The organism is Mesorhizobium sp. M1217 (genome assembly GCF_040318275.1).
GTDB lineage: Bacteria > Pseudomonadota > Alphaproteobacteria > Rhizobiales > Rhizobiaceae > Mesorhizobium.
The window spans coordinates 1-54,033 of the sequence record NZ_JAMYMA010000001.1 but is presented as its reverse complement, the minus strand read 5'-3'; the positions used below and the strand labels follow the sequence as shown (position 1 = coordinate 54,033).

At 61.7% G+C, this 54,033-nt stretch carries 65 protein-coding genes and 2 pseudogenes; 12 read left to right on the top strand and 55 right to left on the bottom strand.

Features of this window, described 5'->3' with window-relative positions:
* Positions 1-67: 67 nt before the first annotated feature.
* Positions 68-355 carry a Dabb family protein gene (locus tag NKH37_RS00335; RefSeq protein WP_023717556.1) on the bottom strand — a complete coding sequence of 96 codons (288 nt, stop codon included), beginning with the start codon at positions 353-355 and terminating at the stop codon, positions 68-70.
* A 102-nt stretch (positions 356-457) separates the two neighbouring features.
* Entirely contained in the window at positions 458-592 is a 135-nt protein-coding gene (locus tag NKH37_RS00330; protein ID WP_023675095.1) for a hypothetical protein, read from the bottom strand.
* Between the two features lie 186 nt (positions 593-778).
* Here NKH37_RS00330 and NKH37_RS00325 point away from each other — a divergent pair, with 186 nt between their 5' ends.
* Positions 779-1,768 carry a glycerophosphodiester phosphodiesterase family protein gene (locus NKH37_RS00325; protein ID WP_352587546.1) on the top strand — a complete coding sequence of 330 codons (990 nt, stop codon included), beginning with the start codon at positions 779-781 and terminating at the stop codon, positions 1,766-1,768.
* Between the two features lie 87 nt (positions 1,769-1,855).
* Here the strand turns inward: NKH37_RS00325 and NKH37_RS00320 are convergent, their stop codons facing one another.
* Both NKH37_RS00320 and NKH37_RS00315 read right to left on the bottom strand, forming a co-directional pair.
* Positions 1,856-3,835: a bifunctional 2',3'-cyclic-nucleotide 2'-phosphodiesterase/3'-nucleotidase gene (locus tag NKH37_RS00320; protein WP_353040721.1), complete on the bottom strand. Its 1,980-nt coding sequence runs from the start codon at positions 3,833-3,835 to the stop codon at positions 1,856-1,858.
* 130 nt (positions 3,836-3,965) lie between these two features.
* Positions 3,966-5,228 carry an NAD(P)/FAD-dependent oxidoreductase gene (locus NKH37_RS00315; protein ID WP_353006130.1) on the bottom strand — a complete coding sequence of 421 codons (1,263 nt, stop codon included), beginning with the start codon at positions 5,226-5,228 and terminating at the stop codon, positions 3,966-3,968.
* A 180-nt stretch (positions 5,229-5,408) separates the two neighbouring features.
* Here NKH37_RS00315 and NKH37_RS00310 point away from each other — a divergent pair, with 180 nt between their 5' ends.
* The gene (locus tag NKH37_RS00310; RefSeq protein WP_352496509.1) at positions 5,409-6,065 is read left to right on the top strand and encodes a 5-formyltetrahydrofolate cyclo-ligase; all 657 of its coding nucleotides are present in this window, start codon (positions 5,409-5,411) and stop codon (positions 6,063-6,065) included.
* Between the two features lie 47 nt (positions 6,066-6,112).
* On the opposite strand, the gene NKH37_RS00305 is transcribed toward NKH37_RS00310, so the two are convergent.
* Entirely contained in the window at positions 6,113-6,586 is a 474-nt protein-coding gene (locus NKH37_RS00305; protein ID WP_023675099.1) for an Lrp/AsnC family transcriptional regulator, read from the bottom strand.
* A gap of 158 nt (positions 6,587-6,744) precedes the next feature.
* Between NKH37_RS00305 and ald the strand changes: the two genes are divergently transcribed.
* Both ald and NKH37_RS00295 read left to right on the top strand, forming a co-directional pair.
* Complete coding sequence (gene ald / locus NKH37_RS00300) at positions 6,745-7,860, top strand: alanine dehydrogenase (protein ID WP_353006131.1); 1,116 nt, start codon at positions 6,745-6,747, stop codon at positions 7,858-7,860.
* A 199-nt stretch (positions 7,861-8,059) separates the two neighbouring features.
* The gene (locus NKH37_RS00295; protein WP_352482526.1) at positions 8,060-9,361 is read left to right on the top strand and encodes an outer membrane protein; all 1,302 of its coding nucleotides are present in this window, start codon (positions 8,060-8,062) and stop codon (positions 9,359-9,361) included.
* Between the two features lie 218 nt (positions 9,362-9,579).
* Here NKH37_RS00295 and NKH37_RS00290 read toward each other — a convergent pair whose 3' ends face one another.
* The 8 genes and pseudogenes from NKH37_RS00290 to NKH37_RS00255 all read right to left on the bottom strand — a co-directional run bounded on the left by NKH37_RS00290 (position 9,580) and on the right by NKH37_RS00255 (position 14,915).
* Positions 9,580-10,047, bottom strand: a complete 468-nt coding sequence (locus tag NKH37_RS00290) for a DUF1203 domain-containing protein (protein WP_353006132.1) — start codon at positions 10,045-10,047, stop codon at positions 9,580-9,582.
* Between the two features lie 71 nt (positions 10,048-10,118).
* A complete protein-coding gene (locus NKH37_RS00285) occupies positions 10,119-10,478 on the bottom strand; it encodes a dihydrodipicolinate reductase C-terminal domain-containing protein (protein ID WP_353040779.1) in 360 nt (119 codons plus the stop codon).
* A gap of 128 nt (positions 10,479-10,606) precedes the next feature.
* Positions 10,607-10,906: pseudogene (locus NKH37_RS00280) on the bottom strand (4-hydroxy-tetrahydrodipicolinate reductase); the annotation flags it as partial.
* Positions 10,907-11,040: 134 nt separating this feature from the next.
* A pseudogene (locus NKH37_RS00275) lies at positions 11,041-11,597 on the bottom strand (OmpA family protein).
* Positions 11,598-11,683: 86 nt separating this feature from the next.
* Complete coding sequence (locus NKH37_RS00270) at positions 11,684-12,247, bottom strand: GNAT family N-acetyltransferase (RefSeq protein WP_023717547.1); 564 nt, start codon at positions 12,245-12,247, stop codon at positions 11,684-11,686.
* Positions 12,247-13,104, bottom strand: a complete 858-nt coding sequence (sseA, locus tag NKH37_RS00265; protein ID WP_023717546.1) for a 3-mercaptopyruvate sulfurtransferase — start codon at positions 13,102-13,104, stop codon at positions 12,247-12,249. The genes NKH37_RS00270 and sseA overlap by 1 nt, the downstream gene beginning before the upstream one ends.
* Before the next feature lie 33 nt (positions 13,105-13,137).
* The gene (locus NKH37_RS00260; RefSeq protein WP_353040719.1) at positions 13,138-13,881 is read right to left on the bottom strand and encodes an alanyl-tRNA editing protein; all 744 of its coding nucleotides are present in this window, start codon (positions 13,879-13,881) and stop codon (positions 13,138-13,140) included.
* On the bottom strand, positions 13,881-14,915 hold the full coding sequence (locus tag NKH37_RS00255) for a cysteine synthase A (RefSeq protein WP_023717544.1): 1,035 nt from the start codon (positions 14,913-14,915) through the stop codon (positions 13,881-13,883). The genes NKH37_RS00260 and NKH37_RS00255 overlap by 1 nt, the downstream gene beginning before the upstream one ends.
* 215 nt (positions 14,916-15,130) lie before the next feature.
* Between NKH37_RS00255 and NKH37_RS00250 the strand changes: the two genes are divergently transcribed.
* Together NKH37_RS00250 and NKH37_RS00245 are read left to right on the top strand one after the other, a co-directional pair.
* Entirely contained in the window at positions 15,131-15,952 is an 822-nt protein-coding gene (locus tag NKH37_RS00250) for an SDR family oxidoreductase (RefSeq protein ID WP_352482520.1), read from the top strand.
* A gap of 8 nt (positions 15,953-15,960) precedes the next feature.
* Positions 15,961-16,935, top strand: coding sequence for an alpha/beta hydrolase (locus NKH37_RS00245; RefSeq protein WP_353006134.1), 975 nt, complete (start codon positions 15,961-15,963; stop codon positions 16,933-16,935).
* 102 nt (positions 16,936-17,037) lie between these two features.
* Here the strand turns inward: NKH37_RS00245 and NKH37_RS00240 are convergent, their stop codons facing one another.
* Positions 17,038-18,456 carry a DEAD/DEAH box helicase gene (locus NKH37_RS00240; RefSeq protein WP_023717542.1) on the bottom strand — a complete coding sequence of 473 codons (1,419 nt, stop codon included), beginning with the start codon at positions 18,454-18,456 and terminating at the stop codon, positions 17,038-17,040.
* Between the two features lie 387 nt (positions 18,457-18,843).
* Here NKH37_RS00240 and NKH37_RS00235 point away from each other — a divergent pair, with 387 nt between their 5' ends.
* From NKH37_RS00235 to NKH37_RS00225, 3 genes are read left to right on the top strand one after another with little or no spacing between them, the layout of a single operon-like run.
* Positions 18,844-20,376: an acyl-CoA carboxylase subunit beta gene (locus NKH37_RS00235; RefSeq protein WP_353040717.1), complete on the top strand. Its 1,533-nt coding sequence runs from the start codon at positions 18,844-18,846 to the stop codon at positions 20,374-20,376.
* 7 nt (positions 20,377-20,383) lie between these two features.
* Complete coding sequence (locus NKH37_RS00230; RefSeq protein WP_023717540.1) at positions 20,384-21,268, top strand: M48 family metallopeptidase; 885 nt, start codon at positions 20,384-20,386, stop codon at positions 21,266-21,268.
* The gene (locus tag NKH37_RS00225) at positions 21,237-21,455 is read left to right on the top strand and encodes a hypothetical protein (RefSeq protein WP_156948022.1); all 219 of its coding nucleotides are present in this window, start codon (positions 21,237-21,239) and stop codon (positions 21,453-21,455) included. The genes NKH37_RS00230 and NKH37_RS00225 overlap by 32 nt, the downstream gene beginning before the upstream one ends.
* 43 nt (positions 21,456-21,498) lie before the next feature.
* On the opposite strand, the gene NKH37_RS00220 is transcribed toward NKH37_RS00225, so the two are convergent.
* Positions 21,499-23,505: a hypothetical protein gene (locus tag NKH37_RS00220; RefSeq protein WP_353006136.1), complete on the bottom strand. Its 2,007-nt coding sequence runs from the start codon at positions 23,503-23,505 to the stop codon at positions 21,499-21,501.
* Positions 23,502-25,052 carry a bifunctional ADP-dependent NAD(P)H-hydrate dehydratase/NAD(P)H-hydrate epimerase gene (locus tag NKH37_RS00215; RefSeq protein ID WP_023717538.1) on the bottom strand — a complete coding sequence of 517 codons (1,551 nt, stop codon included), beginning with the start codon at positions 25,050-25,052 and terminating at the stop codon, positions 23,502-23,504. Before NKH37_RS00215 ends, NKH37_RS00220 begins: the two co-directional genes overlap by 4 nt.
* Before the next feature lie 364 nt (positions 25,053-25,416).
* On the opposite strand from NKH37_RS00215, the gene NKH37_RS00210 reads away from it, so the two are divergent.
* Both NKH37_RS00210 and glnA read left to right on the top strand, forming a co-directional pair.
* Positions 25,417-25,755, top strand: coding sequence for a P-II family nitrogen regulator (locus NKH37_RS00210; RefSeq protein ID WP_019857988.1), 339 nt, complete (start codon positions 25,417-25,419; stop codon positions 25,753-25,755).
* Between the two features lie 54 nt (positions 25,756-25,809).
* Entirely contained in the window at positions 25,810-27,219 is a 1,410-nt protein-coding gene (gene glnA / locus NKH37_RS00205; RefSeq protein WP_023717536.1) for a type I glutamate--ammonia ligase, read from the top strand.
* A 117-nt stretch (positions 27,220-27,336) separates the two neighbouring features.
* Here glnA and NKH37_RS00200 read toward each other — a convergent pair whose 3' ends face one another.
* Positions 27,337-28,377: a glutamine synthetase beta-grasp domain-containing protein gene (locus tag NKH37_RS00200; RefSeq protein ID WP_023717535.1), complete on the bottom strand. Its 1,041-nt coding sequence runs from the start codon at positions 28,375-28,377 to the stop codon at positions 27,337-27,339.
* Between the two features lie 317 nt (positions 28,378-28,694).
* Here NKH37_RS00200 and NKH37_RS00195 point away from each other — a divergent pair, with 317 nt between their 5' ends.
* Positions 28,695-28,889 (top strand): DUF2735 domain-containing protein, encoded by a 195-nt coding sequence (locus NKH37_RS00195; protein ID WP_031193555.1) that lies wholly within the window; start codon positions 28,695-28,697, stop codon positions 28,887-28,889.
* Between the two features lie 89 nt (positions 28,890-28,978).
* On the opposite strand, the gene NKH37_RS00190 is transcribed toward NKH37_RS00195, so the two are convergent.
* The 38 genes from NKH37_RS00190 to NKH37_RS00005 form a co-directional block, all read right to left on the bottom strand.
* A complete protein-coding gene (locus tag NKH37_RS00190) occupies positions 28,979-30,868 on the bottom strand; it encodes an MFS transporter (protein ID WP_352791625.1) in 1,890 nt (629 codons plus the stop codon).
* A gap of 185 nt (positions 30,869-31,053) precedes the next feature.
* Positions 31,054-31,845, bottom strand: coding sequence for an ATP12 family chaperone protein (locus NKH37_RS00185; RefSeq protein WP_023717533.1), 792 nt, complete (start codon positions 31,843-31,845; stop codon positions 31,054-31,056).
* 2 nt (positions 31,846-31,847) lie between these two features.
* Entirely contained in the window at positions 31,848-32,705 is an 858-nt protein-coding gene (locus NKH37_RS00180) for a DMT family transporter (protein WP_084642491.1), read from the bottom strand.
* Positions 32,706-32,773: 68 nt separating this feature from the next.
* On the bottom strand, positions 32,774-33,754 hold the full coding sequence (locus NKH37_RS00175; RefSeq protein WP_023717531.1) for an RluA family pseudouridine synthase: 981 nt from the start codon (positions 33,752-33,754) through the stop codon (positions 32,774-32,776).
* 62 nt (positions 33,755-33,816) lie between these two features.
* Entirely contained in the window at positions 33,817-34,155 is a 339-nt protein-coding gene (locus NKH37_RS00170) for a DUF190 domain-containing protein (RefSeq protein WP_023717530.1), read from the bottom strand.
* Positions 34,152-34,607, bottom strand: a complete 456-nt coding sequence (crcB, locus tag NKH37_RS00165) for a fluoride efflux transporter CrcB (protein ID WP_051409627.1) — start codon at positions 34,605-34,607, stop codon at positions 34,152-34,154. Before crcB (NKH37_RS00165) ends, NKH37_RS00170 begins: the two co-directional genes overlap by 4 nt.
* Before the next feature lie 29 nt (positions 34,608-34,636).
* A complete protein-coding gene (gene crcB, locus NKH37_RS00160; RefSeq protein ID WP_031193553.1) occupies positions 34,637-35,023 on the bottom strand; it encodes a fluoride efflux transporter CrcB in 387 nt (128 codons plus the stop codon).
* A 31-nt stretch (positions 35,024-35,054) separates the two neighbouring features.
* Positions 35,055-35,885: an aspartyl/asparaginyl beta-hydroxylase domain-containing protein gene (locus NKH37_RS00155; RefSeq protein WP_023717527.1), complete on the bottom strand. Its 831-nt coding sequence runs from the start codon at positions 35,883-35,885 to the stop codon at positions 35,055-35,057.
* A gap of 135 nt (positions 35,886-36,020) precedes the next feature.
* On the bottom strand, positions 36,021-37,331 hold the full coding sequence (locus NKH37_RS00150; protein WP_353006137.1) for a replication-associated recombination protein A: 1,311 nt from the start codon (positions 37,329-37,331) through the stop codon (positions 36,021-36,023).
* Positions 37,332-37,373: 42 nt separating this feature from the next.
* Positions 37,374-38,861 (bottom strand): DegQ family serine endoprotease, encoded by a 1,488-nt coding sequence (locus NKH37_RS00145; protein ID WP_023717525.1) that lies wholly within the window; start codon positions 38,859-38,861, stop codon positions 37,374-37,376.
* Positions 38,862-39,053: 192 nt separating this feature from the next.
* The gene (rplQ, locus tag NKH37_RS00140; RefSeq protein WP_023675127.1) at positions 39,054-39,485 is read right to left on the bottom strand and encodes a 50S ribosomal protein L17; all 432 of its coding nucleotides are present in this window, start codon (positions 39,483-39,485) and stop codon (positions 39,054-39,056) included.
* A 39-nt stretch (positions 39,486-39,524) separates the two neighbouring features.
* Complete coding sequence (locus NKH37_RS00135) at positions 39,525-40,535, bottom strand: DNA-directed RNA polymerase subunit alpha (protein ID WP_023675128.1); 1,011 nt, start codon at positions 40,533-40,535, stop codon at positions 39,525-39,527.
* 107 nt (positions 40,536-40,642) lie between these two features.
* On the bottom strand, positions 40,643-41,032 hold the full coding sequence (gene rpsK, locus NKH37_RS00130) for a 30S ribosomal protein S11 (RefSeq protein ID WP_006205444.1): 390 nt from the start codon (positions 41,030-41,032) through the stop codon (positions 40,643-40,645).
* 139 nt (positions 41,033-41,171) lie between these two features.
* Entirely contained in the window at positions 41,172-41,540 is a 369-nt protein-coding gene (rpsM, locus tag NKH37_RS00125) for a 30S ribosomal protein S13 (RefSeq protein WP_006205445.1), read from the bottom strand.
* Between the two features lie 198 nt (positions 41,541-41,738).
* Positions 41,739-42,350 (bottom strand): adenylate kinase, encoded by a 612-nt coding sequence (locus NKH37_RS00120; protein WP_023717524.1) that lies wholly within the window; start codon positions 42,348-42,350, stop codon positions 41,739-41,741.
* Entirely contained in the window at positions 42,347-43,687 is a 1,341-nt protein-coding gene (gene secY / locus NKH37_RS00115; RefSeq protein ID WP_023717523.1) for a preprotein translocase subunit SecY, read from the bottom strand. The genes NKH37_RS00120 and secY overlap by 4 nt, the downstream gene beginning before the upstream one ends.
* A gap of 191 nt (positions 43,688-43,878) precedes the next feature.
* Positions 43,879-44,352 (bottom strand): 50S ribosomal protein L15, encoded by a 474-nt coding sequence (gene rplO, locus NKH37_RS00110; protein ID WP_023717522.1) that lies wholly within the window; start codon positions 44,350-44,352, stop codon positions 43,879-43,881.
* A 22-nt stretch (positions 44,353-44,374) separates the two neighbouring features.
* The gene (rpmD, locus tag NKH37_RS00105; RefSeq protein ID WP_006205449.1) at positions 44,375-44,572 is read right to left on the bottom strand and encodes a 50S ribosomal protein L30; all 198 of its coding nucleotides are present in this window, start codon (positions 44,570-44,572) and stop codon (positions 44,375-44,377) included.
* 24 nt (positions 44,573-44,596) lie between these two features.
* Entirely contained in the window at positions 44,597-45,160 is a 564-nt protein-coding gene (gene rpsE / locus NKH37_RS00100) for a 30S ribosomal protein S5 (RefSeq protein WP_006333394.1), read from the bottom strand.
* Positions 45,161-45,315: 155 nt separating this feature from the next.
* On the bottom strand, positions 45,316-45,675 hold the full coding sequence (rplR, locus tag NKH37_RS00095) for a 50S ribosomal protein L18 (RefSeq protein ID WP_023675132.1): 360 nt from the start codon (positions 45,673-45,675) through the stop codon (positions 45,316-45,318).
* An 85-nt stretch (positions 45,676-45,760) separates the two neighbouring features.
* Positions 45,761-46,294: a 50S ribosomal protein L6 gene (rplF, locus tag NKH37_RS00090; protein WP_023675133.1), complete on the bottom strand. Its 534-nt coding sequence runs from the start codon at positions 46,292-46,294 to the stop codon at positions 45,761-45,763.
* A gap of 90 nt (positions 46,295-46,384) precedes the next feature.
* The gene (rpsH, locus tag NKH37_RS00085) at positions 46,385-46,783 is read right to left on the bottom strand and encodes a 30S ribosomal protein S8 (protein ID WP_006205453.1); all 399 of its coding nucleotides are present in this window, start codon (positions 46,781-46,783) and stop codon (positions 46,385-46,387) included.
* 12 nt (positions 46,784-46,795) lie between these two features.
* The gene (gene rpsN / locus NKH37_RS00080) at positions 46,796-47,101 is read right to left on the bottom strand and encodes a 30S ribosomal protein S14 (protein WP_023675134.1); all 306 of its coding nucleotides are present in this window, start codon (positions 47,099-47,101) and stop codon (positions 46,796-46,798) included.
* Between the two features lie 27 nt (positions 47,102-47,128).
* The gene (rplE, locus tag NKH37_RS00075) at positions 47,129-47,707 is read right to left on the bottom strand and encodes a 50S ribosomal protein L5 (protein ID WP_023717521.1); all 579 of its coding nucleotides are present in this window, start codon (positions 47,705-47,707) and stop codon (positions 47,129-47,131) included.
* Positions 47,700-48,014 (bottom strand): 50S ribosomal protein L24, encoded by a 315-nt coding sequence (rplX, locus tag NKH37_RS00070; protein ID WP_023717520.1) that lies wholly within the window; start codon positions 48,012-48,014, stop codon positions 47,700-47,702. Before rplX ends, rplE begins: the two co-directional genes overlap by 8 nt.
* 12 nt (positions 48,015-48,026) lie before the next feature.
* Entirely contained in the window at positions 48,027-48,395 is a 369-nt protein-coding gene (rplN, locus tag NKH37_RS00065) for a 50S ribosomal protein L14 (RefSeq protein ID WP_006205457.1), read from the bottom strand.
* 82 nt (positions 48,396-48,477) lie between these two features.
* Positions 48,478-48,717, bottom strand: coding sequence for a 30S ribosomal protein S17 (rpsQ, locus tag NKH37_RS00060; RefSeq protein ID WP_023675136.1), 240 nt, complete (start codon positions 48,715-48,717; stop codon positions 48,478-48,480).
* 11 nt (positions 48,718-48,728) lie between these two features.
* On the bottom strand, positions 48,729-48,929 hold the full coding sequence (rpmC, locus tag NKH37_RS00055; RefSeq protein WP_006205459.1) for a 50S ribosomal protein L29: 201 nt from the start codon (positions 48,927-48,929) through the stop codon (positions 48,729-48,731).
* A 13-nt stretch (positions 48,930-48,942) separates the two neighbouring features.
* Positions 48,943-49,356 carry a 50S ribosomal protein L16 gene (gene rplP / locus NKH37_RS00050; protein WP_006205460.1) on the bottom strand — a complete coding sequence of 138 codons (414 nt, stop codon included), beginning with the start codon at positions 49,354-49,356 and terminating at the stop codon, positions 48,943-48,945.
* A gap of 27 nt (positions 49,357-49,383) precedes the next feature.
* Positions 49,384-50,109 carry a 30S ribosomal protein S3 gene (rpsC, locus tag NKH37_RS00045; protein WP_023675137.1) on the bottom strand — a complete coding sequence of 242 codons (726 nt, stop codon included), beginning with the start codon at positions 50,107-50,109 and terminating at the stop codon, positions 49,384-49,386.
* Positions 50,109-50,498: a 50S ribosomal protein L22 gene (gene rplV / locus NKH37_RS00040; protein WP_006205462.1), complete on the bottom strand. Its 390-nt coding sequence runs from the start codon at positions 50,496-50,498 to the stop codon at positions 50,109-50,111. The genes rpsC and rplV overlap by 1 nt, the downstream gene beginning before the upstream one ends.
* A 2-nt stretch (positions 50,499-50,500) precedes the next feature.
* Complete coding sequence (gene rpsS, locus NKH37_RS00035) at positions 50,501-50,779, bottom strand: 30S ribosomal protein S19 (protein WP_006205463.1); 279 nt, start codon at positions 50,777-50,779, stop codon at positions 50,501-50,503.
* Positions 50,780-50,795: 16 nt separating this feature from the next.
* A complete protein-coding gene (gene rplB, locus NKH37_RS00030) occupies positions 50,796-51,629 on the bottom strand; it encodes a 50S ribosomal protein L2 (protein ID WP_023675138.1) in 834 nt (277 codons plus the stop codon).
* A gap of 22 nt (positions 51,630-51,651) precedes the next feature.
* A complete protein-coding gene (locus NKH37_RS00025; RefSeq protein ID WP_006205465.1) occupies positions 51,652-51,945 on the bottom strand; it encodes a 50S ribosomal protein L23 in 294 nt (97 codons plus the stop codon).
* Positions 51,942-52,562: a 50S ribosomal protein L4 gene (gene rplD / locus NKH37_RS00020; RefSeq protein WP_023675140.1), complete on the bottom strand. Its 621-nt coding sequence runs from the start codon at positions 52,560-52,562 to the stop codon at positions 51,942-51,944. The genes NKH37_RS00025 and rplD overlap by 4 nt, the downstream gene beginning before the upstream one ends.
* The gene (gene rplC / locus NKH37_RS00015; RefSeq protein ID WP_353006138.1) at positions 52,562-53,290 is read right to left on the bottom strand and encodes a 50S ribosomal protein L3; all 729 of its coding nucleotides are present in this window, start codon (positions 53,288-53,290) and stop codon (positions 52,562-52,564) included. The genes rplD and rplC overlap by 1 nt, the downstream gene beginning before the upstream one ends.
* 96 nt (positions 53,291-53,386) lie before the next feature.
* Entirely contained in the window at positions 53,387-53,695 is a 309-nt protein-coding gene (gene rpsJ, locus NKH37_RS00010; RefSeq protein ID WP_006205468.1) for a 30S ribosomal protein S10, read from the bottom strand.
* A 63-nt stretch (positions 53,696-53,758) separates the two neighbouring features.
* Positions 53,759-54,033, bottom strand: a 275-nt coding sequence (locus tag NKH37_RS00005; RefSeq protein ID WP_502895947.1) for an EF-Tu C-terminal domain-related protein, incomplete at its 5' end; no start/stop codon positions are given.

Sequence of the window (54,033 nt, the reverse complement as noted above, 5' to 3'; positions counted from 1 at the left end):
GCTCAGACGGAATGAATCGGGCTGCGGCGCGGCCCCGCTCCGCGACGTGAAATCTGCCTTAGGGCGGTCAACTTGCCACTATATCGGCCGAATAACGCAATTCGCGCAGCGGTTTTACCCGGCTGGTGGTCTCTGCATAGAGCGGATGCGCCTTGTAGGCGGCGAGCGCTGCCTCGTCTTCGAACTCGGCGTAGACGACCACATCGATTTCATCCGAGAGCGGGTCGACCTTGGTGTTGAGCGTCACCTCGAAACGGCGCGAGTGGGGTATCTTGCCGAGCGCCAGCAGACCCGTACGCACCGCCTCGACGTCCACTTTACGACGCGCGCTGAAGAAAACGATATGCCGGATCAACCCAGCCTCCTCGACCGTTGGACCGGCGTTCTTTTGTGTCAGCGGGAGCGTGCCGTCAATCGGCAGGATGTCGCGTCGGCGAACCGTGGCGAAGAAGAGAAACTACACCATACTGGTTACATAGTGCACGACGCGGGTCACCTCCCTGATGGTCCTGTCGAGGTAGCGGCCTTGGTTGTAAATGCCGTCCCAGATCAGGAAGAAGGTGACGGTCGTGATGATGATGACATAACGCATGGCTAAAACTAGCGCATATGGGTGGTTGCAACCATAGTGATTCCGGCCCTGCTGGGACCCTCCCCGAATTTTAACGGTCTTTGGTCTGTCTGCTGCGATGCTTGCTGGCCAAACTGGCGCTACCGCTGCAGGCGGCTTGGAAAGATAACCCCGCTCGGCTTCGACGACCGCTTCAGGAATCATACCATGCGAAAACGGACGATCTCCCTCATTGCAGTTCTTGTCGCTGCAGGCGGCATCTGGCTCAACAACACTTCGCTGCTGTCGAGCCGGCCGGCCGTCACCCCTTCGGTGCTTGCCCATCGCGGCCTGGCTCAGGATTTCGACCGTACGAACCTCGGATCGGAAACATGCACGGCCGATCGCATGCTGACGCCGCGCCATTCCTTCCTCGAAAACACGATACCCTCGATGGAAGCCGCCTTCGCGCTCGGTGCGGACGCGCTCGAACTCGATGTCCATCCCACTACGGACGGCAAGTTCGCCGTCTTCCACGATTGGACGCTGGATTGTCGCACCAACGGCAAGGGAGAAACGCGCCGCCATGCGATGTCCGAATTGAAGACGCTCGATATCGGTTATGGCTACACTGCCGATGGCGGCAAGACCTTTCCGTTTCGCGGCAAGGGTGTCGGCATGATGCCGTCGCTGGATGAAGTCTTGCAGCGCTTCCCGAACCGGCGTTTTAATATCAACATCAAAAGCAACGATCCCAAGGAAGGCGAGATGCTGGCCGCCTGGCTCGCCACATTGACGCCGGCCGAGCGCGCCAATCTGACGGTCTATGGCGGCGACAGGCCTATAGAAGCAGTGAAGGCAGCGTTGCCGGACATGCATACGCTGAGCCGCGCATCCCTGACGCGCTGCATTCTTCGCTATGCTGCGCTCGGCTGGAGTGGCTACGTTCCGGATGCCTGCCGCCAGGGCACCTTGCTCATCCCCGTCAATGTCGCAAAGTGGATGTGGGGCTGGCCCGCCCGTTTTCTCGACCGTATGGACAGCGTCGGCAGCCGCGTCTACCTGCTCGGTCCCTATTCCGGCGGCGGCTTTTCACAAGGCCTCGACGACCCCGCCTCGATCGACCAACTGCCGGACGATTATTCCGGTGGGATTTCGACGGATGCGCTGGATCTGGTCATGCCTGCCGTCAAGCGGCGTTTCGCACCACCTGCCTGAAGAGGCTGCCTGCCTCAAACGGATCGGCCGTATCGGGACAGTATCTTAACGCTGAGACAGTTTCGAGCCGACGCTCAAATCCTCGCCTCAAAGAGTGATGCGGTATTTGGAAAACCCCGCTTCGCCCTCGCCCGCCGGCTCGATCTTCAGCGACTTCACTTGCGCAATAAATTCTCTCGCCTTGGCGCCGGTCTCGAACACGACGCTGGTTTCCGGCAGCGGCGCAAACGACCAGTTGGCATCCGCCGACGGGTTGATGGTGCCTTTGCTGACGATATAGCGCACGATCACGTCGCGGTTGGTGTCGGGCGCTTCGTAGATGATCTTCGAGGCATTGATCTCCGGGAAATTGCCGCCGCCGCCGGTCCGGTAGTTGTTGGTTGCGACGACGAATTTCCGCATGGGATCAATTGGTTTGCCGTCGAACATCAAGTCAATGATGCGGTTCGAGCCAGCGTTCACCAGCCCGCCCTTCGAATCATATTTCGGTGGCTGCGACAGGTCGATCCGGTAGGTGACGCCGTCGATCACGTCGAAATTATAAGACGGGAAGTCGGTGTTGATGAGCGCCTGGTCAGCTTTGCCCGGCTCGATCCGGTTGAAGATGCCGGCCGACATTTCCAGCCATTCCTTCACCTCTGCCCCCGTGATTTCGACGGCGCGCACCGTGTTTGGATAGAGATAGAGGTCGGCGACGTTCTTTATGGCGATATCGCCCACCGGCACGTCGGTGTAATAGTCGGCGCCGTTGCGCCCGCCCGCCTTGAACGGTGCCGCCGCTGACAGCAGCGGCATATCCTTCCACTCGGTGTTCTTCAGGATGTCCTTCAAGTACCAGGTCTGCGCCTGGCTGACGATCTGCACCGATGGATCGTCGGCGACCAGCGCAAAATAGGAATAGAGCGGCGCCGAGGTTTTGCCGACCGGCCGACGCACATAGGCAAGCGTCGCCTCGTGGTCCTGTTTGAGCGCGTCGACGATGCGCTGGTCGTCAGCGACGATCGGCTTGTTCGTCTTGTCGACCCGCTCAAAGATAGGCCTGGCCTCAGAGGTCGCCGAGACGATTTTCCATGTCGATCCGTCGCGCTCCAGCAACAGATCGATCAGCCCCATATGCGAGCCCCAGAAGCCGGCCATGACGGCGGGCTTACCTTGCAACGTGCCTTTCGCCGTATCGACGGCTTCCAGCGACTGAAAGTCCTTCTTGCCAGGGAAGACCAGATGCTGGTGGCCGGTGAACACAGCATCGATACCTTCGACGCCGGCAACGAAGAAGGAGGCATTCTCCATCATGTCGCCTTGCTTCACGTCGATGCCAGAATGGGAGAGCGCAATGATGATGTCGGCGCCTTCTTCCTTCATCTGCGGCACCCACGCCTTGGCCGCCTCGACGATGTCGCGCGTCTTGACGCTGCCCTCGAGATTTTTCAGATCCCAGACCATGATCTGCGGCGGCACGAAGCCGATGATGCCGATCCTGATCGGCTGCTCGGCGCCCGACCCGTCTTTGATCTTCCTGTCGAGGATGACGTAAGGTTTGAGATAAAGCTTGTCGTCGCGCGGGTTCGCGGCAAGCTCCGTGCCGCGGATCAAATTCGCGCAGACGAACGGGAAATTGGCTCCGGCCAGCACCTTGTCCATGAACGACAGGCCGTAGTTGAATTCGTGATTGCCGAGCGTCGAGCATTCGTAGCCGAGCAGGTTCATGCCCTTCATGACCGGATGCAGATCGCCGTCCTTCATGCCCCTCTCGTAGGCGAAGTAGTCGCCCATCGGGTTGCCTTGCAGAATGTCGCCATTATCGATCAGCATCGCGTTGGTTGCTTCCTTTCGCACGGCTTCAATCAATGATGCCGTTCGCGACAGCCCCATCGTGTCGTTAGGTTTGTCGGCGTAGTAATCGTAAGGAAGCACGTTCACATGGATGTCGGTCGTCTCCATAATCCTCAGATGCGCCTGATTGGCTTGAGCCCGGGCGGAGAACGGGTGCAGCATGATCAGCGCTCCGCCGGTGGCGACGCCGGCGAGGAAATCGCGGCGTGAGACGAGGTGGCGCAATTGGGACATTCGTTTCTCTTTCTTCCACGACGTGACAAGTCCTGCCCGAAGCAAAGCTTCGCGCCGAAATCCAGCCGAGTCCAGAAGTCGATTCCATCAAGAGGAGGTGACGCGCCGATGAACGTCCGGCAGCGAACAATCAGCCCTTGTCGTCGTCGCCCTGGGTGATCAGCCGAGCGCTGCGCTGACCGGTGAAGTAGATCCATAGCCAGCTCAGGGAAACCGCAAGCCGGTTACGGAAGCCGATCAGGAAGTAGATATGCGCCAAGCCCCATAGCCACCAGGCAAGCCGGCCGGTGAGCTTGATCCAGCCGAAATCGATGGCCGCGGCGCGCTTGCCGATCGTCGCCAAATCGCCGTCATGCCTGTAGCGGAACGGACGTACCGTTGTTTCGCCGGCGAGCCTGGCCTTGATCGTCGCGGCGACGTGCCGTCCCTGCTGCTTGGCGGCGGGCGCGACGCCCGGCACCAGCCGGCCATCCGGCCGCAGGACGTGTGCTGCGTCACCGATGACGAAAATCTCCGGGTTTCCCGGCACAGTGAGGTCGGGCTCGACAAGCACCCCCGCGCGGTCCGCTGCCGTGCCGAGCCATTCGGCGGCCGGCGAAGCGGCGACGCCCGCCGCCCAAAGAATTGTCCTGGCCGGCAAATGCCTGTCGCCGAAGACGACACCCTCAGCATCGCAGCGTGTAACCGCCCGGCCGAGTTCGACGGTCACGCCGAGTCGTTCGAGCGCCTTCATTGCATAAACGGAGAGCTCCGGCGCGAAATTGGCAAGAACGCGGTCGCCGGCCTCAATCAGCACCACACGCGTCTCGCGCGTGTCGATGTTGCGGAACTCGCCGCGCAGCGTGTCATGCGCCAGTTCGGCAATCGTGCCGGCCAATTCCACGCCGGTCGGCCCGCCGCCGACGATCGCCAGCGTCAGCAGTGCCTGGCGCTTGGCGGGATCGGTTTCCCGCTCGGCCTGCTCGAAAGCCAAAAGAATACGCCGTCGGATGGTGGTGGCGTCCTCCAGCGTCTTCAGGCCCGGCGCGAACGGCTCCCATTCGTCATGGCCGAAATAGGCGTGCCGCGCACCGGTGGCCAGCAGCAGCGTGTCGTAGGCGACCGCTCCGCCATCCTGCAGCAGCACGCGCTTGCCGGTGCGGTCGATGCCAGTCACGGTCGCAAGCAGCGTCGTCACGTCCTTGCGTTTGCGCAGGAGATGGCGGATCGGCCAGGCGACTTCGGAGGTTGCCAGCGCCGTCGTCGCCACCTGGTAGAGTAGCGGCTGAAAGAGGTGATGATTGCGCCTATCGATCATGGTGATGCGCACCGGCGCGCCAGTAAGTGCGCGGGTGAATTCGAGGCCGCCGAATCCGGCGCCTACGACGACGACGTGATGGTTGGCTGTGTTCATCTCACTCATCCCTCTCGCCAAGGCTGATGTAAGTATCCTTGTGCAGTGCAGCAATGCCTGCGCTGCACCTGCCTGGGACTCGTCGCCTGATGTCGTGAATACGCATGCTGCAGACTCATTCCCGGATATAGCCTACGTCCCGGATAGGGCTTGGTCGGAACAGTATATTGCAGGTGAATCATGGCTAAGGATGAAGATGAAGGCTCAGGGCAGTACGCCTCGCCGCCTTGTTTTATGCACGAGCTCGATCCGGAGTTCCAAGCGCCGCTATCCGAATGGACCGATGTCAGGCGCTGGCGCAAGGCCGAGCGCGAGCGGTTGATCGCATCCCGCCTTGCCGTTTCCGCCGACATGCGCACAGCCATGTCGCAGCGCATTGCCGAGGGTCTCGACGCGGTGATCGGCGACATCGCCGGAAGCATGGTCAGCCTCTACTGGCCGTTTCGCGGCGAGCCGGACCTGCGCCCGTGGATGGAAACCGTTAACACGCGGGGTGGCCGAACGGCGTTGCCCGTCGTTGTGGAGAAAGACCGGCCGCTTGTCTTTCGCGCCTATACCCACGGAGACCGGCTGGAGAAGGGCGTCTGGAATATCCCGATACCGGCCGAGGGCGATCCGGTACTGCCCGACATCGTCATTTCGCCGATCGTCGGCATCGATCCCGGACATTTTCGCTTGGGCTATGGCGGCGGCTTCTTCGATCGCACGCTTGCCGCGATGCCGTTCAAGCCGCTGGTCATCGGCGTCGGCTACGAGTTGCAGCGCATCGTGACCATCTACCCGCAGCCGCACGATATTCCGATGGACCGTGTGGTGACCGAGTCATTCAACGTTTAGGCGAGTTTGGGGCCTAGGCGAGTTCGGGGCTTAGGCGAGTTCGGGGCCTAGGCTAGCTCAGGCTTCATTCCAACGGCCGTGCGATCGACGATTTCGCGCAAGGCAAAGGACGAATTGATCTTCGTCACATGCGGCATTGCCGAAAGCCACTCCTTGTGGATGCGTTCGTAGTCGACGAGATCCTTCGCCGCGATGCGCAGGATGTAATCATACTCGCCCGACATTAGATGGCAGGACAGGACGTTCGGGCAGCGCTTTATCGCTGCTTCGAAATCCGACAACGTCTTCTCGAATTGCCCGGACAGCGATATATGCACGATCGCCGTCATCTGGTGCCCAAGTGCAGCGTTGGACAGCCGGGCGTGATAGCCGCGGATGGTTCCGGATTTCTCCAGATTGTCCAGCCGCCGCGAACAGGCCGACTGCGACAGGCCGACCTTTTCGGCGAGCGCTGCATTGGGTATCCGCCCATCCTTCTGCAATGTCTCGAGAATGGCGATATCAATCCTGTCGAGCGGCATTTTTGCGGGTTCCTGCGATAATTCTACTGTTTCGCGCAACGATTATCGAACAGTAGTCTCTTAGGCAAGCGCATTCGCAAACACTTACCGAACGATTCGTGGTTCACTATCTCTAGACAGGGAACAGGCCCTAAAAGGGCCGGATCAGGAGAAAAAAGATGCGCGTCGGTTGCCCCCGGGAAATCAAGAACCATGAATACCGCGTCGGCCTGACACCGGGCTCGGTCCGCGAATATGTCGCGCATGGCCATGAAGTGCTGATCGAGACCGGCGCCGGCGCCGGCATCGGAGCCGACGACAACGCGTACCGCGCCGCCGGCGCCACGATCGCCAAGACGGCCGCCGACGTGTTTGCCAAGTCGGACATGATCGTGAAGGTCAAGGAGCCGCAGCCCAACGAATGGGTTCAGCTCCGCGACGGCCAGATCCTCTACACCTATCTGCATCTCGCCCCGGATCCGGAGCAGACCAAGGGCCTGCTGGCCTCCGGCGTCACCGCAATAGCTTACGAGACCGTCACCGACGAGCGCGGCGGCCTGCCGCTCTTGGCACCGATGTCGGAAGTTGCCGGCCGCCTGTCGATCCAGGCGGGGGCCACGGCGCTGCAAAAGGCCAATGGCGGCCGCGGTGTGCTGCTTGGCGGCGTGCCCGGCGTGCTGCCCGGCAAGGTCACTGTGCTCGGTGGCGGCGTCGTCGGCCTGCATGCTGCACGGATGGCTGCCGGGCTTGGCGCCGACGTCACCATCATCGACCGCTCGATCCCGCGCCTGCGTCAGCTCGACGATATCTTTGGCGGCCGCGTCCACACCCGCTACTCGACCGTCGAGGCGCTGGAGGAAGAATGTTTTTCGGCTGACATCGTCGTCGGCGCCGTGCTGATCCCGGGGGCAGCCGCGCCCAAGCTGGTGACGCGCGAAATGCTCTCGGGCATGAAGAAAGGCGCCGTGCTGGTCGACGTCGCCATCGACCAGGGCGGCTGCTTCGAGACCTCGCACGCCACCACCCATGCCGAGCCGACCTATGCGGTCGACGGCATCATCCACTATTGCGTCGCCAACATGCCGGGTGCGGTGCCGGTCACATCGGCCCACGCGCTCAACAATGCGACGCTGCACTATGGCCTGCAGCTCGCCGACAAGGGCCTCAAGGCGCTGGTAGACGACCACCATCTGCGCAACGGGCTGAACGTCCACAAGGGCAAGATCACGAATCGCGCAGTGGCCGAAGCACTCGGCTATGAGCTGGTCGAATCAAAGGCCGTTCTCGCGGCCTGATTTCCAACCGTTTTTTCCGGATGAGTCGCCGATGCCGTCGGCGGCTTGCTTGTTCACAGGCAATTTTCACGGTCTACAGCGGATTTTTCCCGCATCTGGTGCCCGTTTGATGCAATGTGCTCTTTCTGTGGCTTTTTTGTTACAGCCGCCCTAATGACCCGATGCTAAGAAGATGCTGGGTTTATTAGGGGTAGGGCAAATGATCAGCAGAAAATCCGCTAAATCTCTTCTTCTTGGCGCAGTTTCCATTCTGGCGCTTGGGTCGGTTGCTCACGCCGCCGACGTGGTCGAACCGGTGGTTGAGACGGCGGGTTTTAACTGGAGTGGACTCTACGTCGGCTTTGGCGTTGGCGCCGGGGCGAACGTCCACGAGTTGAGCAGCGATTTCATTCCTGGGGTGTCGTTCAACGGCATTGGTGGCGAAGGCGTGTACGGTGAACTCACCGTTGGGTACGACTATATGGTGGCGCCGCGCTTCCTGATCGGAGGACTTCTAGACGCTCATGCCGGCAACATCGAAACCTCGCTCGACGTTGCTGGATTCGATGCGTCGGTCAAAGAAACCTATGGTTTCGACGCTGGCTTGCGGGCAGGCTACCTCTTCACGCCAAACACTTTGGGTTACGTGCTTGGTGGCTATTCCTGGCAGAAATACAAATTCGACACGAACGCAGGCTTTGATTTCGACTGGGACCAGAACGGCTATTTCGTCGGAGCCGGCGTTGAGACGGCCATTAACAGCAACTGGACCATCAAAACCGAATATCGTTATACCCAGTTCAGCACCAACGATGATCTCCTCTCCGAGTTCGGCGCACCAGATGGCGCACTCAACCTCGACACATCGCGGCATACGTTCCAGGTTGCCGCCAACTATCGCTTTGGCGCCCAGAATGGCGGCGTTGCGTCTTTTGAAGCGCCTGCCTACAACTGGACCGGCTTCTATATCGGTGGTGCGGGCGGCGCGGGTGCGTCGGTGCATCAGATCAATGTGCCGCCGCTTGGCGACCTGGAATTCAACGGTATCGGCGGCGAAGGCGTATTTGGCGAATTGAACGCGGGCTACGACCATGATTTCGGCAGCTGGGTTGCGGGAGTCATGGTGGATGCTCGCTACTCCGGCATGACTACGGAGCTGGAAGTGCCTGGCGGATCCATCAATCTGGACACAGACTATGGCTTCGATGTGCTGGGCCGGGTCGGTTTGAAAGTCAACGAATCGACCCTCGCCTATGTGCTTGGCGGCTACAGCTGGCAGCATTTCGATCTGAACGCATCTTCACCCATCGGCGACATCATCGATTGGGGCTCTAGCGGCTTCTCGGTCGGTGGTGGTTTGGAAGCGGCCGTGACCAACAACGTAACTGTCGGTCTCGAATATCGCTATTCGCAGTTTGCCGAGAAGGATATTCTGGAGGAGTTTGGAGGGCCGGGCGATGTCCTCACCACCACTCCTTCTTTCCATACCGTCCGCATCGGTGCGAAGTATAAATTCAACTAAGGCCCTCCAGGCAAATCGTTCGAGCCCGCCGGTTAATCCCGGCGGGTTTTTTCTTTGCGGACGATGCAGGCACAAAAAAGCGGAGCCAAAGCCCCGCTTCCTCGGTTGTCGAGAATTCCCGCCGGTTCATCCGCGGTCGGCAAATCGATCGACAGTCGCTTTCTACCGCAGGTATGCGACGGGAGTACGACAGCCTCAAGCCGGTGCAGCCGATCCGATTACACGCGGTCGATCCGACACTGATAGCAATTGTTGCGTGCAGAGCGGATGTGGACGTAAGCAATGTCGTCGCGCTCGAACAACGTCTCCGCCCGTGCCGCGATGGCATCGGTCGGAATGACGCCGCCGCTGCCATAGACGATGCGGTCGTCCTTGCCGTAGCCGCGCACGATGTAATCGCTGCTTTCGAGTATATCGGGAAGCGTTTCCCCCTCGGCGGCGCGTTCGCATTCTTCCGCATGCAGAAAGATCGGCCCGGTTTCGGCGTAAGGCTGCAGCTCAGGAAAAGGCCGATAGGCCAGAACAAGATAGGCTTCTCCCACAGCAACATTCTTCAGGCAGTGGCGGCAAGGCACGCCGTCGCCGTCCGAAATCTGCCGCTCTGGCTTCAGGTCATAAGCATCAGGTCCGCCGCGCTGAAGCGCGCGAACCGCATCGGTTGGCAAGGCTTTGAATTTTACGGTCATGACGAATCTCCGGTGGCGTCGACCGGAAATTATGCTTTCCATGCAAAGCTTCCCACCCGATTCCTGCCGGATCAGTCCATCAACGCGTCGAGACCACGCACCAGGCCTTTGATCTGCTGTACCCGCCTGATGGCGAGCAGCGTGCCGGCCACGTAAGGCGCCGCGGACGAGCCGGCATCGTGGCGGATGGTCAGCCGCTCGTCTGGCAGGCCGAACAACGCCTCGCAGGACAGGATGTAGGACGGCAGGCGAAGCGCGTGCACTTGCACACCCTCGCCCGCGCCGACCGCAGCACCGCGTGTAGCCGGCACGCCGGAGACCTCGGAGACCGGCTTTGCCGTTGAGGCCTTGCGGATGTCGGCCAGCGCTTCAGCAAGTTCCCGCGCGGTACCGGAGGGCGCGTCGGGCTTCTTTGCACTGGCATAATCGATGACCTCGACACCGGCACGTATTTTGCCGCCATAAGTGCAAACCGCTTCATCAGCGTAGCGGTGATGGAAAAGTTGCCGGCGGCAACGACGCCGACGCCGTGGGCGCGCGCCGCGGCGTCGATGTCGGCATAGTCGGCAGCACCCAGTCCCGATGTGCCGATCACAGCGTGCCGTCCCTTGTCGATGGCGAGCAGCACATGGTCTTTCACGACATGTGGCTTGGTGAAGTCGACCAGTACGTCCGACGGCGCCTCCAGCGCCTCGGCCAGCGAGGCCGAAACGGAGATACCATTAGCCGGCATGCCAACCAGCAGGCCGGAATCCTGCCCCGCGCCGCTACGTGACACAGCCCCGGCCAGCGCCATGTCACCTTGCGCCCCGATCGCCGGAACCAGCGCCTTGCCGACCCAACCGGTCGCGCCGGCCATTACCACGCGAATTGCCATCGTGCGATCCTCCATCACCATCGGTTTTTAGACGACAGCGATATGGAAAGAGCCCGGCTCATTCAAGTCGGGCTCGCCTTTGAATATTGATCGAGACCCTGAACGGCTAGATCATTTTAACGGATGAAGTCGTCGAAGCGGCGCAGCGTCACCCGGCGATTTCGCCAGTTCTCATTCTGCGTCTGCACGAGCAGGAACTCCTCGCCGTAGCCGACGGTTTCGAGCGCATAGCCCGGCACACCGAATTCACGCAGCAAGGTGCGCTTCAGCGAGGCGGCACGTTGTTCGGACAAAATCTGATTCGACTGGAAGGAGCCCACAGCATCGGTATGGCCTTCGATCAGCACGCGGGCACCCGGATCGCGCCGCAGAATGCGCTGAAGCGCATCGGCGATGTTTTCGATCTTGGCGTATTGCGATTCGGAAATGGCAGCCGAGCCGAAGGCGAAATTGATCGACTGGATATCGATAGAGCGGGCCATGCGCCGCAAGTCCGGCCGCTTCTTGAATTCGCGGAGGTGACGCGCTGATTCGGGCGCAGCTTCACCCGGGGCGCGGCTTCAAGCTGGCGCTCGATCGTGGCGGCCGAAGGCGTGGTCGCCTGGGCAACGGCAAGGGTCGGCATGGCGAGTGCCGCAACCAGCACGGCGGCAAATGTGCGTCGGGTCAGCATGTCTTTTCTCCTTCGGCCCTCGGCCGCATTGTGATGCCGACAAGATGGCAAAGACTAGCTGAAGCTTGGATGAACGAGCCTGAAAATCAGGGCCGCATGACGCTGGCCGCGCGCTCGGCAAAAGGCATCGGATGTACGACCTCCTTTTTTTGCGCCACCGGCGTGAAGCCGAGTTTTTGATAAAGCGGCAAGGCTGCTGGGTGATCAAGGGTGCAGGTCTGCACCGTCACCCGCTTGGGTCCGTGCGCCCAGGCTGCGGCGATTGCGGCACCGAGGAACCAGCGGCCAATGCCTTGCCCGGTCGCGTGCTCCATCATGCCGAAATAAGCGAGTTCCACTTCCTCCGGCAGATGCGGCTTGAGGTCGAAGAAGCCGGCCGGCGCGCCGTCGAGATAAAGCACCCTGATGTCGCGGTCCTCGCGGTGGATGCCCGCCGCAAGCTCCTCGTCATTCAGTCTCAGCACGTTGACCCAGTGCCATTTGCGGCCGACCCGATCCATCAAATAGCGGTAGAAATGCAGCGGAATGTCTTTGGTCTTGAGCAGCGCGATCTGGCGGTTGTACGGCAGCGGCGGCGAATAGGCAGGCGGCACATGCATTTCGAGAAACGTCACGGTGACGTCGATGTCTTCCAGCGCTCCGTTTTTCATCACCGTCGGTCCTTGCCCGTCACGACGGGCGTGTCGGAAAGCCCACCCCATTCCGTCCATGACCCGTCGTAAAGCCTGTTTTCGGCATGGCCAAGCGTCTCCAGGGCCAGCGTGATGGCTGCCGCGGTGACCCCCGAACCGCAGGAGGTGACGACCGGCTTCGACAGATCGATGCCGGCCTCCTCGATCACTTTGCGCAGCCTGTCCTTGGGCAGCAATTCGCCGTTTTCCGAAAGCGCCGAAAACGGCACGTTGTGCGCGCCCGGCATGTGGCCGGAGCGGATGCCGGGGCGCGGCTCCGGCTCGGTGCCGGCAAAACGGCCAGGCGAGCGTGCGTCGGCGATCTGGCTCTCCCCCGTCTCGACGATCCGGCGCATGTCGGCAAGGCTGGCGACGCGGGCGGCATCGAAGTTGGCATAAAACACGCAAGGCGCGATCTTCGTCGGCTCCGCCGTCACCGGCCGTCCGGCGGCTTTCCAACGATCGAAACCGCCGTCGAGTATATAGACCTGGAACACGCCCATAACGCGAAACAACCACCAGGCGCGCGGTGCAGAAAAGAACCCTGGCCCGTCATAGACAACAATCGTGTCGTCGGCCGAAATGCCCATCGCGCCGACATATTGGGCAAAATGCTGCGGCGACGGCAGCGTGTGAGGCAGAGCCGCGTCGGGGTCCGAAACCGCATCCTGGTCGAGGAAGCGGGCGCCTGGAATATGCGCTGCGTCATACTCGGCGCGCGCGTCGCGCTTTTGCGCCGGCAGATACCAGGACGCGTCGACGATCGTCAGCCCAGGCTCGCCGAGCCGCTTCTGCAACCAATCGGCATCGATGGTGAAAGGACTGTCGTCGGCCATCTTCTCTCCTGTCCCGCCTGTCCCAGTCCTATATCAGGCTGGCGGCATCGGGCCAAAGCGAATGCGGAAGCGCCGGTTCTCGCGGCCCTTCTTCTCGATCTTGCCGATATGGATCTCGCCGATTTCGCCGGTGCTCCTCACATGGGTACCGCCGCAAGGCTGGCTGTCGACCGAAGCATTCTCGCCGATGCAGACCAGCCTGATCTTTCCCGTGCCGGCCGGCGGCCGCACATTCTTGGATTTCACCAGGCTTGGATTGGATGCCAGCTCCTCGTCGGAGATCAGCCGGGTGAAGATCGGGTGGTCGGCCCGCACCAGTTCCATCAGCCTGGCCGTCACGTCTTCCTTGGTGAAGCCGGCATCCGGGATGTCGAAATCGATACGGCTGTCGTCCTCGGAAACCGCGGCACCGGTGATCGGGAACGGACAGACGACGGTAAGCAGATGGCAGGCCGAGTGCATACGCATCAGCAGCTGCCGCCGCGGCGGGTCGATGGCGAGCCTCATCCGCTCGCCCAACCGTGGAACCGCCTGCTCCGGCGCCGGCACATGGATGATCTCGTCCTTGGTTTCGCCGGTGATCGTAGCGGCAATCGCAATGCCGGTGCCGTCGGCGCGTTCGAGGCTGCCAGTGTCGCCCGGCTGCCCGCCCGATGTGGCGTAAAACACGGTCCGGTCCAGAATGATGCCGCCGCGATCGTTGACTGCGACGACGGTGGCGTCGGCCGTCCCCAGATAGGCGTCGTCACGAAACAGCGCTTCGGTCTTGTGCGCCATCACGCGACCCTTTCGAACGGCACCGAAATCGTGCTCCGTTGCTCCATCCAGCCCGGCACCGGCAGCTTCTTTTCGCGCAGGAATTCAGGATTGAACAGCTTCGACTGATAGCGCGTGCCGTAGTCGCAAAGCATGGTCACGATGGTTTGGCCGGGGCCTAGCTCGCGCGCCAGGCGAATGGCGCCGGCAATGTTAATGCCGGTCGAGCCGCCAACGCAAAGTCCCTCCTCCTGGATCAAGTCGAATACGATCGGCAGTGCGTCCTCATCGGGGATCTGGAAGGCAAAATCGGGTGTAAAGCCTTGGAGGTTGGCGGTGATCCGCCCCTGCCCGATGCCTTCGGTGATCGAACTGCCCTCGGATTTCAACTCGCCGCTGGTGTAGAAGGAATAGAGCGCAGCCCCCAGCGGATCGGCCAGTGCGATCTTGACCTGGCTGTTCTTGGCCTTCAGCCCGAAGCCAACGCCTGCCAGCGTGCCGCCGGAACCGACCGCCGACACGAAACCATCCACCTTGCCGCCGGTCTGGTTCCAGATTTCTTCGGCTGTGGTGCGGATATGGCCGTCGCGGTTGGCGACATTGTCGAACTGGTTGGCCCAGATCGCGCCGTTCGGCTCGGTCTTCGCCATTTGCTCGGCCAGCCGGCCCGACAGCTTCACGTAGTTGTTCGGGTTCTTGTAGGGCACGGCTGGCACTTCGATCAGCTCGGCGCCGAGCAGTTTGATCGTATCCTTCTTCTCCTGGCTCTGGGTATCGGGAATGACGATCACCGTGCGGTAGCCGAGCGCCTTGGCAACCAGTGTCAATCCGATGCCGGTATTTCCGGCCGTCCCTTCGACGATGACGCCGCCGGGCCGCAGCAGCCCGCGCTGTTCCGCATCGCGGATTATGAACAGGCCGGCGCGGTCCTTGACCGACTGCCCGGGATTCATGAATTCGGCCTTGCCCAGGATCTCGCAGCCGGTTGCTTCCGAGGCCTTGTTGAGGCGGATCAGGGGCGTGTTGCCGATCACGTCGATCACAGAACGGGGCATGGAGATTCCTTTGTGGGTGCGGCGAAACCCTAGAAACCCGACGCTTCGGTTTCAAGGCAAGAATTTGCCTGGTCCAGTCGCATTTCGCACACTGCAATTGCTGCAGCCAGGAGCGCCCGGCCGGCATTCATTTCAACCATGTACCGAAAAGCACTCTTTTCATTCGATTTCTTCACCGCTAGAGCACAGGCTAAGAAGAGCCGGCGGGGCGCAGCATGACACTCTATCGGGCCAATCCGAAGCATGGCGTCGCCTGGATTACGGGCGGCAGCAGCGGTATCGGCCGTTCGCTGGCCAAGGATCTTGCCGCTCAGGGCTATGTCGTCGCAGTGACTGCGCCCGATGACCATCCGATCGATACGCTCATCGTCGAAACGGCGCAGATGGCGGGCCGTGTCGTAGCCTTTCCCTGCGACGTGACCGACGAAAAACGCATGGCAAAGACGGTTGCAGCGATCGAGAAAGATCTCGGTCCGATCGTGTTGGCAGTGTTCAACGCGGGAAGCTATATCGCAACGCCGGGCGAGGATCTTGTCGCGCGCAATTTCCGTCGGTCTTTCGAAGTCAATTATTTCGGCATCATCAATGGCCTGCTGCCGGTCATCGAACGCATGCGCGTGCGCTCGCGCGGCCATGTCGTGCTGATCGGTTCGGTCACCGCCTATTTCGGCTGGCCCACCACCGCCGCCTATGGCGGCACCAAGGCGGCAGTCAATATCTTGGCCGAGTCGCTGAAATACGATTTCGACAAGATGAACGTCCGCATCCAGGTGATGAATCCAGGCTTTGTCGACACGCGGCTGACCGAGAAGAACTTCCTGCCGATGCCGGGCTTGATGCCGGTCAATCTGGCCTCGCGCCGCATCGCGCGAGGCATCGAATGCGGTGGCTTCGAAGTCACTTTCCCCCGCCGCCTGAGCTGGACACTGAAGCTGCTCAGGATACTACCGAGGCCGTTCTGCCGATGGGTGATCAGCACCGTCACCCGCTGGAATGCGCGGCCGTTGAATTTCGACCGCAAGCCACCGGTCGAATAGGATCCGTGATGGGGCGACGGATCATGTTTGCGGTGCTGGGTCTTGTCCTCATCCTTGTCCTGGCCTTGGCGCTTGGTCCGCGCGTCCTCGTCGAAACCACAATCCGTTTCGATCCCTCAGTAATCGGCGACGATCCGCAGGCCTATCTGGCGCGCCAGGAGGCGGCCGTGCCCGGCATCCGCGACGGGCTGGACAAGGAAATCATCTGGGCCGACCCGATGGTCCATGCCAAGACGCCATTTGCGATCGTTTACATCCACGGCTTTTCTGCGTCGAAGGGCGAGATTCGTCCATTGCCCGACGAGGTGGCCGACCAGCTTGACGCCAATCTTTTCTACACGCGCCTGACGGGGCATGGGCAGGACGGCGCCGCGATGACGCAAGGCAGCGTCAGCGCCTGGATCAACGACTACGAGGAAGCGCTCGCCATCGGCCGGGCGATCGGCGACAAGGTTATCGTCATAGGCACCTCGACCGGCGGCTCGCTGGCGGCGTGGGCTGCGACGCAGCCAAGCGCATCGAACAGCGTCGCGGCGATCGCATTCATCTCGCCGAATTTCGGCGTCAAGGCTTCCGGCGCCGAATTGCTGACCCTACCGTGGGGCAGACAGATCGCCGAGCTCGTCGCCGGCAAGGAGCGTGGCTTCGTGCCGCGCAACGCTCTGCATGAAAGGTTCTGGACCTACCGCTACCCGATCGCCGCGACATTGCCCATGGCGGCGCTGACAGAGCTTGCCTACGGCGCGCCGGTGGAGAAGACGTCCATCCCTGCCCTGTTCATCTTTTCGGATTCGGACAAGGTGGTACGACCAGATCGCACCCGCGAAATCGCCGCTCGCTGGGGCGCCGCATATGAATTGGTGCCGGTCGACGATACCGGCGACCCCGACAACCACGTGATTGCTGGTGACGCGCTGTCGCCATCGACCACGGCTTTCCTGGCGCAGCGGATTGTTGTGTGGGTCGAGGCGGTGGTGAAGTAAACCAAAGGCCTCAAAGCAAAAGGGCGACCGGAGCATCACTCCGGTCGCCCTTTTCAATCGTGAGTGACCAAGCCAAGCTTGGCCGACCGCAACACGGTCAGGTTATGCGGCCCGCGCTGCCGGCCGCTTACCGCCGAAGCGGCGCTTGTTGTTGCCCTTGAAGGGCTTGGCGCCTTCCGGCTTGCGCTCGCCCGCAAAGGCTGGCTTGTCGCCGAACCGCTTCTTGCCGAAGCCGTTGTTTGCGCCGCCGGGCCGCCTGCCGTCGCGACGGCCATTGTGGTCGTTGCGATCATTGGCCGGTTCGAAACTGCGCTCGTTCTTCTCGGCGGGATTGCGCTGCGGATCGGGGCTGCCGAGATGGTCGGCAACGATCGGCAGCTTGGTGCGGATGATGCGCTCGACCTGGCGCAGCTTGCTGTTTTCGGACGGGTCGCAGAGCGTGATGGCGATGCCGTCCATGCCGTTGCGGCCGGTGCGGCCGATGCGGTGGACATAGCTCTCCGCCTCGTCCGGCAGGTCGAAATTCACCACATGGCTAATGCCCGGCACGTCGATGCCGCGTGCCGCAATGTCGGTCGCCACGAGAATGCGCACCGAACCCTCGCGGAAATCGTTGAGTGCCTTCTGGCGAGCGTTCTGCGACTTGTTGCCGTGGATGACGGCGGCCTTGAAGCCGTCACGCTCGAGATCCTTTGTCACCCTGTCGGCGCCATGCTTGGTGCGCGAAAAGATGATGACGGACTTCATCGCCTCGTCGGCAAGCATGTTGGCCAGCACCTGACGCTTCTGCTTGGTGCGGGCAAAGACGACGCCCTGCACGATCTCGGCGGCCGCGGTGCTGTGAGGAGCGACTTCGACGCGAATCGGGTTCTTCAGCAGGCCTTTCGCCAGTTCGGCGATTTCGGCCGGCATGGTTGCCGAGAACAGCACCGTCTGACGGTCCGGCGCCGTCGCCCTGGCGATGCGCTTGACGTCGTTGATGAAGCCCATGTCGAGCATGCGGTCGCCTTCATCCAGCACCAGCCATTTGGTGTCGGCAAGCACGAGGTCGCCTTCACGCACCAGGTCTGTCAACCGGCCGGGGGTTGCGATCAGGATGTCGACGCCGGGCGCAACCTTCTTCACCTGGCTGAAGCGCGAGACGCCGCCAAGCACCAGCGCTGTCGAGACATGCGCGCCCTTGGCAAGCAGCTTGATCATCTCCTCGATCTGCACGGCGAGTTCGCGCGTCGGCGCCAGGATCAGTGCGCGGGCTGTCTTCGGCCGGCGCTTGGTGCCAAGTGCGATGATCTTCGACAGGATCGGCAGCGCGAACGCCGCCGTCTTGCCCGAGCCGGTCTGGGCGATGCCGAAAATGTCGCGGCCTTCGAGCTGCGGCGGGATCGCCTGGGCCTGGATCGGCTTCGGATCGGTAAAGCCGGCGGCATTCGTGGCCTTGAGCAGTGCGCCGGTAATTCCAAGTGCGGCGAAACCGTTCAGTTCCCCAGCGTCCTTACCGGTCAAAGTGTTTTCATTGGTCAAAATATTCTTCTTTCATGCGGCTCCTGGCCGCAAACATCAATGGCGGCAGGGCGCAACCTGCCGTCGAAAATTGTCATGAAACGACAAGGCGGGCGGACGTTATCGTCCGCACGGCAGCGCTGTCGTGCCCGCAGGCATCATGCCACGGGGCTTTTTCGCCACCTTGCCGATATGTCGGGAAGAGGGAAAACAGACGCAACCAGTCTCATTCATCGAGAAGGCCGGATTATCCCGGCCCAAGCGCCTATGCCGCCGCATATGGCCCAGTTCGCATCGAAATGCAAGGGGCCTGATGCTGCAGCGCAGCAAAAGCCATTAGGAAGCGGCGCTTGCGCTCTCCCCCAGGCATGATTACCACAATCAAGCTTTCCGTTTCGGGGACCGGTCATGAAGGACGTGCTGAAGGAACTCGAGCGCCGCCGCGAGGTCGCTCGCATGGGCGGCGGCCAGGCCCGCATCGACGCCCAGCACAAGAAGGGCAAGCTGACCGCCCGCGAACGCATAGACGTCTTTCTCGACGAGGGCTCGTTCGAGGAGTTCGACATGTATGTCGAGCACCGCTCGACCGATTTCGGCATGGAGAAAACCAAGATCGCCGGCGACGGCGTCGTTACCGGCTGGGGCACCGTCAACGGTCGCCCGGTCTATCTTTTCGCCAAGGATTTCACCGTGTTCGGCGGCTCGCTGTCCGAGGCGCATGCCGAAAAGGTGGTCAAGGTGCAGGAGATGGCACTGCGCAACCGCGCGCCGATCATCGGCCTCTACGACGCCGGCGGCGCCCGCATCCAGGAAGGCGTGGCGGCCCTCGGCGGCTATGCCGAGATCTTCCAGCGCAATGTACTGGCCTCCGGCGTCATTCCGCAGATTTCACTGATCATGGGCCCTTGCGCCGGCGGCGACGTCTATTCGCCGGCGATGACCGACTTCATCTTCATGGTCCGCGACACCTCCTATATGTTCGTCACCGGCCCGGATGTGGTGAAGACCGTCACCAATGAGACGGTCACCGCCGAAAGCCTCGGCGGCGCTTCCGTCCACACGACGAAGTCCTCGATCGCCGACGGAGCCTACGACAATGACGTCGAGGCGCTGCTGCAGATGCGCCGGCTGGTCGATCTGCTGCCCGCCTCCAACACGGCGGAAATTCCCGAGATCGAATGCTACCAATCGGTCACCGATCACGATCTGTCGCTCGACCGGCTGATTCCCGACAATGCCAACAAACCTTATGACATCAAAGAGTTGATCCTTAAAGTTTCCGACGAGGGTGACTTCTTCGAGATCCAGCAGAATTTTGCGAAAAACATCGTCACCGGCTTCGGCCGTGTCGAAGGCCGCACAGTCGGCGTCGTGGCCAACCAGCCGATGGTGCTGGCCGGCGTGCTCGATTCGGATGCCAGCCGCAAGGCCGCGCGTTTCGTGCGCTTCTGCGACTGCTTCTCGATCCCGATCGTCACCTTCGTCGACGTGCCGGGCTTCCTGCCCGGCACCGCGCAGGAATATGGCGGGTTGATCAAGCACGGCGCCAAGCTTCTGTTCGCCTATGCCGAAGCGACCGTGCCAAAGATCACCGTCATCACCAGAAAGGCCTATGGCGGCGCCTATGATGTCATGGCGTCAAAACATCTGCGCGGCGATATGAACTATGCCTGGCCAACGGCGCAGATTGCGGTGATGGGCGCCAGGGGCGCGGTCGAGATCATCTATCGCAAGGACATCGGCGACGCGGAGAAAATTGCAGCACACACAAAGGCTTACGAGGATCGCTTTCTATCGCCCTTCGTTGCCGCCGAGCGCGGCTATGTCGACGAGGTGATCATGCCGCATTCGACCCGCCGCCGCATCGCCCGCGCGCTCAGGATGCTGCGCAACAAGGATATGCAAAACCCTTGGAAGAAACACGACAACATCCCGCTGTGAGGGGCTGATGTCGCGCCTGGTCCTCTACATGGGAGCGCGTTTCGGCAGATTTGCCATCCTGCTCTTCGCTCTCCCGCTGTTCTGCCCAATAGTCCTGTGGTTCTGGCTCCTCGATTGGCATCCGCTCGCCGTCATCGCGACTGGTGCTGTTGCAATCCCGGCCGCGATGCTGGCCATCGTTCTGTTGATCGGAACATTGTTCGCCGGTTTTCGACCCAGCAAGGTCAAGGGGATTACTCGGGAATCAGCCCCGAAGCTGTGGGCTGTCTGGGAGAGTATTGCCGGCAAACACCGCGCCAGCCGAACGAGGATCATCCTGAGCGACGATCTCAACGCCAGCGTCGGTGAAGAGCGGCCGTTTCTAGGCTTGCTTGGTCGCAGGCCGATTCTCACCATCGGCCTGCCATTGCTCGCAGCGACCGACCAAAAGGCATTTGCGGCGATCTTGGCTCATGAGGACGCCCATCTGAAAAACAAAGATACAAATGGCGGACTCAACCTGGCCGAACTCGAGAAAAGCTTCGATCTAATCTTCGACTTCGCTCCTCCGGGGAAAACCGTTTCAGGCAGCCTGTTCTACTGGATGCTTGGTCCGCTGTCGCGCACTCTGGAGCGCGAAGAAATACGGTTGTCGCGACGAGCGGAAATTGACGCAGATCGCCATGCAGCGACGTCCGGCGACGCACATGATGCGGCCCGCGCCCTGCTTCTGATCGGTGCCGCCAGTGCGTTCTTCGATGATCAAGTCTATAGCCCGCTCCAGCGTGAACTGCTTGGCGCCATGGCTCCGCCCCGTCCACCACTCGAAAGGGTCCTGGCGGCCGCCGCTCACTTGTCGAGACTTCCCATTCTGCAGGAGTATGCTCAAAAAGGCGTGGGACGCGCGAGATAACGAAAGTGCGGACCATCCGCCCTGGTCCGAACGTCTGATTGCTCTTGGATTTAGCTCGGCTCCAGAGATAGAACCAATTCTGGTTTCTGCCTTGTCGAGCCTGCTGAGCGATGCGTTCGTCGCCGAACGCGTCCGCCATTTCGACGGCGAATGGACATCGAACATCGCCGACGACCTCGATCGATAGCTATCCACCTGGAACTACTGCGGCCAATGCCTCAGTCGGTGGCCTATTCCTCTTCCGCAGCACCGAACCCGGCCCCCATCGTCGCGCGGGCAGCGCCCGACCACGGCGTGGCGTGATTGTCGATGCGCATCTGGAAGATAAAATAGGTCGGCGAGCAGAAGCCGATGCCTTTCACCTTGCCGATGCCGGGCGTATCGGGTGGCAGCGACTGGCACATGTAATCCTCGCGGCAGAAATGGTCGGCCGAGCAGGCAGGACGATTGCCGCGATTGACGGCACCGCCCAGGCACTGGTCGAAATTATTGGTCGCTACGCAGGTGTCGAATTTTTTGCCGCCGACCAACCCGCAAATCTCGTTCGGCATCGGTTTGCCCGTCTTGAAGGCGGCAAAGCTGCGATCCCGGTCGTCGCAGCCGCGATAGGCAATCCCCGCCGGCACACCGATCTTCGGCGGCCGGCAGGTGTAGGCGGCGCGCGAAATGCTTGGCGCGAACGCCGCGAACTGGCCGGTGATGGTATAGCGGTCATTGAAAGGCTGTTCCGGGTTGCTGGCGATCGAGCCGGTCAGGCATGGATGGCCGGAAAACATGTTTTCGCTGTCCTTGGGCAGCAGGCATTGCGCCAGCTTGGTGCGCACGCCGGACACGGTCGCCAGCGGCGTGCAGACGGTGCCGCCGCCGCATTGCCAAGTCGCGCCAAAGCGGGCCGCATCCGCCGGCATCAGGCACGGCATCGCCATCTCGGCCGGCGAATAGGCGATCTGTCCAGCATCGCTCCATGTCGCCGGCGGCGCGAAGGACAGCGGGCGGAAGCGGTTCGGTTCCTTGCCGTCGGCAGTCGCGTGCAGCCAGGCGACGCGACGCGGGATGTCGGCGTGGAGATGCGGCGAGATGCCGACCTCGATGCGGTTGAGCGGCGAGGTCGTCTTGTCATCGAGGCCGATGAAATGGAAACCGGCGGTCGAGCCCGCCTGATGGCAGCCTTGGCAGGCGCCGTTGTCCAGCCGCTCGACCAATGCCTCTGGCGTGCGCACCAGCTTCAGCGCAGAGAAATCGAGCCCTTCGAAATCCGCGGGCTGGAACAGCGGCGTGAACGGGTGGTTGGCCTGCCTTGCGCTGCCGAAGGTCGACCACGAAATGACCTTCCTTGCCAAAAACTCATCGGGGATTTGGTAGACGCCGAGATCGACCGCCGCAACATTGGTGCGGACATAGTCGGCAAGTCTTGCTTTCAGCGCGGCGTCTTCGGCAAGACGTGCCATGTCGGGCGTGTTTTCCAGCGGCTTTTCGCTGACAGCCGTTCCGTCGATGCCGAAAATTCGCATGAGATAGGCAGCCTGCCCGCCGAATTCGGTCTCCTGGCCGGAGGGGAAGCGGACCACTTGCGCATTGAGCTCGAGCTGCTTGAAGGTGAGCGCCGCTCTTTCCAGCGGCCCGCCGGTCAGCCAGCCGGCATCGACGCTCTCGTCGAGCTGTGGTGCCCAGCGTCCGGCGACGCCGACACAGCCGCCATCGACATCCGGCGTGGCATTGTAGACGGCACTGAAATTGAACGGCAGGCGCGAGGCCAAAACCTTGCCGCTCTTCTTGAAGCTGTAGGCGAGGCGATAGATGAAGCGCACTTCGCCGCAACTCCCGTCGCCTTTCAGCGCGGCGAAGTCGCGCCGGTCGAGCCGGTTGACCACGCCGACGAGGCGGAAGCGCGCTGCGTCGGTCCTCAGCCAGCGTATGTCCATGACACGGCCAACATTGCCGTCGGTCACCTCGTACAGCGGCCGGCCGCCGGCCTTCATCTCGGTCCGCAATGCTGCGACGTCGCTTGCAATCGTTTCGACGATCGCGTGGTAAGCCGGCGCCTTGTCATAAAGCGTCTTCAAATCGCCCTTGCCGTCGACGCCGAAAATGCCGGCGAAGCCAAAGCCCTTGGCATCGAGAGCAGCAAGTACCGCTGGATCATCGACGATGGTCACCGGCTGCTCAGCGGCATTCGCCGACAGTGTCGCCAAAGCGGCCATGACGAGCGTGGTGAAAAGGAGTGCAATGCGTCTCATCGAAGGTCCGGCTGGCTTTCGATCAATTCCCGCAGCACTGGCACCAGAGCCGACGGTAGATCCTCGGCGATCAAGCCGGGCCCGAAACGACGGCCGGCCTCGGCGTGGATCCAGACCGCCGCGCAGGCAGCCTGGAAGGCCGCCATGCCTTGCGCCAGCAATCCGGCCGCGATCCCCGACAGAACGTCACCAGAGCCAGCCGTGGCCAGCCACGGCGCACCGTTGGCATTGATCGCGGCCCTGCCGTCGGGCGCCGCGATCACCGTGTCGGCACCCTTGTAGACGACAATGGCATTGGCGCGCTTTGCTGCTTCGCGCGCCTTGGTCACTTTGGACTGTTTTTTGTTCCCAGCGATATCTGGAAAAAGCCTGGCGAATTCACCCTCATGTGGCGTCAGCACCAGTGCCGGCGACCATGTCTGACGCGCTGCGTCGAACAGTGCCTGAGGCTGAAGCGCCAACGAGGTGATGGCGTCGGCATCCAGAACGATGGCACTGGCGTGAATTTCAGGCGTAGCCGCTGATGCGCGGGTCAGATCCGCGATCGCCGCAATCAACTGCAATGCGAAATCGCCGACCTTGGGTTTCGGCCCGAGCCCCGGTCCGAACACCAGCGCCTCGGGATGCCGCGCCACGAGGAATTCCTGCACCTCTTCGAGCGAGCCGGCCTCGCGCAGCATGATCGAGGTCAGATGCGCGGCGTTCACCTGCATGGCGTTTCCAGGTGAAAGCACAGTTACTGCCCCTGCCCCACTGCGAGCCGCGGCCATGGCCGACAACCTCGCTGCGCCCGTCGCACTCGGTCCGCCGGAAAAGACAGCAACATGGCCACGCTTGTATTTATGCGAATCGACAGCCGTTCTCGGGTAGTACCATCGCAGCCAAAGTTCCGGTGTGTTCTCGAACGCCGTGACCTTGAGCTGATCGATGATCCCATCCGGAATGCCGATATCGGCGACGATGATCTCGCCGCACAGCTCGCGCCCCGGCATCAGCAGATGGCCTGGCTTTTTCCGCACGAAAGTCACCGTGACCTCGGCCTGGAAGCGAGCGTTAGTCAAGCCGGTCTCGCCTGACACACCCGAAGGCAAATCGATCGAGACCACCGGGACGCGCTCAGCGCTGCTCAAGCCTGAGACGGCCAACGCATGCATCGAAATGTCCTTGGACAGTCCCGCGCCGTAGAGTGCGTCCACGACCACTTCACCCGCTTCCGGGTAGCAATGGCCAATGTGTTCCACGGGCAAGTTGCAGGCATCAGAGGCCAACGCGGCATCGCTTCCGGGTTTCTGCTTGCCTTCGGCCCATACGGCAACGTTCATGCCGGCCTCTGCCAACAACCGCGCCACGACATAGCCGTCGCCGCCATTGTTGCCGGGGCCGCACAGGACATGGACGCGTCTCGCCTGGGGATAGCGCGCCAGGACGACGGCAGCGACCGCTTCGCCGGCGCGCCGCATGAGGCCGAAGCCATCGAGTGGCCCGGCCGCAATCGCCAGCCGATCGGCCTCGGCCATTTCAGACGGAGACAAAAGTTCGTTGCTCATGGAATATCAGGCGACATGCACATCATTTCCCCAAGCATTGTCCAGTTTTTGATCCGACGCAAACAACGAAGGTCCCTAAGCAAAGTTGGCGGCGTACCTCGTTCGGGACGACGGCGCGCAGCTGCTCATGAAATATCCGATCTGCCCAATTTTTGTGCGGACGGCAGGACCGGCGGTGTGTAGGCTCGCGGTGTTCATGGCGCATCCGACGCAGCGAATGATGCGAATGTACATTCCTGCGCGGCATGGTATCCAAATCATGTGAGGCTGCTCGGCGCCCCATCAATTGGCACAGTTCGTGCTTGATTGAAGCGCAAGCGGGGCTCACAACCCGTCTTTTTTGGCAGTGGAGGCCACTTTTTACATGAAAAAGATCGAAGCGATCATCAAGCCGTTCAAGCTAGACGAAGTGAAAGAAGCGCTTCAGGAGGCCGGGCTGCAAGGTATCACCGTTACCGAGGCCAAAGGGTTTGGCCGCCAGAAGGGCCATACCGAGCTTTATCGCGGTGCCGAATATGTCGTCGACTTCCTGCCGAAGGTGAAAATCGAGGTCGTGCTCGGCGACGATGCGGTCGAAGCCGCGATCGAAGCCATCCGCAAGGCGGCCCAGACCGGTCGCATTGGCGACGGCAAGATCTTCGTCTCCAACATTGAGGAAGTCGTGCGCATCCGCACCGGCGAAACCGGCATGGACGCGGTCTGAATTTTCCCGTTAAAAGGCCATGTTCAAAACGTCATCACATAGGGAAGCAGGGACATGACGACAGCCAAAGACATCATGAAGCAGATCAAGGACAACGACGTGAAGTTCGTCGATCTGCGCTTCACCGATCCGAAGGGCAAACTGCAGCACGTTACGATGGATGTCGTCGAGGTCGAGGAAGACATGTTTGCCGATGGTGTCATGTTCGACGGTTCCTCGATCGCCGGCTGGAAGGCGATCAACGAGTCCGACATGGTGCTGATGCCCGATCCCGATACGGTGCATATGGACCCGTTCTTCGCTCAGTCGACCATGGTCATCCTGTGCGACATCCTCGACCCGATCTCGGGAGAATCCTACAACCGCGACCCGCGCGGCACCGCCAAAAAGGCCGAGGCCTACATGAAGGCGGAAGGCATCGGCGACCAGATCTTCGTCGGTCCTGAAGCCGAGTTCTTCGTGTTCGACGACGTCAAGTACAAGGCCGATCCCTATAATACCGGCTTCCGGCTGGATTCGACCGAATTGCCGTCCAATGACGACACCGATTACGAGACGGGTAACCTCGGCCACCGGCCGCGCATCAAGGGCGGCTATTTCCCGGTGCCGCCGATCGATTCGGCACAGGACATGCGCTCGGAAATGCTCACCGTGCTCGCCGAGATGGGCGTGCGCGTCGAAAAGCACCACCATGAAGTGGCCGCCGCCCAGCACGAGCTCGGGATCAAGTTCGACACGCTGGTCCGCAACGCCGACAAGATGCTGATCTACAAATACGTCGTGCACCAGGTCGCCAATGCGTATGGCAAGACGGCCACTTTCATGCCGAAGCCGGTATTCGGCGACAATGGCTCTGGCATGCACGTCCACCAGTCGATCTGGAAGGAAGGCAAGCCGACCTTCGCCGGCAACGAATATGCCGGCCTGTCCGAGAGCTGCCTGTTCTACATCGGTGGTATCATCAAGCATGCCAAGGCGATCAACGCCTTCACCAACCCGCTGACCAACTCCTACAAGCGCCTGGTACCCGGCTATGAAGCGCCGGTGCTGCTCGCCTATTCGGCACGCAACCGCTCGGCCTCGTGCCGTATTCCGTTCGGCTCGTCGCCGAAGGCCAAGCGCGTCGAGGTCCGCTTCCCCGATCCGGGCGCGAACCCCTATCTTGCCTTCGCCGCCATGCTGATGGCCGGCCTCGACGGCATCAAGAACAAGATCCACCCGGGACAGCCGATGGACAAGGATCTCTACGACCTTCCGCCGAAGGAATTGAAGAAGATCCCGACCGTCTGCGGCTCGCTGCGCGAAGCCCTGCAGAGCCTCGACAAGGACCGCGGCTTCCTGAAGGCCGGCGGCGTCTTCGACGACGACCAGATCGACAGCTACATCGAGCTTAAGATGGCCGAGGTGATGCGCTTCGAAATGACCCCGCATCCGGTCGAATACGATATGTACTATTCGGTCTGATCTGGATCGTTGCAGCCAACAAAAAAACCCCGGCGGAGACGCCGGGGTTTTTTTTATTGCGATGCGATCGGAGAGAACGTCACGGCGCAGACCTGAGGTCTACGCCGGGACGAATGTTCAAGCCGCGGCCGAAACCTCGGCGCTGGTCGGGACGGAGGCGATCGTCTTCAATATCTGCGAGGCAATCTGGTAGGGGTCGCCCTGCGAGTTCGGACGGCGATCCTCGAGATAGCCCTTGTAGCCGTTGTTGATGAAGGAGTGCGGCACACGGATCGAGGCGCCGCGGTCGGCGATGCCGTAGCTGAACCTGTTCCACGGCGCGGTCTCGTGCTTGCCGGTCAAACGCTTGTCGTTGTCCGGACCGTAGACGGCGATGTGATCCATCAGGTTCTTGTCGAAAGCCGCCATCAGCGCTTCGAAATACGCCTTGCCGCCGACTTCTCGCATATAGGCGGTCGAGAAGTTGGCATGCATGCCGGAGCCGTTCCAGTCGGTATCGCCGAGCGGCTTGCAGTGATATTCGATGTCGATGCCGTATTTCTCGGTCAGGCGCTGCATCAGATAGCGTGCCATCCACATCTGGTCGGCGGCCTTCTTGGAGCCCTTGCCGAAAATCTGGAATTCCCACTGGCCTTTGGCCACTTCGGCGTTGATGCCTTCATGGTTGATGCCGGCGGCGAGGCAAAGGTCGAGATGCTCCTCGACGATCTGCCTGGCGACGGAGCCGACATTGCTGTAGCCGACGCCGGTGTAGTACGGGCCTTGCGGCGCCGGATAGCCACTCTCGGGGAAGCCGAGCGGGCGGCCGTCCTTGTAGAAGAAATACTCCTGCTCGAAGCCAAACCAGGCACCCTCGTCGTCGAGGATGGTGGCGCGCTTGTTGGATGCATGCGGCGTCACGCCGTCCGGCATCATGACCTCGCACATGACGAGCGCGCCATTGGTGCGGGCGGGATCCGGATAGACGGCGACCGGCTTCAAAACGCAGTCGGAGCTGTGGCCCTCGGCCTGCATGGTCGAAGAACCGTCGAAGCCCCACAGCGGAAGCTGGTCGAGCGTCGGAAACTCGGCATAGTCCTTGACCTGCGTCTTTCCGCGAAGATTGGGAACCGGGGTGTATCCATCGAGCCAAATGTACTCGAGCTTGTATTTCGTCATTCTAGCCTCTCGTTGCTTGATCACCGAACCCTGGATGGCGCCGGGGCGAGCCGGCCTATCCAGCAGCCGACCTGCCGACTGTTAAAATGCAATTCGTGTGCCATTTGGCTGGCGACGGGTGCGGCAAAAGCGATGTAGTGTCGGCGCAAAATTGCTGAGCCGTCGTAATTGTGCGATCGGATCGCTCACAAGCATAGTTTGCATAAATATTGTGCAGCTACTGATCTTTTTATAATCATGTTGCCTAATTCGATTGCGAAACCTATCTTGGGGAAAGGTTGAATCGGCAAGGTTGTGCCGAAGAAAGGAAACCGACAATGGAAATCACTTCCACTCCTCAGTCGGCCAAAATCCTGATGTTCCCGGTGGCAGCGCGCGCTTCTGCCTCAAATTTAAGCGGAAAGGCTAAGTTCGCAGCAGAGCTTGCTTCTTTGCGCAACCGAACGGATTTCGGAAGTGCCTGGTATCATGAGGCAGCGATCGAAGAAGCGAAAAACGATCGGAAGAGCTGAGCCTCCCCATCTCTCGTCTCCCTCCGATGAATCGCAAAGCCCGGCGCGATCGCTCGCGCCGGGCTTTGCTTTGAATCGGGACAGGTCGGCTATTGCTTGGTATGCAGGTCTGTTCCGAGGGTATCCCTGATGAAGATCATGCCGATGACCAGCGACATCGCCGCGATCACCACCGGGTACCAGAGACCGTAGTAGATGTCGCCCTTGTAGGCGCTGAGCGCGAACACCGTCGCCGGCAGCAGCCCGCCGAACCAGCCATTGCCGATATGGTAGGGCAGCGACATTCCGGTGTAGCGGATGCGGGTCGGAAACATCTCGACCAGGATCGCGGCGATCGGCCCGTACACCATCGTGACGAAGATCACGAGGACGAACAGGACGGCGATCGTCATCGGCCAGTTGACCGCGGCCGGGTCGGCAAACATGGCAAAGGGACCGCCGCCCGGTATGGTGTAGACAGTGACCTCGGGGGCTCCCGCAGCCTCATCGGCAGTCAGCAGCTTGTCCTTGATCGCCTGGTCGGTCGGGACCGTCGCCTTGTCGCCGGAGCGGATCGCGGCCGTATCGAGCTTCAGCTCGGGATTGGCCGCAATGAAGGCCTCAAGCTTCTGGTCCGGCACCTTGGCCGCTGCCCGCTTCAGCGGATAGCCGCCGTCCCGAAGCGCTGTGTTTACCGCTTTGGCGAAAACGGCGTCCTTAGCCTTGGCTTGATCGCCGGCCGCAGTCGCGTCGTACGACTCAACTGTCTCGTTGCCGATTTTGACCGACGCTGCAGTGCCGGGGGCTGCCGTCGTTACCACGTCATAAGGCACTGAGTTCTTGGTCAAGAACGAGGTGGCGATATCGCAGGACGTCGTGAACTTCGCCGTGCCCACCGGATTGAACTGGAACTTGCAGTCGCCCGGTGCCGCGGTGACCGTCGCGCGCGTGTTTTGCTGCGCGGTGGCGAGCGCCGGGTTGGCTGCCCAGGTCAGCGCCTTGAACAACGGGAAAGTGCAGACGATCGCCAGTGCAAGGCCGGCCATGATGATCGGCTTGCGACCGATCTTGTCGGAGAGCCAGCCGAACACGACGAAAAAGATGGAGCCGACCGCCAGCGCGATTGCGATCATGATGTTGACCGACTGCGCGTCGACCTTGAGCACGTTGGTTAGGAAGAACAGCGCGTAGAACTGGCCATTGTACCAGACCACGGCCTGGCCGGCTGTGAGGCCGAGCAGTGCCAGCAGCGCAATCTTTGCGTTCTTCCATTGGCCGAAGGCTTCCGTCAATGGCGCCTTGGAGCCTTTGCCTTCGTCCTTCATGCGCTGGAAGGTCGGCGATTCAGAAAGCGACAGCCGGATCCATATCGAAATCCCGAGGAGCAGAAAGGAAACGATGAAAGGAATGCGCCAACCCCACGCGGCGTAGGTTTCCTTGGCCATCGACCCCTGGACGATCAGGATGACGACCAGCGACAGGAACAGGCCGAGCGTTGCCGTCGTCTGTATCCACGACGTGTAGTAGCCGCGGCGATCGTCGGGTGCGTGCTCGGCGACATAGGTCGCGGCACCGCCATACTCGCCACCGAGCGCCAGGCCTTGCAACATGCGCAAGATGATCAGGATCACGGGAGCGGCAATGCCCAAAGTCGCATAGCCAGGCAGCAAGCCGACCAGGAAGGTCGACAGGCCCATGATCGTCATCGTGACAAGGAAAGTGTATTTACGGCCGACAAGATCGCCGATGCGGCCGAACAGCAATGCGCCGAACGGACGCACGAGGAAGCCAGCGGCGAAAGCCAGCAGCGCGAAGATATTGCGCGTAGCTTCCGGGATGGTTGGGCTGAAAAAAGTCGAACCAATGAACACTGCCAACGAGCCGTAGAGATAAAAATCATACCATTCGAAAACGGTGCCGAGCGAGGAGGCGAAGATGACCTTCTTCTCCTCGCGCGTCATGCCGCGGCTTGTTTTGCCGGCGGTCGATGCCATTGCCATGAGTGTATCCTCCCGTGTGATTCCGTCGGTCCTCGATGCTGCGCGTCATCGTCCGCGTTTCCTCGGAACGCAGACTCAGTGCAGCCACCGGTGCAAAAAATGACAGAAAGCAGTGCCCAGAGGCAGACCGCCTTTGGGATTATGACTTTGGTCTAATGTGCAGTGCGAAATAGCGGGCGGTGCCGTCAGCCTTTGAGCGCTTCGAGCAGGCTGACTGCCGCCATCATGTCGCGCTTGCGGGCGGCGCGGCGGGCGACGGCCTCGGCATCATGGCCCCATTGCTCGGCCTGCCAGTCCTCGTCGACATGGCCGGCAGCCCAGGCCACCTCGCCGTCGAGCTCGCCGAAATCGACGGCCAGCGCCAGCAGCGCCGATCCGGTCAGCGAGGTCATGACGTGGATGGCAGCAAGGCGCAGCGGATCGGCACGTTGGGCTAGATGCTGGCCAAGCAGCGCGATACTCTCGCGCGGCTGCTCGACGTGGATCACGCCTTCGGCGAGCTGGAACCGGGCGCCGAGCGCGCTGCGCGCCCAGTCGATGACCGGATCCCAATGCTCGTTCTGCCGGTCGACCAACCCCTGTGGTGCATCGGCGCGGTAGCAGAGCATATCTGATGAGGCGAAACGCAGGATGTCCTCCAGCACCGCCTGGGGATCACTGGCGACCCCATCGATTGCCGTATTGACCAGACGCATCAACGGCATCGTTACCGGGTCGATGGTCTCCTCCTGTGCGGCGAATTCGTCCGCAATAAGAGCAGCCGCCTTTTCGGTCGGCAGCGCCAGCAGCGCCTTGGCGGGCGTGCGGACGGGCTTGCCATCGAGATGGACGGCAAAACCATCCTCGACCGGTGCCACCGCGACGGTCTTGTAGAAGCGTTTTGGCAGCGGCGTCTTCATCTGGATCTGGGCGCGACGCACCGGATCCGGATCGGAGAGCTGCTTTCCAGCTTCGAGGTCGTTCAAAATATCGCGCATGCTCATCCGGGGCTTTGTTTTCGGGCCGGCCGGTTGACGATGATAAGACCGGCGGCGATCAGGCCGAGTGCCAGAAAGATACGAACGGTCAACGGCTCGTTCAAGAACACGGCGCCGCAAAGCACGCCGAAGACCGGCGACAGGAAGGTGAAGCTCGACAGGCCAGATGCAGGGTAGCGCCGCAGCAGCCAGAACCACAGCACATAGGTGAAGGCGACAACGTAGACGGCCTGGAACAACAGCGCCAAGGTCGGCAGAAGGGTAAAGCTGCGGACGGGCGGCCCGGCAAAGGGCATCACCAAAATGCCGACGGCGGCGGCACCGGCCAGCTGATAGAGCAGCAGCTTTTCGGCGCTGGCCTCCACCAGTTTCGACCGCTTGATGACAATGTTGGTCACGGCCCACAGAATGCCGGCGCCGAGACTGAGCAGGTCGCCGCTCAACGTCTCGCCACCATTAGCGCTCAGTTTGTCGGAAAACACCGCGACCAGCCCGGCGAAAGCGAGCAGAAGCCCAACGAGCTTGCGTGCCGTGATGCTTTCGTCCAGCAGGAAATGGCCGCCGACCAGCATCCAGAACGGCATGGTGTTGACCAGCAAGGTGTTGCGCACGACGGTGGTGTGCTCGAGCCCGACATACAGAAACAGGAACTCGAGACCGAAAAGCGCGCCTGCCAGAATGCCGGCGACGAGAGTCTTGTCGGGCGTGAACAGCGCGATGCCGCGCCAGCGGCACCAGCCGAAAACACACAGGCCGCCGATCACCGAGCGGGCGATCGATAGGAAAACGGGATCGTAGCCGGCATAGGAGATCTTGGCGGCGACGTAGTTCAGGCCCCAGGAAAAGGTCAGCCCGACCATGATGGCGGCGGCCGCCAGATCGACCGCGTCACGGCGGTCGAGCGTATCTGTGGCGACGCCCACCGGCCCTAGTCCTCCGCGCTTGCGTCGTCGAAGCCGATCAGGTTCCAGCTCTGGCGCATGTGCGGCGGCATCGGCGCGGTGACGTCGACAAACCCCTTATCGGGATGCGGGATGACGATGCGGCGGGCGTGCAGATGCAGGCGGTTCTGCATGCCGCCGGGAAAATCCCAATTGGTGTCGGCCTCGAAATATTTGGGGTCGCCGATGATCGGGCAGCCGATATGCGCGGCATGGACACGAAGCTGGTGGGTGCGGCCGGTATACGGCTCCATCTCCAGCCAGGTCATCGTCTGTGCAGCCTGCTCGATGACACGGTAGTAGGACACGGCGTGGTCGGCACCCTTTTCGCCATGCTTGGCGATGCGCACGCGATCGCCGTCGGGCGTCGGTTCCTTGATCAACCAGGTCGAGATCTTGTCCTCGCGCTTCGGCGGCACACCCTTGACCAGCGCCCAGTAGGTTTTCTTCGTCTCACGCGCCCGGAACGCTTCGGCGAGCTTCATGGCGGCGAGCCTTGTACGGGCGACAACCAGAACACCCGACGTGTCGCGGTCGAGCCGGTGCACCAGACGCGGCTTCTCGCCCTTCTGGTTGCGCCAGGCTTCCAGCATGTCGTCGACATTGCGGGTGACCCCGGAGCCGCCTTGCACCGCCAGGCCGGCCGGCTTGTTGAAGACGAAGACCTTCGGGTCCTCATGGATCAGCATCTTGGCCAAGACATCGGCATCGCCCTGGTTGCGTATCGAATGGCCGGTGAGCGGGCTTTCGCCTTTCTTGTCCACTTCGAGCGGCGGCACACGCACCGTCTGGCCGGCTTCGACGCGTGTATCGGCCTTCACCCTGCCGCCGTCGACGCGGATCTGGCCGGAACGCAGCAGCTTCTGCAGATGACCGAAACCGAGACCGGGGAAATGGGTCTTGAACCAGCGGTCGAGCCGCATGCCCGCCTCACCGGTATCCACTGTGATCTGTTCAACGCCTGCCATGATTCCAATCGCCGTTTTGCGAACATGCAACGGCATTCGCCGGCACCCGCAATCTCACTCGGTTATTCGTTGTCGGTTCCATATTGCAGAACCTGAACTTTCTCCAGCGTGATCAAGCCACTTGTCATGATTGTTTCAAGCACGGGCAGAAAAGCGGCCAATTTTTCCTCGTCGTCGACGATCTCGATGACAAGGGGAAGGTCCTCCGAGAGACGGAGGATCTTCGTGGTGTGAAGTCGGCTGGAATGGCCAAATCCCATCGCCCCGCGCAGGACGGTCGCGCCGGCAATCTGCATTTCGCGGGCCTTCAGCACGATGACCTCATACAGCGGACGGCCATCTGCCCTGTCGTTTTCGCCGATAAATATGCGCAGCAATTGTGCCTGTGGTGGTATCTTCATTGCCTGGATCCTCTCAGCTGGTTGAGGCGCACTGCAAAGATGTGGCCAAGCCAGACGGCGGCAAGCCAGGCCACCACGGAGATCGCGATATTGAGTGCCGCCGCCACAAGCTTCCCGCTTTGCGCGAGGGTGAGTGTTTCAAGGCTGAAAGCGGAGAAGGTCGTCAGGCCACCGCAGAAGCCGGCCATGAAGAACTGGCGCTGCAGCGGACTGGCGAAGACGCGACCATCCGGTCCCGTCAATGTCGCATAGAAGCCGATGAGGAATGAGCCGACAATGTTGACGAGGAGCGTGCCGAAGGGAAATCCAGTGCCCCACCAGGCGGTGCTCGCCAATGAGGCGAGCGCCCGCAGCACGCCGCCGATCATGCTGCCAGCGGTCACGGTCGCATAGATACGAACCGTTTGGCTCGTTCGGCGCGAGCCAATGAGGCGCGCCGCACGCCCCGCCATCCCGTCGGAGCGGAGCTTCTGCGGGCCGCTCATGGCGCCCCGCTGCCAATCAGAAGACTTCCCGCGGCAAAGCCCAGCGTCACGCCGCCGAGGCTCAGGAAAACCGAAAGCAGCACATTTCCGCCGGCGCGCAGCCATTCGCCCTCACGCGCCAGCGCCAGCGTCTGCAGGCTGAATGAAGAGACCGTGGTGTAGCAGCCGAGGCCGCCGGTGACGACAAAGGCCCAAAGGGCAGGCATGCCGTCGCGCGCCACGGCATGCGCAACGACGCCGATTGCAAACGCCCCCGACACATTGACGACCATCGTGCCCCAAGGAAAGGTCTCGCCGACCCGGCGGGCGACGAAGCCGGACAGGAAGAAGCGGGCCATTGCACCGATCGCGCCACCAAGACAGACAAGCAACAGATGATACATCGTGCTCCCTCGCGCCAGTTACGCTACGGTGTCAGGCAGCTCCGACCTTCTTCGGCTTGCTGGAGGCGATCATCTTCCAGTTCTTGTAGAACATGGCATTGATGCGCTCGACGCTGACCGAAACAATGGCGAGGAGCGTCGAGATCAGACCGGGAAACGGCGATGGGCGAATGATGTCCATGAACACGCAGTAGCGGCGCCCGTCATACTCGTTGACCGAGCGATGAAGCAGCGTGTCGTCGAAGATGAACAGCGGGTTCTCGTGCCAGTAATTCTTGGCGTTGCCACACTGGACGAACACTTCCGATTTCACCGGGATGAGGTTGTAGAGAATGCGCAGGCTGAGCCGGAGCGGGCCAAAGTGCCAGGAAGTCGATTCCCTGCCGCTGAACACAGAGACGGCAATCGTCTTGATGTATTTGAAATCCTTGTTGAATTCGGCGACGTTGTCTATTTTGTGCTTGCCATACCACTGATAGACATACATGCCGCGCCGGCCGCTGCCGAAATTGGCGTCGATGTCGGCGATGATCTCGTCCTTGCGTGCCTTGAAGACATCCAGGACCTCGTTGACCTCGCGCTGGTAGTCCGGAGGAAACTGGTCCAATTTCCAGACACCGCGGTTTCTATAGCACAGCAGATCCACCAGCAGATTGAAGGGCGAAAGCAGCCAGGTGAAGATGCCGTTGCCCAGGAAATAACCACTGAACAGCGCCCAATTCTTGTTGTCGTTGCGCAACACGTCGATCAGGCCGAGGACGATGAAAATCGTCGTCAGAATGGGAATGACATAGAAGCCGAGCGCCAGCAGCGGAATGGCTATGGCGAACTTCCGAAGGGTTTTGCGGGATTTTTTTGTCATTTTTCCACGCGCCAGGCGCGATTCCGTTCTGAATATCGTCGGTACGTTTCTGGCCTGCCGCCGGCCGAAGGCGCATCTTGATAGGGTTTTTTATCCCACCAGACAACGCCGATCACACCAGTGTGCGACTGGCAGCTACTTTTCCCGCTCGCTGCGCAGCTTCGCCCAATAGTCCAGCCGCTTCCTGATATCGCGCTCGAAGCCGCGCTCGGGCGGATCGTAGAATGTCTGCCTTCCCATCTTCTCAGGAAAATAGTCCTGGCCGGAAAAAGCGTCGGGCTCGTCGTGGTCGTAGCGATAGCCGGCGCCGTAATCTTCCTGTTTCATCAGCTTGGTCGGCGCATTGAGAATGTGCTTGGGCGGCAGCAGCGAACCGAATTCCTTGGCCGCCTGTGTGGCGGCCTTGAATGCGGTATAGACTGCATTGGATTTCTGCGCGGTAGCGAGATAGACGGTAGCCTCGGCGAAGGCCAGTTCGCCCTCGGGCGAGCCCAGATAGTCGTAGGCGTCCTTGGCGGCGTTGGCGACGACGAGTGCCTGCGGGTCGGCCAGCCCGATATCCTCCATCGCCATGCGCACCAACCGGCGCCCGAGATAGAGCGGATCCTCGCCGGCGTCGAACATGCGGGCCAGATAGTAGAGTGCCGCGTCGGGGTCGGAGCCGCGCACCGATTTGTGCAAGGCGGAGATCAAATTGTAATGGCCGTCCTGGCCCTTGTCGTAGATCGGCGCGCGGCGCTGGACGATGCGCTGTAAGGCCTCGGCGCCAAACACTTCACCTGATTTGGCGGCACGCCAGACCTCTTCGGCCAGTGTCAGCGCCGCGCGGCCGTCGCCGTCGCTCATGCGGATGAGCATCGCCCGCGCCTCGTCATCGAGCGGCAGCGCCCTGCCCTCTGCCTCCTCGGCCCGCGCCAGGAGCTTGGCGATGCTGTCCTCGCCGAGCGAGTGAAAGACCAGGACGCGTGCGCGCGACAACAGCGCGGCGTTAAGCTCGAAGGACGGGTTCTCCGTGGTGGCGCCGACCAGCACGACGGTGCCGTCTTCCATCACGGGCAGAAAACTGTCCTGCTGGGCGCGGTTGAAGCGATGGATCTCGTCGACGAACAGCAGTGTCTGGCGGCCGTTGGAGCGGCGCAGCTTCGCTGCCTCGAACACTTTCTTCAGGTCGGCAACGCCGGAAAACACGGCCGAGATCTGTTCGAAAGCGAGGCTTGTCTCGCCGGCAAGCAGCCGTGCGACCGTGGTCTTGCCGGTGCCGGGCGGGCCCCAGAAGATCATCGAGCCGAGCGAGCCGGAGCCGATCAGCCGCGTCAGCGCGCCGTCGGGACCGGTCAGATGCTCCTGGCCGACGACCTCGCCGAGGTTCTTCGGGCGCAGACGGTCGGCCAGCGGCCTGCCGGGCGGCGTCTTTTCCGGTTCATCGACACTGAACAGATCGGCCATGCAACTTCTTCTGCCTGGAGCCCGACCATGCTGACGTCGGGCTTAGTAACGCAACACCTGGCGCAGTATCTGCCCGCCGCGCTCGACGGTAAAGCGCCACCAGCGTGTATCCTGCTGGGCTATCTGTTCCAGGGTCGCCGCCTTGTCGATCGTCAGGCCATTGACCTCACGCACGATGTCGCCCGGCTGGAAACCAAAATCGGCAGCGGGCGAATCGCGGTTGATATCGACGACGGTGACGCCTTTGACATCGGTGCGCAGACCAAGCCGCTGGGCAAGCCGTGGCGATAGTTCGGCAACCCTGGCACCGGAAAACGGGCTACGGCCGCGCAATGTGAGCTCCGCAGCTTTGGCGCCCTCAGGCGGCCGTTCCAGCGCGATGTCCATCGTCGCCTGCTGACCCTTGCTTAGAACGCCGAAGCTGGCATTCGTACCGATCGACAGCGTCGCCATCCGGTAGTCCAGCGCCCCGACGCTCTCGACCGGCTTGCCGTTGAGCGACAGCACCACGTCACCAGGCTTGAGCCCTGCCTTGGCAGCGGGTCCTGCCTCTTCGACCGAAGAAACCAGCGAGCCGGCCGGTTTGTCCATGCCGAGCGATTCGGCAATCTGCGGCGTCACCGCCTCGAACTCGGCACCGACATACGGCCGCTCGAAGAAGTCGAGCCCGGCCTTGGCCGCATCGGCGAAGGCGCGAACCATGTTCGAAGGGATGGCAAAGCCGATACCGATCGAGCCGCCGCTACGGCTATAGATCGCAGTGTTGATGCCGATCAGTTGACCACCCATGTTGACCAGCGCGCCACCGGAATTGCCCGGGTTGATGGCGGCGTCGGTCTGGATGAAGAAGCTGGAATCGGAGACGCCGATATGGCTGCGCGCCACAGCCGAAATGATGCCGCTGGTGGTGGTCTGGCCGACACCGAACGGATTGCCGATCGCCAGCACCAGGTCGCCGACCTCGAGCGCGTCGGAATCGCCAATGGCGATCACCGGGAACGGCTTGTCGGAAGAAATCTTGAGCACGGCGAGGTCGAGCGTCTCATCCTTGAGCAGCACCTTGCTGTCGAATTCGCGCCCGTCGGCGGTCGCGACCTTGACCTGGTCGGCGTCCTTGACGACGTGGAAATTGGTGACCACGACGCCGGTCGGATCGACCAGCACCCCCGAACCGAGCGAAGACTGCGCGCGCGGCTGCGAGCGGCCGAAGAACTCCTCGAAGAACGGATCGCCGTCGAAGGGCGACGTCACCTTGGCGGTTTGCGAGGCGTAGACATTGACCACGGCCGGGGCCGTCTGCTTGACCAGCGGCGCGAAGGACAGCTGCACCTCCTCGCGGCCGAACGGCACGCGCTTGTCGGGGCCGGAGGTGGCGTTTTCGCCTTCGACGCCATGCAGCAGATCGGTCAGCACGTCGGACAGACCGGGATCTGGCTTGGTCTCCTCCGCCAGCGCGTGCCTGGCCGCCGGCACGACGGCCAGCGCCATCAAGGCGCAGATCAGAACAAGGGACAGCCGTTTAACGCGCATTCCGAATCCTCCAAGTCGGGCGCCATTGTCCTGACGATTGTGCAAAATGAAAGGCTAAGCCGCTGAAATCCGATTATTTTGGATAGTCGCCGCAAAAACCGGTGACAAAACCCCTGCAAGCCCTGCCCGGCAGCTTCGGAAACAGAAAAAGGGGCCCGCAGGCCCCTTTGAACTTCTCAGAAAAACCGAAGCTTATGCGGCTGCGGCTTCCTCTTCGGTGCCTTCGGCCTCGATGCGGGCGCGGTCGCCGGCGCCTTTGGCCGAGGTGTCGCGGTCGACGAATTCGATGACGGCCATTGCGGCATTGTCACCGTGACGGAAGCCGGCCTTCATGATGCGCAGATAGCCGCCATTGCGAGTGGCGTAACGTGGCGCGATTGTGTCGAACAGACGCTTGACGACGCCCTCATTGCCGATCTGGGCAATCACTTGGCGGCGGGCGTGCAGGTCGCCGCGCTTGCCGAGCGTCACCAGCTTCTCGACGATCGGACGCAGATCTTTCGCCTTCGGCAGCGTGGTGAGGATCTGCTCGTGCTCGATAAGCGACACGGCAAGGTTGGCAAACATCGACTTGCGATGGCTTATGCTGCGGGCGAACCGGCGGCCTTTAAATCCGTGGCGCATGGCTCTTCTCCTTCATTGCGGGTTCAAGAGGCCTGAGCCTCAGTATTGATCTTCGTAACGCTTGGCGAGGTCTTCGATGTTTTCCGGCGGCCAGTCCGGCACTTCCATGCCGAGATGCAGGCCCATCGCCGCCAGGACTTCCTTGATCTCGTTCAGCGACTTGCGGCCGAAGTTCGGGGTGCGCAGCATCTCGGCTTCGGTCTTCTGGATCAGGTCGCCGATATAGACGATGTTGTCGTTCTTCAGGCAGTTGGCAGAACGCACCGAAAGCTCGAGCTCGTCGACCTTCTTGAGCAGGGCCGGGTTGAAGGCAAGCTCGGTAACCTGTTCGGCGGCGACTTCCTTCTGCGGCTCGTCGAAATTGACGAACAGGCCGAGCTGGTCCTGCAGGATGCGAGCGGCGAAGGCCACCGCGTCCTCACCCGAGATCGAACCGTCGGTCTCGATGGTCATGGTCAGCTTGTCATAGTCGAGAACCTGGCCCTCGCGGGTGTTCTCGACCTTGTAGGAGACCTTCTTGACCGGCGAATACAGGCTGTCGACCGGGATCAGCCCGATCGGCGCGTCTTCGGCGCGATTGCGGTCGGCCGGCACGTAGCCCTTGCCGGTATCGACGGTGAACTCCATGCGGATTTCAGCGCCCTCGTCCAGCGTGCAGATAACGTGGTCTGGATTGAGGATCTCGACGTCGCCGACCGTCTGGATGTCGCCGGCGAGAACGGCGCCTGGTCCCTGCTTGCGCACGACCATGCGCTTGGGGCCATCGCCTTCCATGCGGATGGCGATTTCCTTGATGTTCAAGACGATGTCGGTCACGTCCTCGCGCACGCCGGCGATGGACGAGAATTCATGCAGAACGCCGTCGATCTGCACGGCGGTCACAGCCGCGCCACGCAGCGAAGAAAGAAGCACGCGGCGCAGCGCGTTGCCGAGGGTGAGGCCGAAGCCGCGCTCGAGCGGCTCGGCGACCAGCGTGGTCAGCGTCTTCTTCTTCGACGAGAACTCGATCTTGTTCGGCTTGATCAGTTCCTGCCAATTTTTCTGGATCATAGTGCTTTTCCTTCCGTTGTCCCGCCACCATCCAATCGTGGCGGGCGACCTGGAATGCCGTGGAGGAGCGCCCTTGAGGCGCTCGCGCGGCGTTCGGTAAATTCTCTTTAGACGCGGCGCTTCTTGCGCGGGCGGCAGCCATTGTGCGGGATCGGCGTCACATCACGGATCGAGGTGATGGTGAAGCCTGCTGCCTGCAGCGCCCGCAGCGCCGATTCACGACCGGAGCCGGGTCCACAGACCTCGACCTCGAGCATGCGCATGCCGTGTTCCTGAGCCTTCTTGGCAACATCTTCGGCGGCCATCTGGGCAGCGAAAGGGGTCGACTTGCGCGATCCCTTGAAGCCCTGGGCTCCGGCCGACGACCAGGCAATGGAATTGCCCTGCGCGTCGGTGATGGTGATCATCGTGTTGTTGAAGGTCGAATTGACGTGGGCAACGCCCGACGAGATGTTCTTGCGTTCGCGACGGCGAACACGAGCGGCTTCCTTGGCCATGATAGTCCTTTCAGTTGATCTCTACACCGCCGTAATGCCAGCGGCTCCACCAGGGAGAAGGCAGTAGGGGAATATGGCAGTAGGGCAGTATGTCTGCCGTTCCTATTGCCTTACTGCCCTACTCTCTTACTGCCCTAAATTACTTCTTCTTTCCGGCAATCGACTTGGCTGGGCCTTTGCGGGTGCGCGCATTGGTGTGCGTGCGCTGGCCACGAACCGGCAGCGAGCGGCGGTGACGCAGGCCGCGGTAGCAGCCGAGGTCCATGAGCCGCTTGATGTTCATCGACACTTCGCGGCGCAGGTCGCCCTCGACCTGGTAGTCGCGGTCGATGGTCTCCCGGATCTGCAGCACTTCCGCGTCGGTCAGCTGGTTGACGCGGCGCTCGGCCGGGATGCCGACCTTGTCGACGATCTCCTGGGCGAACTTCTTGCCAATGCCGTGAATGTATTGAAGCGCAATGACGACGCGCTTGTTGGTAGGAATGTTGACGCCGGCTATACGAGCCATGTTCTTCTCTTCTCCATATAGGCCGGACGAGCCGGCGCTTCAAGTTGCCCCGCGTCCGGTGGAGGCCGGCCCTTGCGGGAGTTTCCAGTTCAAAGCGGCCTGCCTTGCCCTTGCGGACAAGCAAGCCTCATGCCTGATAGGAAGACGGGCCGCCATACCCCAGCGGACCGCTCCAGTCAAGCGCAATCGTTCGTTTCTCTAGCCGGCCGCCTGGCCAACCTGCCGGGTCGTCGCCCTGAGCACCGCCTCGATCTGCTGCGTCACCGCATCGATGTCGGCCATGCCATCGACGCCCCTGAGCTTGCCCTTGGCGTAGTAGTAGCCGATCAGCGGCGAGGTTTTCTTGTAATATTCCCTCAAGCGTTCTTCGAACACCGCTGGGCTGTCGTCCTTGCGCACCGGCAGGCCTGCGGCCTTGGCGTCCTCGGCGCGTTTGACGATTCGGCCAACCAGCGCCTTGTCGTCGACGACAAATTCGATGACCGCGTCTAGCTCCAGCCCGCGATCCGAAAGCATTTCCTCAACGGCGTCCGCTTGCACCAGGGTTCGCGGGTATCCGTCAAGGATGAAGCCGTTTGCGCAATCGGCTTGATCGATGCGCTCGGCCACGATGGCGTTGACGATAGCGTCGGACACCAGTTCACCAGCATCCATCACCGCCTTGGCTCGCCTGCCGACTTCGGTGCCGGCCTGAACAGCAGCACGCAGCATGTCCCCCGTGGAAAGCTGTGGGATGCCGTGTCTTTCTACCAGTCTCAGTGCTTGTGTCCCCTTGCCCGCCCCCGGCGGTCCAAGCAATATCAACCTCATCTGGCCTTCTTCCCCCCGCGCAGCTTCGACTTCTTGATCAGGCCCTCATACTGGTGCGCGATCAGGTGACCCTGAATCTGCGCCACCGTATCGAGCGTTACACTGACCACGATCAGGAGCGAAGTGCCACCAAGGTAGAACGGTACGCCAGTCGCTGAAATCAGGAACTCGGGCAGCAGACACACCAGCACCAGATAGATGGCGCCGACGACGGTGATGCGGGTGAGCACATAGTCGATATAGTCCGCAGTGCGCTCGCCCGGACGATAGCCCGGGATGAAGCCCGAATGCTTCTTGAGCTGGTCGGCGGTGTCCTTCGGATTGAAGACGATCGCCGTATAGAAGAAGGCGAAGAACACGATCATGGCAGCGTAGAAGGCCATATAGAGCGGCTGGCCGTGGCCGAGCGCCGCCAGGATGGTGCTCGCCCAGGCAGGCATGTTGGTCGTCTGCGAGAAGCCGGCAACCGTTGCCGGAAGCAGCAGCAGCGACGAGGCGAAGATCGGCGGAATGACGCCGGACGTGTTGAGCTTCAGCGGCAGATGCGAGGTATCGCCCTGGAACATGCGATTGCCGACCTGGCGCTTGGGATACTGGATCAGCAGGCGGCGCTGGGCGCGCTCGAAGAAGACGATCAGCGCGATGACGACGATGGCGAGCACGATGATCGCCAGGATCAGGCCGGTCGACAGTGCGCCGGTGCGGCCAAGCTCCAGCGTGCCGGAGATGGCGCGCGGCAGGCCGGCGACGATGCCGGAGAAGATGATCAGCGAAATGCCGTTGCCGATGCCGCGGGCGGTGATCTGCTCGCCAAGCCACATCAGGAACATGGTACCGCCGACCAGCGTGACGACGGTGGAGATGCGGAAGAACATGCCGGGATCGTTGACGATGCCATTGCCGCCCTCAAGCCCGACCGAAATGCCATAGGCCTGGACCAGCGCCAGAAGCACGGTGCCGTAGCGCGTGTACTGGTTGATGATCTTGCGACCCTGCTCGCCCTCCTTCTTCAGCGCTTCCAGCGAAGGAATGACCGAGGTCATCAGCTGCATGATGATGGAGGCGGAGATATAGGGCATGATGCCGAGGGCAAAGATCGCCATGCGCTGCACGGCGCCACCGGCGAACATGTTGAACATGCCGAGTACGCCCTTGCTCTGCGACGAGAAGGCCTGGGCGAAAGCGTCGGGATTGATGCCGGGCAGCGGGATATAGGTGCCAAGGCGGTAAACGAGCAGCGCGCCGATGGTGAACCAGATGCGCTTCTTCAGATCCTCGGCTTTGGCGAAGGCCGAAAAATTCAGATTCGAGGCTAGTTGTTCAGCAGCCGAAGCCATGCCTGATTCTCCGCTTGGTCACGCTCGATGCCCGCAGCTCAGGCGGCGCGTGTCACCGAAGCTCACGAGATAAGCTCCGGACTGCAAACATGCAAGCGGCCGCGTTGATGCGGCCGCCACATCTGTCGGATCAAAGCACGACCGCAGGCAAAACCGAATTCCACCTTTGCCGACCGTGCTTCAAATTGCCGTTACTCGGCGGCTGCTTTCTCAGGCAACTTCACCGAACCGCCGGCCTTTTCGATCTTCTCGACCGCGGCCTTGGAGGCTCCGGCCACGTCGAAGGCAAGCTTGGCCTTGATGTCGCCGTCCGAAAGGATGCGCACGCCGTCCTTGACGCGACGGATGACGCCGGCCGCAACCAGCGCCTCGGCTGTCACAACTGTCTTAGCGTCAAGCTTCTTGGCATCGAGCGCGGCCTGGATGCGGGCCAGCGACACAACGGTGAAGCTCTTGGCGAAGATATTGTTGAAGCCGCGCTTCGGCAGACGACGGTAGAGCGGCATCTGGCCACCCTCGAAGCCGTTGACGGCGACGCCGGAGCGCGCCTTCTGGCCCTTGACGCCGCGACCGGCGGTCTTGCCCGAACCGGAGCCGATGCCACGGCCAAGACGCTTCTTGGAATGCGTCGCGCCGTCCTTGTCACGCAGATCGTTGAGTTTCATCTGGGTTCTCCTGCGCTCTGGCTCAGCCCTCGTCCACGACGCGGACGAGATGCTGGACGGCAGCGATCATGCCGCGCACCGAGGGCGTATCCTCCAGCGTGCGCTGCTTGTGCATCTTGTTGAGGCCGAGGCCGACCAGCGTTGCGCGCTGCTCCTTCGGCCGGCGGATCGGCGAGCCGATCTGCTCGACGGTGATGGTCTTGGTTGCTTTCTTGGCCATGGTCAGATCCCTGGTCAGCTTCGACTATTCTTCAGCCGCAACGGCGGTGCCGCGGCGGGCCTGAAGGGTCGAATACTTGATGCCGCGCGCAGCAGCCACATCCTTCGGATGCATCTGGCTCTTCAACGCGTCGAATGTGGCGCGAACCATGTTGTAGGGGTTCGAAGAACCCATCGACTTGGCGACCACGTCATGCATGCCGAGCGTCTCGAAGACGGCGCGCATCGGGCCGCCGGCGATGATGCCGGTACCTTGCTTGGCAGCGCGCAGCAGAACACGTCCCGCGCCCCAGCGTCCCTCGACGTCATGGTGCAGCGTGCGGCCCGAGCGCAGCGGCACGAAGATCATGTCGCGCTTGGCCGATTCGGTCGCCTTGCGGATCGCCTCCGGCACTTCGCGCGCCTTGCCGTGGCCGAAGCCGACGCGGCCCTTCTGGTCGCCGACGACGACGAGCGCTGCAAAGCCGAAGCGCCGGCCGCCCTTGACGACCTTGGCGACCCGGTTGATGTGGACGAGCTTGTCGACCATGCCGTCGTCGCGCTCTTCGCGATCACGGCCGCGGCCGCCATCCCTACGTTCCTGTGCCATATCCTGTTCCTTGTTTTTTTCCGGAAGCACGGTTGATGATGATATCCGGCGCCTCTGTGGGTCGCCGGGGGCGAAAACTCTTTTTTCCTTCGCATGATCCTATCCGAAAAGTCTGCAACTTTTTGCTGCGCTGACCTCCGGTTCGGGATCACGCTTTAGAAGCTCAGACCACCTTCACGGGCAGCCTCGGCAAGCGCCTTGACACGGCCGTGGTAGATGTAGGCGCCGCGGTCGAAGACGACTTCCTTGACGCCGGCCTTCGAGGCACGCTCGGCGATCAGCTTGCCGATGGCAGCTGCGGCCGCGGTGTCGGCGCCGGTCTTGAGCGAACCCTTGAGCTCCTTCTCGAGCGTCGAAGCAGCGGCGATGGTGTGGCCCTTGGCGTCGTCGATGACCTGGACGTAGATGTTCTTCGACGTGCGATGGACCGACAGGCGCGGACGATCGCCAGCGACCTTCTTGATCTGGCGGCGGACGCGCTGAGCGCGGCGCTGGGTGGATTCTTTCGAGCCCATGATATCAGTTCCTTGCCTTCAAAAGACGGGGGCAACCATATGCGGTAGGACAAGCCTCCCGCGACCGCTCCCCGCGGCGTTAAAATTACTTCTTCTTGCCTTCCTTGCGGACGATCTTCTCGCCAGCATAGCGAACGCCCTTGCCCTTGTAGGGCTCGGGGCTGCGGTACTCGCGGATCTCGGCGGCAACCTGGCCGACCTGCTGCTTGTCGATTCCGGTCACGGTGATTTCCGTCGGCTTCGGCACCGAAATCGTCACGCCCTGCGGCGTCTCGTAGACAACGTCGTGGCTGAAGCCGAGCGCCAGCTGCAGGTTCTTGCCCTGCATGGCGGCACGATAGCCGACGCCTGTGATCTCGAGCTTCTTTTCGAAGCCGTCCTTGACGCCCTGCAGGATATTGACGATCTGCGTGCGCGACATGCCCCATTTGGAGCGGGCGGTCTTGGTCTGGTCGCGCGGCTGGACAGCGATCTCGCTGCCTTCCATCTTGACCAGCACTTCGTCGTTCACCACGAACTTCAGCTCGCCCTTCGGACCCTTCGCCGTCACGGTCTGGCCGTTGACGGTCGCGGTCACGCCCTGCGGCAGCGAAACGGGTTTCTTTCCAATACGAGACATTTTGTTGTCCTCGTCACTTCTCTTGTTTCAGGTCTCGGCCTTCGGGACTTGATCCCGAAAACCGGTTTCCAATTGGGGTGACATACCAGATCAGAAGATCTGGCAGAGGATTTCCCCGCCGACATTCTGTTCGCGCGCTTCGTGGTCGGCCATCACGCCCTTCGGCGTCGAAAGGATGGCGATGCCGAGGCCGTTGGCGACGTGCGGTATCGACTTGGCCGAAACGTAGACGCGGCGGCCGGGCTTCGAGACCCGGGCGATTTCGCGCACCACCGGCGCACCGTCGAAATACTTCAGCTCGATCTCGATTTCGGACTTGCCGTTGTCGAAGTCGGTCTGGCTGTAGTCGCGGATATAGCCTTCGGCCTTCAGCACGTCGAGGACGCGGGTACGCAGGCGCGAGGCCGGCGTCGAAACGCTCGACTTCTTACGGCCATACGCGTTGCGGATGCGGGTCAGCATATCGCCGAGAGGATCGCTCAATGACATGTTATGTCCTCCTTACCAGCTCGACTTGACCAGGCCCGGGATCTGGCCGTTATTGCCGAGATCACGAAGCGCGATACGCGATACTTTGAGCTTGCGATAATAGGCACGCGGGCGTCCGGTGACTTCGCAGCGGTTGCGGATGCGGGTCTTGGCCGAGTTGCGTGGCAGCGCCGAAAGCTTCAGCTGAGCGCGGAAGCGCTCTTCCATCGGCTTGGACTGATCCATGATGATCGCCTTGAGCACCTTGCGCTTGGCAGCGAACTGGTCCGCAAGCTTGCGGCGCCTGTTGTTCTTCTCGACTGAGCTGGTCTTTGCCATTTCAGATTTTTCCTTTTCTCGCTGCCGTTACTGGCGGAAGGGGAAGTTGAAGGCCTTGAGCAATGCCCTGGCTTCGTCGTCCGTCTTCGCAGTCGTACAAACGATGACGTCCATGCCCCAGATCTGATCAACCTTGTCGTAGTTGATCTCCGGAAACACGATGTGTTCCTTGATGCCCATGGCATAGTTGCCACGGCCATCGAAGCTCTTCGGGTTGAGTCCGCGGAAGTCGCGGACGCGCGGCAGCGCGATGTTCACGAGACGGTCGAGGAACTCGTACATGCGTTCCTTGCGCAGCGTGACCTTGGCGCCGATCGGCATCTTCTCGCGAACCTTGAAGCCGGCGATCGAGTTGCGGGCGCGGGTGACGACGGCCTTCTGGCCGGCGATCATCGCAAGGTCTTCCGCCGCGATCGAAGGCTTCTTCGAATCGCCGGTCGCCTCGCCGACGCCCATGTTCAGCACGATCTTGTCGATGCGCGGAACCTGCATCTCGTTGTCGTAGCCGAACTGCTCCTGCAGCGCCTTGCGGATGGTCTCGTTATAGACCTGCTTGAGGCGGGGCGTGTTCTGGGCAGTTGCCTGCTTGGTTTGAGCCTTAGCCATTGATGACTTCTCCCGAGCGCTTGGCGACGCGCACCTTCTTGCCGTCCTTCTGGAAGGTGAAGCCGACGCGGGTCGGCTTGCCATCCTTGGGGTCGGCCAGCGCGATGTTCGACAGCTGGATCGGCGCTTCCTTGGTGATGATCCCGCCCTCCTGGGACTGGGACTGCTTCTGGTGACGACGGATCAGGTTGACGCCGCGCACCAGCGCGGTGTCGTCCTTCGGCTGCACCGAGAGGACTTCGCCCGAACGGCCCTTGTCCTTGCCGGCCAGCACGACGACCTTGTCGCCTTTTCTAATCTTTTGCATTGGTCCGGCTCCTTACAGCACTTCAGGCGCGAGCGAGATGATCTTCATGTGGTTCTTGGCGCGGAGTTCGCGCGGAACCGGTCCGAAGATACGCGTGCCGATCGGCTCTTTCTTGTTGTCGACGAGAACGGCTGCGTTCTTGTCGAAACGGATCACGCTGCCATCCGGGCGGCGGATGTCCTTAGCCGTGCGAACCACGACCGCCTTCATCACATCGCCCTTCTTGACGCGGCCGCGCGGGATGGCTTCCTTGATCGACACCACGATGATGTCGCCCACGGAAGCATATTTCCGCTTCGAGCCGCCCAGCACCTTGATGCACATGACACGACGGGCGCCGGAATTATCCGCGACGTCGAGGTTTGTTTGCATCTGAATCATGACTGGCCGCCTTCTTCTTTTCTAACGGGACGGGTTTCTCACCCCTCCCCGGTCTGTCCAAAATTCGTTTCGTTAGCCCTGATCAGGCCTGGTCCGAAGACACCACGACCCAGCGCTTGTCCTTGGAAATCGGCTTCGATTCCTGGATGAACACCTGATCGCCGACCTTGTGGGCGTTGTTCTCGTCGTGCGCCTTGTACTTCTTGGTCATGCGCACGGTCTTCTTCATCACGGGATGCGTGAAGCGCCGTTCGACCTTGACGACAACCGTCTTCTCGTTCTTGTCGCTGACGACGGTGCCCTGCAGAATGCGCTTTGGCATGGTTTTCGTCCTTAAGCCTTCTTGGCCGCGGACTTTTCCGCAGCGATGGTCTTGATACGCGCAATGTCCTTGCGGACCTGCCTCACGCGCGCGGTCTTCTCAAGCTGGCCGGTGGCCTTCTGGAAGCGCAGGTTGAACTGCTCCTTCTTCAGGCTGGCCAGGTCGTCGGTCAGCTGGTCCTGGGTCTTGGTCCGGATGTCTTCGGCTTTCATGATCAGCCCGTCCTTATTCTGCGATGCGCTGTACGAAGCGCGTCCTGACCGAGAGCTTGGCCGCGCCGAGACGCAGCGCCTCACGGGCGGTTTCCTCGTTGACGCCGTCGATCTCGAACATGATGCGGCCTGGCTTGACGCGTGCCGCCCAGTAGTCGACCGCGCCCTTGCCCTTGCCCATGCGGACTTCGGTCGGCTTCGACGTCACCGGCACGTCCGGGAAGATACGGATCCACACGCGGCCGGCACGCTTCATCTCGCGGGTGATCGCGCGGCGGGCCGCCTCGATCTCACGCGCGGTGACGCGGTTCGGCTCAAGCGCCTTCAGCCCGAAACCACCGAAATCCAGGTTGGTGCCGCCCTTGGCGGTACCGTGGATGCGGCCCTTGAACTGCTTACGGAACTTTGTGCGCTTTGGCTGCAGCATCGTTCTAACTCCAAATTCCTAACTGTCTTACGCGTTTTCGCGACGGCGACCGCGTTCGCGCTCACCACCACCGCCATGCGCATGATCGCCCTCGGTGGCGCGGCGCTCCGAAGCCATCGGGTCGTGCTCGAGGATCTCGCCCTTGAACACCCAGACCTTGACGCCGCAAATGCCGTAGGCCGTATTCGCTTCGGCCGTGCCGTAGTCGACGTCGGCACGCAGCGTATGCAGTGGCACGCGGCCTTCACGATACCATTCCATGCGCGCGATCTCGGCGCCGCCGAGACGGCCGGCGCAGTTGATGCGGATGCCTTCGGCACCGAGGCGCATCGCCGACTGCACGGCGCGCTTCATGGCGCGGCGGAACGCGATGCGGCGCTCGAGCTGCTGGGCGATCGACTGGGCGACCAGGGTCGCGTCGATCTCCGGCTTGCGCACTTCGACGATGTTCAGATGCGTCTCGGACTTGGTCATCTCCATCAGCTTCTTGCGAAGCTTCTCGATGTCGGCGCCCTTCTTGCCGATGATCAGGCCCGGACGCGCCGCATGGATGGTGACGCGGCACTTCTTGTGCGGACGCTCGATCACGACCTTCGAGATCGCAGCCTGCTTGAGTTCCTTCTCAAGATATTTGCGGATCTTGATGTCCTCGTGCAGCAGCTTACCGTACTCGCCTGTATTCGCGAACCAGCGCGAATCCCAGGTGCGGTTGATGCCGAGACGCAGACCGATCGGATTGACTTTCTGGCCCATTATGCGGCCTCCCCTTTTTCTTCGACTTCACGAACGACGATCGTGAGGTGCGAGAACGGCTTCTCGATACGGCTGGCGCGACCACGGCCACGGGCATGGAACCGCTTCATGACGATCGACTTGCCGACATAGGCTTCCGCCACGATCAGCGCATCGACGTCGAGGTCGTGGTTGTTTTCCGCGTTGGCGATCGCCGATTCCAGCGTCTTCTTGACCGTGCCGGAAATCCGCTTGGCCGAGAATTCGAGGTCGGAAAGCGCTGTCGCGACCTTCTTGCCGCGGATCAGCGCGGCAACCAGGTTCAGCTTCTGCGGGCTGATACGGATCGTGCGCAACACGGCGCGCGCTTCGTTGTCAGCAAGCCTGCGCGGAGCTTTGGCCTTGCCCATGATTATTTCCTCTTCGCCTTCTTATCCGCGCCGTGACCGTAATAGGTCCGGGTCGGAGCGAATTCACCGAACTTGTGACCGACCATGTCCTCGTTCACCGAGACGGGAACGTGCTTCTGGCCGTTGTAGACACCGAAGGTGAAGCCGACGAACTGCGGCAGGATGGTGGAGCGGCGGCTCCACATCTTGATCACCTCATTGCGACCACCTTCACGAACCTTGTCCACCTTCTTCAGAAGGTAGCCGTCGATGAAGGGGCCTTTCCAAATCGAACGAGTCACTTGGCGTTACCTCTTCTTAGCTCTTGCGCTGATGGCGCGAGCGCAGGATGAACTTGTCGGTCGCCTTGTTGGACCGCGTCTTCTTGCCCTTGGTCGGCTTGCCCCAGGGCGAAACCGGATGGCGGCCACCCGAGGTGCGGCCTTCGCCGCCGCCATGTGGATGGTCGACCGGGTTCATGGTCACGCCGCGATTGTGCGGACGCTTGCCGCGCCACACGGTGCGGCCTGCCTTGCCGTCATTGATGTTGCCGTGGTCCGGGTTGGACACGGCACCGACAGTGGCCATGCAGGAGCCGTGGACGACACGCTGCTCGCCCGAGTTGAGGCGCAGGATCGCCATGCCCTGGTCGCGGCCGACAAGCTGGCCATAACCGCCCGCCGAGCGGGCGACCTGAGCGCCCTTGCCAGGCTTCAGCTCGATATTGTGGACGATCGTGCCGACCGGCATCGAGGCCAGCGGCATCGCGTTGCCCGGCTTCACGTCGACCGATTCACCGGCCACGATCTTGTCGCCGGGAGCCAGACGCTGCGGGGCGATGATGTAGGACAGCTCACCATCGTCATACTTGATCAGCGCGATGAAGGCGGTGCGGTTCGGATCGTATTCGATACGCTCGACCGTGCCGACGACGTCGAACTTGCGGCGCTTGAAGTCGATGATGCGGTAGGTGCGCTTGTGACCGCCGCCGATGAAGCGTGCCGTGATGCGGCCGTAATTGTTGCGGCCGCCCGATTTGGTCAGGCCTTCGGTCAGACCCTTGACGGGCTTGCCCTTGTAGAGGCCCGAGCGGTCGACGATGACCAGCTGACGGGTGCTCGGCGTTACCGGGTTGAATTTTTTCAGTGCCATTGTTCTGTCCTCGCGACCTTGCTCAGAGACCCGTCGCGACGTCGATCGACTGGCCGTCGGCCAGCGTCACAACCGCCTTCTTGACGTCGCTCTGGCGGCCGATCGTGCCGCGGAAGCGCTTGATCTTGCCCTTGCGGACAAGCGTGTTCACGGCCATCACCTTGACGCCGAACAGCGCTTCGACGGCGGCCTTGATTTCCGGCTTCGACGCCTTCTTGGCGACGTTGAAGACGACCTGGTTCTGCTCGGAAGCCATGGTCGACTTTTCGGTGATCGCCGGCGAGACGATCACATCGTAATGACGAAGGTCGGTCATTTGAAGCGCTCCTCGAGAGCCTCGACGGCGGCCTTGGAAAGGACCAGCGTGCCGCGGCGCAGAATGTCGTAGACGTTGATGCCCTGGATGGGCAGCACGTCGATGTTCGGGATGTTGGTCGCCGCCAGCTTGAAATTCTTGTCAAGCTCGGCGCCGCCGATCACCAGGGCGTTGCTCAGGCCCAGCGTCGCGAAATTCGCAATCAGTGCCTTGGTCTTGGCCTCGGTCAGCTTCAGCTCGTCGATGATGATGATCGACGCACTCTTGGCCTTGGCCGAAAGCGCATGCTTGAGACCGAGCGCACGCACCTTCTTCGGCAGATCGTGCTCGTGGCTGCGCACGACCGGGCCGTGGGCCTTGCCACCGCCGCGGAACTGCGGAGCGCGAGCCGAATGGTGACGGGCGCGGCCGGTACCCTTCTGCTTGTACATCTTGGCGCCTGTGCGGGCGATTTCAGCGCGGCCCTTGGCCTTGTGGGTGCCCTGCTGCTTCTTGGCAAGCTGCCAGCGCACGACGCGCTGCAGGATGTCCTCGCGCGGATCAAGGCCGAAAATCTCTTCGGAGAGCTTCAGCTTGCCGGCGTCCTTGCCGCCAAGCGTTGTAATCTTGAGGTCCATTATTCCGCTCCCTCTGTGGCCGGGGCCTCGTTCTTGGCGGCACCATCGGTCGCAACGGTGCGGATCGCGGCGGGCTTCGGCGCATTGGCCGGAAGCGCCACCTTGGCCGCGTCGCGGACCAGGATCCATGCACCCTTCGAACCCGGGACCGCACCGCGGATCAGGATCAGGCCGCGATCGGCGTCGGTCGAGACGACCTCGACATTCTGCGTGGTGACGCGGGTGTCACCCATGTGGCCGGCCATATGCTTGCCCTTGAACACCTTGCCCGGATCCTGGCGCTGGCCGGTCGAGCCGTGCGTACGGTGCGACACCGAGTTGCCGTGCGTCGCGCGGCCGCCACCCATGTGGTGCCGCTTGATGACGCCCTGGAAACCCTTGCCGATCGTGGTTCCCGTCACATCGACCTTCTGGCCGACGACGAAATGCTCGACGGTGATTTCGGCGCCGACATCGATCATGTTGTCGGCGGAGACGCGGAACTCGGCAACCTTGGCCTTGGGCTCGACGGAAGCGGTCGCGAAATGGCCGCGCATCGCCTTCGACGTGTTCTTCACCTTGGCAAGGCCAACGCCGAGCTGGACGGCGGTATAGCCGTTCTTCTCCTGCGTGCGCTGCGCCACGACCTGGCAGTTCTCCATCTGGAGAACAGTGACGGGAACATGTTCCCCAGCATCGTTATAGATGCGGGTCATTCCCACCTTCTTTGCAATCACACCTGAACGCATCGGTTCAATTCCTTTAGAGTTCCCTGTCGGGGCTGTCGCCCCTCCACGCCTCTTGTTCCTTCAGAGTTCCGGGTCGCCCCGCTGACCTCTGGTTCCTTAGAGCTTGATCTCGACGTCGACACCGGCGGCCAGATCGAGCTTCATCAAAGCATCGACCGTCTGCGGGGTCGGGTCGACGATGTCGAGCAGACGCTTGTGCGTGCGCATCTCGAACTGCTCGCGGCTCTTCTTGTCGACGTGAGGCGACCGGTTGACCGTGAACTTTTCGATCCGCGTCGGCAGCGGAATGGGGCCGCGGACGTTGGCGCCGGTGCGCTTGGCGGTCGACACGATTTCCCGTGTCGAGGCGTCGAGCACCCGGTGATCAAACGCCTTCAGGCGGATGCGGATATTCTGTCCGTTCATGCGTCACTTCCTTGTTCTGGCGCGGCGCGGGCAGCGCCCGCGACAGATCGGTTTAAGTCCAAATTACTCTTTGATGGTGACGACGATGCCGGCACCGACGGTGCGGCCGCCTTCACGGATGGCGAAGCGCAGCTTCTCTTCCATGGCGATCGGCACGATCAGCTCGACATCGACGGTGATGTTGTCGCCCGGCATCACCATCTCGGTGCCTTCCGGCAGCGACACGATGCCGGTTACGTCCGTCGTGCGGAAATAGAACTGCGGACGGTAGTTGGTGAAGAACGGCGTGTGACGGCCGCCCTCGTCCTTGGTCAGGATGTAGGCTTCGGCGACGAACT

Coding starts and splice junctions, on each gene's coding strand:
- crcB (WP_051409627.1), bottom strand. CDS start 34,607: ATGGCGGGGCGTGCGGCGCGCCTCATTGGCTCGCGCCGAACGAGCCAA.
- rplV (WP_006205462.1), bottom strand. CDS start 50,498: ATGGGCAAGGCCAAAGCTCCGCGCAGGCTTGCTGACAACGAAGCGCGC.
- NKH37_RS00025 (WP_006205465.1), bottom strand. CDS start 51,945: ATGACCGACCTTCGTCATTACGATGTGATCGTCTCGCCGGCGATCACC.
- NKH37_RS00255 (WP_023717544.1), bottom strand. CDS start 14,915: ATGCCCCGTTCTGTGATCGACGTGATCGGCAACACGCCCCTGATCCGC.
- NKH37_RS00235 (WP_353040717.1), top strand. CDS start 18,844: ATGAAGGACGTGCTGAAGGAACTCGAGCGCCGCCGCGAGGTCGCTCGC.
- NKH37_RS00270 (WP_023717547.1), bottom strand. CDS start 12,247: ATGAAAAACGGAGCGCTGGAAGACATCGACGTCACCGTGACGTTTCTC.
- NKH37_RS00245 (WP_353006134.1), top strand. CDS start 15,961: ATGGGGCGACGGATCATGTTTGCGGTGCTGGGTCTTGTCCTCATCCTT.
- sseA (WP_023717546.1), bottom strand. CDS start 13,104: ATGGCCGACGACAGTCCTTTCACCATCGATGCCGATTGGTTGCAGAAG.
- NKH37_RS00295 (WP_352482526.1), top strand. CDS start 8,060: ATGATCAGCAGAAAATCCGCTAAATCTCTTCTTCTTGGCGCAGTTTCC.
- rpsC (WP_023675137.1), bottom strand. CDS start 50,109: ATGGGCCAGAAAGTCAATCCGATCGGTCTGCGTCTCGGCATCAACCGC.
- NKH37_RS00190 (WP_352791625.1), bottom strand. CDS start 30,868: ATGGCAATGGCATCGACCGCCGGCAAAACAAGCCGCGGCATGACGCGC.
- rpmC (WP_006205459.1), bottom strand. CDS start 48,929: ATGAAAGCCGAAGACATCCGGACCAAGACCCAGGACCAGCTGACCGAC.
- NKH37_RS00315 (WP_353006130.1), bottom strand. CDS start 5,228: ATGAACACAGCCAACCATCACGTCGTCGTCGTAGGCGCCGGATTCGGC.
- NKH37_RS00305 (WP_023675099.1), bottom strand. CDS start 6,586: ATGCCGCTCGACAGGATTGATATCGCCATTCTCGAGACATTGCAGAAG.
- NKH37_RS00220 (WP_353006136.1), bottom strand. CDS start 23,505: ATGAGACGCATTGCACTCCTTTTCACCACGCTCGTCATGGCCGCTTTG.
- NKH37_RS00195 (WP_031193555.1), top strand. CDS start 28,695: ATGGAAATCACTTCCACTCCTCAGTCGGCCAAAATCCTGATGTTCCCG.
- rpsE (WP_006333394.1), bottom strand. CDS start 45,160: ATGGCACAGGAACGTAGGGATGGCGGCCGCGGCCGTGATCGCGAAGAG.
- rpsQ (WP_023675136.1), bottom strand. CDS start 48,717: ATGCCAAAGCGCATTCTGCAGGGCACCGTCGTCAGCGACAAGAACGAG.
- crcB (WP_031193553.1), bottom strand. CDS start 35,023: ATGTATCATCTGTTGCTTGTCTGTCTTGGTGGCGCGATCGGTGCAATG.
- NKH37_RS00320 (WP_353040721.1), bottom strand. CDS start 3,835: ATGTCCCAATTGCGCCACCTCGTCTCACGCCGCGATTTCCTCGCCGGC.
- NKH37_RS00325 (WP_352587546.1), top strand. CDS start 779: ATGCGAAAACGGACGATCTCCCTCATTGCAGTTCTTGTCGCTGCAGGC.
- rplX (WP_023717520.1), bottom strand. CDS start 48,014: ATGCAAAAGATTAGAAAAGGCGACAAGGTCGTCGTGCTGGCCGGCAAG.
- rpsM (WP_006205445.1), bottom strand. CDS start 41,540: ATGGCTCGTATAGCCGGCGTCAACATTCCTACCAACAAGCGCGTCGTC.
- NKH37_RS00120 (WP_023717524.1), bottom strand. CDS start 42,350: ATGAGGTTGATATTGCTTGGACCGCCGGGGGCGGGCAAGGGGACACAA.
- NKH37_RS00330 (WP_023675095.1), bottom strand. CDS start 592: ATGCGTTATGTCATCATCATCACGACCGTCACCTTCTTCCTGATCTGG.
- NKH37_RS00150 (WP_353006137.1), bottom strand. CDS start 37,331: ATGGCCGATCTGTTCAGTGTCGATGAACCGGAAAAGACGCCGCCCGGC.
- NKH37_RS00180 (WP_084642491.1), bottom strand. CDS start 32,705: ATGGTCGGGCTGACCTTTTCCTGGGGCCTGAACTACGTCGCCGCCAAG.
- NKH37_RS00290 (WP_353006132.1), bottom strand. CDS start 10,047: ATGACCGTAAAATTCAAAGCCTTGCCAACCGATGCGGTTCGCGCGCTT.
- rpsN (WP_023675134.1), bottom strand. CDS start 47,101: ATGGCAAAGACCAGCTCAGTCGAGAAGAACAACAGGCGCCGCAAGCTT.
- NKH37_RS00200 (WP_023717535.1), bottom strand. CDS start 28,377: ATGACGAAATACAAGCTCGAGTACATTTGGCTCGATGGATACACCCCG.
- rpsJ (WP_006205468.1), bottom strand. CDS start 53,695: ATGAACGGACAGAATATCCGCATCCGCCTGAAGGCGTTTGATCACCGG.
- rplE (WP_023717521.1), bottom strand. CDS start 47,707: ATGGCTAAGGCTCAAACCAAGCAGGCAACTGCCCAGAACACGCCCCGC.
- NKH37_RS00225 (WP_156948022.1), top strand. CDS start 21,237: ATGCTCAAAAAGGCGTGGGACGCGCGAGATAACGAAAGTGCGGACCAT.
- NKH37_RS00145 (WP_023717525.1), bottom strand. CDS start 38,861: ATGCGCGTTAAACGGCTGTCCCTTGTTCTGATCTGCGCCTTGATGGCG.
- NKH37_RS00170 (WP_023717530.1), bottom strand. CDS start 34,155: ATGAAGATACCACCACAGGCACAATTGCTGCGCATATTTATCGGCGAA.
- ald (WP_353006131.1), top strand. CDS start 6,745: ATGCGCGTCGGTTGCCCCCGGGAAATCAAGAACCATGAATACCGCGTC.
- NKH37_RS00260 (WP_353040719.1), bottom strand. CDS start 13,881: ATGGCGCACAAGACCGAAGCGCTGTTTCGTGACGACGCCTATCTGGGG.
- rpsH (WP_006205453.1), bottom strand. CDS start 46,783: ATGTCATTGAGCGATCCTCTCGGCGATATGCTGACCCGCATCCGCAAC.
- NKH37_RS00230 (WP_023717540.1), top strand. CDS start 20,384: ATGTCGCGCCTGGTCCTCTACATGGGAGCGCGTTTCGGCAGATTTGCC.
- secY (WP_023717523.1), bottom strand. CDS start 43,687: ATGGCTTCGGCTGCTGAACAACTAGCCTCGAATCTGAATTTTTCGGCC.
- rplD (WP_023675140.1), bottom strand. CDS start 52,562: ATGGACCTCAAGATTACAACGCTTGGCGGCAAGGACGCCGGCAAGCTG.
- NKH37_RS00135 (WP_023675128.1), bottom strand. CDS start 40,535: ATGATCCAGAAAAATTGGCAGGAACTGATCAAGCCGAACAAGATCGAG.
- NKH37_RS00210 (WP_019857988.1), top strand. CDS start 25,417: ATGAAAAAGATCGAAGCGATCATCAAGCCGTTCAAGCTAGACGAAGTG.
- rplR (WP_023675132.1), bottom strand. CDS start 45,675: ATGGGCTCGAAAGAATCCACCCAGCGCCGCGCTCAGCGCGTCCGCCGC.
- rplO (WP_023717522.1), bottom strand. CDS start 44,352: ATGAAACTCAACGATCTGCGTGACAAGGACGGCGCGACGCATTCCAAG.
- rplB (WP_023675138.1), bottom strand. CDS start 51,629: ATGGCACTGAAAAAATTCAACCCGGTAACGCCGAGCACCCGTCAGCTG.
- rplN (WP_006205457.1), bottom strand. CDS start 48,395: ATGATTCAGATGCAAACAAACCTCGACGTCGCGGATAATTCCGGCGCC.
- rplC (WP_353006138.1), bottom strand. CDS start 53,290: ATGCGTTCAGGTGTGATTGCAAAGAAGGTGGGAATGACCCGCATCTAT.
- NKH37_RS00250 (WP_352482520.1), top strand. CDS start 15,131: ATGACACTCTATCGGGCCAATCCGAAGCATGGCGTCGCCTGGATTACG.
- rpmD (WP_006205449.1), bottom strand. CDS start 44,572: ATGGCCAAGAAAGCAACCAAGACCATCACCGTCGAGCAGATCGGCTCG.
- rpsK (WP_006205444.1), bottom strand. CDS start 41,032: ATGGCCAAGGAAGCCGCTCGTGTTCGCCGTCGCGAACGCAAGAACATC.
- glnA (WP_023717536.1), top strand. CDS start 25,810: ATGACGACAGCCAAAGACATCATGAAGCAGATCAAGGACAACGACGTG.
- rplP (WP_006205460.1), bottom strand. CDS start 49,356: ATGCTGCAGCCAAAGCGCACAAAGTTCCGTAAGCAGTTCAAGGGCCGC.
- rplQ (WP_023675127.1), bottom strand. CDS start 39,485: ATGCGCCACGGATTTAAAGGCCGCCGGTTCGCCCGCAGCATAAGCCAT.
- NKH37_RS00155 (WP_023717527.1), bottom strand. CDS start 35,885: ATGACAAAAAAATCCCGCAAAACCCTTCGGAAGTTCGCCATAGCCATT.
- NKH37_RS00310 (WP_352496509.1), top strand. CDS start 5,409: ATGGCTAAGGATGAAGATGAAGGCTCAGGGCAGTACGCCTCGCCGCCT.
- NKH37_RS00175 (WP_023717531.1), bottom strand. CDS start 33,754: ATGGCAGGCGTTGAACAGATCACAGTGGATACCGGTGAGGCGGGCATG.
- rplF (WP_023675133.1), bottom strand. CDS start 46,294: ATGTCTCGTATTGGAAAGAAACCCGTTTCGCTGCCGCAGGGCGTGACC.
- NKH37_RS00215 (WP_023717538.1), bottom strand. CDS start 25,052: ATGAGCAACGAACTTTTGTCTCCGTCTGAAATGGCCGAGGCCGATCGG.
- NKH37_RS00185 (WP_023717533.1), bottom strand. CDS start 31,845: ATGCGCGATATTTTGAACGACCTCGAAGCTGGAAAGCAGCTCTCCGAT.